Genomic DNA, 53,701 nt, shown 5'->3' with positions numbered 1-53,701 from the left:
GTCAACGCGGTCAAGGACTACATCCTCGCCCACGAGATCCTCACCGAGGACGAGCTGACGACCGGCGGCTACCGCATCACCACGACCATCGTCCGCTCCCAGCAGGACGCGTTCGTGAAGGCCGTGGACGACCAGCTGATGTCGAAGGTCGACAAGGAGGCCCGCAAGGTCGACCGGAACGTACGGGCCGGCGGCGCGGCCATCGATCCGGCGAGCGGCAAGGTCACCGCCATGTACGGCGGGATCGACTACGTCAAGCAGTTCACGAACAACGCGACCCGGCGCGACTACCAGGCCGGCTCCACCTTCAAGGCCTTCGTCCTCGCCTCCGCCTTCGAAAACAACGCACAGACGCAGGACGGCCGTCCCATCACCCCCAACACCGTGTACGACGGCACCAGCGGACGTCCCGTCCAGGGCTGGAACGGCGAGACGTTCGCGCCCGAGAACGAGGACCACGTCAACTACGGCAACGTCACCGTGCGCACCGCCGCCGAGAAGTCCGTCAACTCGGTGTTCGCGCAGATGGCCGTGGACGTCGGCTCGGACAAGGTGATGGACACCGCCATCGCCCTCGGCATCCCGAGCAGCACCCCGGGCCTCGGCCCGTACCCCTCGATCTCGCTCGGCACCCCGACGGCCAGTGTCCTCGACGTCGCCCAGGCGTACGCGACCCTCGCCAACCACGGGCAGCACGGCACGTACGCGCTCGTCGAGAAGATCGAGAAGGGCGGCGAGGAGATCCCGCTGCCCGCCCGCGAGACCCGCCAGGCGATCTCCCGCGCCGCCGCCGACACCGCGACCTCCGTGCTGCAGAGCGTCGTCGACAACGGCACGGGCGCCGCGGCGCTCTCCGCGGGCCGTCCGGCCGCGGGCAAGACGGGCACGGCGGAGGAGGACAAGGCGGCCTGGTTCGCGGGCTACACACCCGAACTCGCCACCGTGGTCGCGGTGATGGGCCAGGACCCCGACACCGCCGTACAGACCCCGCTGTACGGGGCGCTGGGGCAGCCGCGGATCAACGGCGGGGCGTACTCGGCGCGGATCTGGGCGCAGTTCACCCGGACCGCGCTGGAGGGCAGGCCCGTCCAGGACTTCGACCTCGACATCCCGGCCGGCTCCGAGGAGCCGCCACCGCTGCCCGACATCCCGCCGGGCGACGGCGAGACCCAGGGCCAGGACGGCGGCGCGGACGAGGGCCAGGACCAGGGGCAGACCGAAGGGCAGGACGGGGGCTCCGACCAAGGCCAGGACCAGGGCCAGGTGCAGGGACAGGACGGCGGCGCGGACCAGGGCCAGAACCAGGGCCAGGACGGCGGCCAGAACCAGGGCGCCGACCAAGGCCAGATCCAGGGCGCCGATCAGGGACAGACCCAGGGGCAGACGCAGGGCCAGACCAACGGGGGCGCCGACGGGGGCGGGGACGGCGGAGGCGGCGGGCTGCTGGGCGGGGGTGAGACGGGCGGGCCGGCGGCCAGGGAGCCGCGACCGGCAACTCGTAACCCGTAGCCCGTAGCCCGTAACCCGTAACCCGTAACCCGTAATCCGTAATCCGTAATCCGTCTACAGATACAAGCCGGTCGAATCCTCGGAACCCTCGAAGCGGTCCGCCGCGACGGCGTGCAGGTCGCGCTCCCGCATCAGCACGTACGCGACCCCGCGCACCTCGACCTCGGCCCGGTCCTCCGGGTCGTACAGGACCCGGTCACCGGGCTCGACCGTGCGCACGTTCTGCCCGACGGCCACGACCTCGGCCCAGGCGAGCCGCCGGCCGACCGCCGCGGTCGCCGGAATCACGATCCCGCCGGTCGAACGCCGCTCGCCCTCGATCGTGTCCGTCCGGACGAGGACACGGTCGTGCAGCATCCGGATGGGCAGCTTGTCGTGATGGGGGCTGCGCTCGAAACCTTTGGCACTCACGTCCGGCAACCTACCTGTCTCTCCCCCCGCCGCACCCGCCAGGGTCAGGACCTGCGGCGCCGCGATCCCACGGCGAGCAGCCCCACGACACCGACGACGAGCAGCGCCACCGGCACCACACGCTCCATGCGCGGCGCGCCGTCGTCGTCCACGAACTGCGCCTTGACGTCGCTGAGCGCCCGGTTCGCGCTCACGTACGCGCGTCCGAGGGTCTGGTCGACGCTGCCGACGAAAGCGGCCTTCGCATCCCCGACGATCGTCTTCGGATGCATCCGCACCCCGATCTCGTCCAGGGTTTCGGCCAGCTGAGTGCGCCGGCGCTTGATGTCCGCCTCGATCTCAGCGGGGGTCCTGGCATCCGACACCGCGCGGCCTCCGTTTTGTCGTACGTCTCTGGGAGGACACAGTCTGTCAGTTCCCACGACCCGTCACCTCACGGCCGCCCCGTTACGCTCGTTCCGTACCGATCCGAACCGCCTCGAGGAGCCTGACCGATGAGCGAGCGCCTGCAGCCCGGCGACACCGCCCCCGCCTTCACCCTGCCCGACGCGGACGGCAACGAGGTCTCCCTCGCCGCGCACAAGGGCCGCAAGGTCATCGTCTACTTCTACCCGGCGGCCCTGACGCCCGGCTGCACCAAGCAGGCCTGCGACTTCACGGACAACCTCGACGTGCTCGCCTCGGCCGGCTACGACGTCATCGGCGTCTCCCCCGACAAGCCGGAGAAGCTCGCGAAGTTCCGCGACAAGGAGAGCCTGAAGGTCACGCTGGTCGGCGACCCGTCCAAGGAGACCCTGGAGGCGTACGGCGCCTTCGGCGAGAAGAAGCTCTACGGCAAGGTCGTCACGGGCGTCATCCGCTCGACGATCGTGGTCGACGAGGCGGGCAAGGTGGAGCACGCGTTCTACAACGTGAAGGCGACGGGGCATGTCGCCAAGATCATGCGGGATCTCGGGGTCTGAGGGTCCCTCTGCCGTACGAAACGGCCCGTACTGCTTGCCCCTCGGCAAGCAGTACGGGCCGTTTCGTTTTTCGGGCGTGACTGTCCGATAGTCGGATCGTTAGTCCGTACGAGGCTGCGAACTGGCAGCCGAACGTGAACGGGGACTGATCAAAGATGACGACAGTTCGGTACACGCGTGAGCTGCTGGAGAGAGCAGCGCGGGAGGCGGGGACGTGGGATGAGGCGGTGCGTGTTTGTGGGGGTGAGCCGACGAATGGCAGCCGCGCGTATCTGCGCAAGAAGATGGCTGAGGCTGAGATCGACGTGTCGCACCTCCGCGCGGGCGGAGCGAAGTACACGGAAGCCGTGCTGCGGGCCGCCGTAACCAAGTCGTACAGCGTGACAGACGTCGTACGTCATCTGGGCATCGACAACGTCGGCGGAAACCAGACGCACATCAGCCGCCGCATCGCAGCGTTCGGGATCGACACCTCACACTTCGTGCAGTTGGAGAAGCGGCCCAAAGGAGCCCTGGGAGACCCTTTGACGCTGCGCTCCCGCTCGGAATCCCGCGTCCCGGGAAAGCGGCTGCGCAAGGAACTGCTCCGCCTCGGCGTACCCGAACACTGCGCCATGTGCGGGCGCGCGGAGTGGTGCGGACGACCGATCCCCCTCGAAGTCGACCATCAGAACGGCCAGTGGTGGGACAACCGCCCTGCGAACCTGCGCCTCCTTTGCCCCAACTGCCATTCAACAACGGATACGTACCGTGGGCGTAACCGGAGGACAGCATGACCGTCAAGTACCCCCGAAGCCTGCTGACCGAGGTAGCCAAGGACGCCACGAGCCTGGTCGACCTGATGCGCAGGGTCGGTGCGCCTCTCGGCAGCAAGCCTTACCGCTATTTACGTGCCCGGCTCGCGCACTACGACATTGACACGTCGCACTTCCGGGACGAACCCCTCCCTGAGCGACCGAAACGCTCGTACGCCAAAGACATCCTCACGGAAGCCGCCGCCTGTTCTACGAGCATTCGTGACATGTTCATCCACATGGGAATCGCGCCAGAGGACGGGCCTTACGAGCACGTCAAGCGCAAGCTCCAGCAGTTCGACATCGACACCAGCCACTTCGAGTCCCGCGGCGTGCGTTTGTTCCCAGAGGAGGAGCTAGCGCATGCTGTGGCCCACTCATACAGCCTGGCCGAACTGATGCGACACCTCGGGTTCCGCTCGTTCGGCGGGGCGGCGCGCTCACGGGCCAAGCGAAGCATCGACGAGTACGGGCTCTCCACCGAGCACTTCACCGGGCAGGCACACAGCGCTGGAGCCACGCCATACAACCGTAAGAGCGCCGCCGAGATCTTGGTCAGCCTGAGTGCGGGTTCTCGGCGCACGAACACCAAGCTCCTGCGCCGGTCGCTCGACGAAACCGGGGTTCCGCGAGCTTGCTCGTGCTGTGGGCAAGGGGAGCTGTGGCTGGGCAAGCGGCTGGTGCTGGAGATCGACCACGTCAATGGAGATCCGTTGGACAACCGGCGGGAGAACCTGCGGTACCTGTGCCCCACCTGTCACAGCCAGACAGCAACCTTCTCGAATCGCCGTCGCGCCACCAAGTAGAGTGGCGCGACGGGCCCGTACCCCAGCTGGCCGAGAGGGCGCCGGTTTAGGTCCGGTGTGTCGTGGGTTCGAGTCCCACCGGGCCCACCTGTCGAAGGGCGCGATGCTTCCCCGCATCGCGCCCTTCGCCGTACGCAGACGCACCTCAGCCCAGCAGTTCCTTCACCACCGGCACCAACGCCCGGAACGCCTCCCCCCGATGGGAGATCGCGTTCTTCTCCTCAGCCGTCATCTCCGCGCACGTCCGCGTCTCCCCGTCCGGCTGCAGGATCGGGTCATACCCGAACCCGCCGTCGCCGGCAGGGGCATGGCGCAGGACTCCGCGCAGGCGGCCTTCGACGACGCGCTCGGTGCCGTCGGGCAGTGCGAGGGCCGCGGCGCAGGCGAAGTGGGCAGCGCGGTGGGGCTCGGCGATGTCGGCGAGCTGGGCGAGGAGCAGGTCGAGGTTGGCCTTGTCGTCGCCGTGGCGGCCGGCCCAGCGGGCGGAGAAGATGCCGGGGGCGCCGCCGAGGACGTCCACGCAGAGGCCGGAGTCGTCGGCGACGGCGGGCAGGCCGGTGGCCTGGGCGAGGGCGTGCGCCTTGAGCAGGGCGTTCTCGGCGAAGGTGACGCCGGTTTCCTTGACGTCCGGGATCTCGGGGTAGGCGTCGGCGCCGACGAGCTCGTGGGTGATCCCGGCCGCGGCGAGGATCGCGTGCAGCTCGGTGATCTTTCCGGCGTTGCGGGTGGCGAGGATGAGGCGGGTCATGGAGGCGATTATCGCCTGCGTCGGACCCGCCTCATCGCGTGCGCCGGTCCGGGCCCGGGGCCCGGAGAGGACCTACGGCTTGCAGGCCTTGGTCAGTTCGCCGGTGGCGTCGAGCACCGGTGAGACGTCGGGGGTGGCGTCGCCGTCCTTGATGGCCTGGCGGACGTTGTCGACGGCCTGCTGCATGTCGTCGACGGCCTTGCCGACGTCGGTGTTGTCCGTCTTCTCGGTGATCTCGTCGAGGTTCTTGTCGATGTCGTCGAGCGCCTTGTCGGCTTCGAGCGGGTTCTCCGCCGCGTCCTGGACGGCCTGCTGGAGGTCGGAGGCGCTCTGGGCGATGGCGCTCGCCGTCTGGGCGCAGTCGAGCGCCTTCTCGACGGCGCTGCAGCCGATCACGAACGGCGCGAGGAGCGCGGCGGTGGCGGCTGCGAGGGCGATACGGCGGTGGCGCGAGGCCATGGAACGGTTCCTCCCCTGGTGGCGGACGGGCGTGCGGCGGTGTGCCGTACGCCCGTATCCCTTAGAACGCCGGTGGTGGCGTGGACGGTTGCGCGGGTTCAGCCGGCGGTCGTCTCGTCGAGCACCTTGCGCTGCAGTGCGGCGAGTTCGTCGCAGCCGGCGACCGCGAGGTCGAGCAGCGCGTTGAGTTCGTCGCGGGCGAAGGGCTCGGCCTCGGCGGTGCCCTGGACCTCGATGAAGCGGCCGTCGCCGGTGCAGACGACGTTCATGTCGGTCTCGGCGCGTACGTCTTCCTCGTAGCAGAGGTCGAGGAGCGGGACGCCGTCGACGATGCCGACGGAGACGGCGGCGACGGTGCCGGTGAGCGGCTTGCGGCCGGGCTTGATCAGCTTCTTGCCCTGGGCCCAGGTGACGGCGTCGGCGAGGGCGACGTAGGCGCCGGTGATCGCGGCGGTGCGGGTGCCGCCGTCGGCCTGGAGGACGTCGCAGTCGAGGACGATGGTGTTCTCGCCGAGCGCCTTGTAGTCGACGACGGCGCGCAGCGAGCGGCCGATGAGGCGGGAGATCTCGTGGGTGCGGCCGCCGATCTTGCCGCGGACGGATTCGCGGTCGCCGCGGGTGTTGGTGGAGCGGGGCAGCATCGAGTACTCGGCCGTGACCCAGCCTTCGCCGCTGCCCTTGCGCCAGCGCGGGACGCCTTCGGTGACGGAGGCGGTGCAGAAGACCTTGGTGTCGCCGAAGGAGACGAGTACGGAGCCTTCGGCGTGCTTGCTCCATCCGCGTTCGATGGTGACGGGGCGGAGGGACTCGGCGGAACGGCCGTCGATACGAGACATGGGGGCGAGCCTAGCGGCATGCGCGAAGGCCCCGTTCCGGTCGTCCGGAACGGGGCCTGGCGGGGTGGGCCCGGGGGGCCCGGAGGCTCAGCGCCTCACATCATGTCTTCGATGTCGGCAGCGATGGGGTCGGCGTCCGTGCCGATGACGACCTGGATCGCGGTGCCCATCTTCACGACACCGTGGGCGCCGGCGGCCTTGAGGGCGGCCTCGTCGACCTTGCTGGCGTCGACAACTTCGGTGCGCAGACGCGTGATGCAGCCCTCGACCTCTTCGATGTTGTCGATACCGCCGAGGCCGGCAACGATCTTCTCAGCCTTCGTGGCCATGTCTTTCTCCCTGATCTCATCCGCGCTCTCGCAAGCGACGGCCGACCCACCATTGGTCCGCTTTGTCACGGTAACGCACGGTTGGCCCATCTTCGCGGGCGGTCATCCCCTGCGTACCGAATGATGGCGATCATCGGCGTACGCATGGGTTTTCACGCGGATGCCGATGACAGTCCCTCACTGGTCTACACCAATCTATAACGGCCGCCAAGTCCGGCCTATTCCGGGAGGACTCCCATGAGCGCAGACGCTGCGGCCGGTCCGCGGCCCAGTCCCTGGAGCAACTTCTTCCAGGGCCTGCAGAAGATGGGCCGCAGCCTTCAGCTGCCCATCGCGGTACTCCCCGCGGCCGGCATCGTCAACCGTCTCGGCCAGCCCGACGTCTTCGGCGACCAAGGCCTGGGCTGGACGAACGTCGCCAAGGTCTTCGCGGGCGCGGGCGGCGCGCTGCTCGACGCGGACCTCGGACTCCCCCTCCTCTTCGCCATCGGTGTCGCGATCGGCATGGCGAAGAAGGCCGACGGCTCGACGGCCCTCGCGGCCGTCGCCGGCTTCCTCGTCTACCGCGGCGTCCTGCACCAGTTCCCCGTCGACTGCGCGGACGGCGCGAAGGCGGTCACCACCGGCTGCCAGGCGGCGGACGGCACGGTCAGCGCCTTCACGTACCAGAATCCAGGTGTCTTCGGCGGCATCATCATGGGTCTGCTCGCCTCGTGGTTCTGGGTGCGCTACCACCGTACGAAGCTCGTCTCCTGGCTCGGCTTCTTCAACGGCCGCCGGCTCGTCCCGATCATCATGGCGTTCGTCGGCATCCTCTTCGCCGCCCTGTGCCTGTGGATCTGGCCCGCCATCGGTGACGCCCTGGAGAGCTTCTCCAACTGGCTCGAAGGACTCGGCGCGTGGGGATCGGGCATCTTCGGTGTCGCCAACCGCGCCCTGCTCGTCATCGGTCTGCACCAGTTCCTGAACGTGCCGCTGTGGTTCCAGTTCGGCTCGTTCACCAAGCCCGACGGCACCACCGTGCACGGCGACATCAACATGTTCCTCAGCGGCGACCCGACCGCGGGCATCTACCAGACGGGCTTCTTCCCGATCATGATGTTCGCGCTCCCCGCCGCCTGCCTGGCGATGGTCCACTGCGCACGGCCGGCCCGCCGCAAGGCGGTCGCGGGCATGATGCTCTCGCTCGCCCTGACCTCGTTCGTCACCGGCATCACCGAACCGATCGAGTACTCCTTCGTCTTCATCGCACCGGCCCTGTACGCGGTCCACGCGCTGCTCACCGGTGTCTCGATGGCGGTGACATGGGCGCTCGGTGTGAAGGACGGCTTCAGCTTCTCGGCCGGTCTGATCGACTACGCGATCAACTGGAACCTCGCGACGAAACCCTGGCTGATCATCCCGATCGGCCTGGCCTTCGCGGTCGTCTACTACGTGGTCTTCCGCTTCGCGATCACGAAGTTCAACATCCCGACGCCGGGGCGTGAACCCGAGGAAGAGGCGGAGGCCCTGGAGGCGGAGAACACCAAGGCGTGATCCCGCCCCACCGGACGGACGAAAGGCCCCTGAATCGCTCGCGATTCAGGGGCCTTTCGTCATGTCTGTCCACCTGTGCGCCAGCCCACTGGAATCGGAGGTTCCTTATCTGGTCTTCACCGTGTTACAACTGGTCTACACCACTAATTGGTGTAGACCACGCGGCCGATCAGGACCGCGTCCCTTGAGCGACGTCGCCGTCCCCGTATTCATTCTCCCAGGCGGCGTCATGCCCACTGGAGGAAGTTCATGAGTACGGCCACCGCCGCCGCTGCTCCCGCGAAGAAGCGGGGCTCCGGCCTGTTCCAGGGCCTGCAGAAGGTAGGCCGAAGCCTGCAGCTGCCGATCGCCGTGCTGCCCGCCGCGGGCATCATGGTCCGCCTCGGCCAGCCCGACATCTTCGGTGCCGACGGTCTCGGCTGGGACAAGGTCGCCGCGGTGTTCAACAACGCCGGTGGCGCCATCACGGGCAACCTGCCGATCCTCTTCTGCATCGGTGTCGCCATCGGCTTCGCCAAGAAGGCCGACGGTTCGACGGCGCTCGCCGCGCTCGTCGGTTTCCTCGTCTACAGCAAGGTCCTCGAGGCCTTCCCGGTCACCGAGGCGGTCGTCCAGAAGGGCGCCGACGTCGCGGCCACGTACAACAACCCGGGTGTCTTCGGCGGCATCATCATGGGTCTGCTCTCGGCCGTGATGTGGCAGAAGTTCCACCGCACCAAGCTGGTCGACTGGCTCGGCTTCTTCAACGGCCGCCGTCTCGTCCCGATCCTGATGGCCTTCGTCGGCATCATCGTGGGTGTCTTCTTCGGCCTCGTCTGGGAGCCGATCGGTGAGGGCATCTCCAGCTTCGGCGAGTGGATGACCGGCCTCGGTGCCGGTGGCGCGGCGCTCTTCGGTGGCGTCAACCGTGCGCTGATCCCGGTCGGCATGCACCAGTTCATCAACACCGTCGCGTGGTTCCAGCTCGGCGACTTCACCAACGCCGCCGGCGAGGTCATCCACGGTGACATCCCGCGCTTCCTGGCCGGTGACCCGAGCGCCGGTATGTACCAGTCCGGCTTCTTCCCGATCATGATGTTCGGCCTCCCGGCCGCCGCGATAGCCATCGCGCACTGCGCCCGCCCCGAGCGCCGCAAGGTCGTGATGGGCATGATGGTCTCGCTCGCCCTGACCTCGTTCGTCACCGGTGTGACCGAGCCGATCGAGTTCACCTTCATGTTCATCGCGCCGATCCTGTACGTCCTGCACGCGGTCCTGACCGCCGTGTCGATGGCCGTCACCTGGGGTCTGGGAGTCCACACCGGCTTCAACTTCTCGGCCGGTTTCATCGACTACGCCCTGAACTGGACGCACGCGACGAAGCCCTGGATGATCATCCCGATCGGTCTGGTCTTCGGTGCGATCTACTACGTGACCTTCCGCTTCGCGATCATCAAGTTCAACCTCACCACCCCGGGCCGTGAGCCCGAGGAGGAGATCGAGGACATCACGAAGTAAGGCCCGCTCCCCGCAGCGAGCCACAGCACGCCGAAGGCCCCGGAACCGCAACGGTTCCGGGGCCTTCGGCGTACGCGCGGAAGACTTCAGATCTCGTACGTGGTGCGCGGCGCCGCCAGCTCCACCGGCCCGTCGAACACCTCGCGGGCGTCCGCCAGGTTGATGTTCGCGTCGGTCCACGGCGGGATGTGGGTCAGGACGAGCTTGCCCGCTCCCGCCCGCGCCGCGCTCTCGCCGGCCTCGCGGCCGTTGAGGTGGAGGTCGGGGATGGACTCCTTGCCGTGGATGAACGACGCCTCGCACAGGTACAGGTCGGTGCCCGCCGCGAGTTCGTCGAGCTGCGGGCAGGCGCCGGTGTCGCCGGAGTACACCAGCGAGCGGCCCTCGTGCTCGACCCGGATCGCGTACGCCTCGACGGGGTGCGCGACCCGTTCCGTACGCACGGAGAAGGGCCCGATCTCGAACGAGGCACCGGACTTGAGCGCCCGGAAGTCGAAGACCTCGCCCATCGCCGAGGCCGAGGGACTGTCGCCGTAGGCCGTGGTCAGGCGGTCCTGGGCGCCCTCGGGGGCGTAGACGGGGATCGCGTCGCAGCGGCCGCCTTCGTGGCGGTAGTAGCGCGCGACGAAGTACGCGCACATGTCGATGCAGTGGTCGGGGTGGAGATGGCTGAGGAAGACGGCGTCCAGGTCGTAGAGGCCGCAGTGGCGCTGCAGCTCGCCCAGGGCACCGTTGCCCATGTCGAGGAGCAGCCGGAAGCCGTCGGCCTCGACGAGATAGCTCGAGCAGGCCGAGTCCGCGGACGGAAACGACCCCGAGCAGCCGACGACGGTGAGCTTCATGGAGACGGGAACCTCCGTGCTGGCAGGACGCTGGCAGGACGTGACGGGGGTCGTGCGGTCCGTTGAGCGTAAGGCGCGAAAGCCCGCGTCGCCCCTGCGTCATGGGCCGTTGTGGGGCAACTCACCTGCCACATCACCGGTTCGGATGGATCGCGGCTCCGGCGCGCCGCGGCCCGTGCGCGCCGGTAGATTCAGGCGTATGGACACGTCCTGGTGGCTTGCCCTGGCCGCCGTGGTGGTGATTGCGCTGGTCGCGACGGTGGTGGACGGCCGTGCCCGCTCGCGGCGGCGGCCCGGCGGGCCGCGGCGCCCTCCGGCGCGGGCCCGGGCCAAGGGGCGCAAGCCGCAGGCGGCGGAGATCTGGTGGGCCGATGTGCCGTACGAGGACGGGCCCGGGTCCAAGGACCGGCCGTGTCTGGTCCTGGAGGTGCGGGGACGTACCGCGGTCGTCGTGAAGATCACCAGCAAGTACCACGACGAGCGGGCCGGGGTGATCCCGTTGCCGCCGGGGTCGGTGGGCGACGCGCAGGGGCGGCCGAGCTTCCTGGAGACGGACGAGCTGCGGGAGGTCCCGGTGTGGAACTTCCGGCGACGGGTGGGGGTGGTGGACCCGGCCCTGTGGGACCAGGTCCGCCACCTGCACAAATGATCGCGACGGCGCCCAGGAGGACCGCGTCGGATCCCGCTGTCAGTGGGCGCCGATAGCCTGGAACGGCCGGTGCGGCCCCCGGGCGGGAGGGGTCTGTCCGGCCACCCGGAGCCCTGCTATGCCCAGAGCCACCCCTACGCCCAGAGCTGCCCCTGCAGCATCTCGATCGCCGCTTCCGTCGACTCCGCCGTGTAGATGCCGGTCGACAGGTACTTCCAGCCGCCGTCGGCGACCACGAAGGCGATGTCCGCGCTTTCGCCCGCCTTGAGCGCCTTCTTGCCGACGCCGATCGCGGCGTGGAGGGCGGCGCCCGTGGAGACGCCCGCGAAGATGCCCTCCTGCTGGAGGAGTTCGCGGGTGCGGGTGACCGCGTCCGCCGAGCCGACGGAGAAGCGGGTGGTGAGGACCGTCTCGTCGTAGAGCTCGGGGATGAAGCCCTCGTCGAGGTTGCGCAGGCCGTAGACGAGGTCGTCGTAGCGCGGCTCGGCGGCGACGATCTTGACGTCCGGCTTGTTCTCGCGGAGGTAGCGGCCGACGCCCATGAGGGTGCCGGTGGTGCCCAGGCCCGCGACGAAGTGTGTGATGGACGGGAGGTCGGCGAGGATCTCCGGGCCCGTCGTCGTGTAGTGGGCGCCCGCGTTGTCCGGGTTGCCGTACTGGTAGAGCATCACCCAGTCCGGGTGCTCGGCCGAGAGCTCCTTGGCCACGCGGACGGCCGTGTTGGAGCCGCCCGCGGCGGGCGAGGAGATGATCTCCGCGCCCCACATGGCGAGCAGCTCACGGCGCTCGGACGAGGTGTTCTCGGGCATCACGCACACGATGCGGTAGCCCTTGAGCCGGGCCGCCATGGCGAGCGAGATGCCCGTGTTGCCGCTGGTCGGCTCCAGGATCGTGCAGCCCGGGGTGAGCCGCCCGTCCTTCTCGGCCTGCTCGATCATGTGGAGCGCGGGGCGGTCCTTGACCGAGCCGGTCGGGTTGCGGTCCTCGAGCTTGGCCCAGATCCGTACGTCGTCCGAGGGCGAGAGCCGCGGCAGGCGGACGAGCGGGGTGTTGCCGACCGCGGCGAGCGGGGAGTCGTAGCGCATGGCGGGGCCGGGCTCAGACCGAGCCGCCGGCCACGGCCGGGAGGATCGTGACGCTGTCACCGTCGGCGAGCTTGGTGGAGATGCCGTCCAGGAAGCGGACGTCCTCGTCGTTCAGGTAGACGTTCACGAAGCGGCGCAGCTTGCCCTCGTCCACGATGCGGGCCTCGATGCCCGAGTGGCGGGAATCGAGGTCGGTGAACAGCTCGGCGAGGGTGTCGCCGGCGCCCTGGACGGCCTTCTCGCCGTCGGTGTAGGTGCGGAGGATGGTCGGGATGCGGACCTCGATGGCCATGGCTGCGGCTCCTAATGGGGTGAGGACGTGTGGGCGCGCGCGGCTGCGCACGGAATTGCGGCGGTACGCGGAGGAGTCGCCGTCTGCCGTTGCCGCGCCCGTGTGCGGGGCGGCTCCCGGGCCTGTACGGCGGCAGGGGTCAGCGTGGACAGATGGCGCTGTTCAGCCTGCACAGGTCGACGTGAAGGCGCGCCACGAGCAGCATGCCCGGCGTCTTGTCAGTCACGTCGTGTTGAACCATGCGGTCATCGTATCGATTCCCGTCCCGGATCCCGGAGTGTGATCTCACATGGTGGACGAATTCTGTTCGGCAGGCGGACGAACGGGGGCTGAAGAGGGTGCAGATGCGGCCGATACGGACCCGTCCGGGGCAGTGGTGGGCCCGTCCGGGGCAGTCGTGGACCCGCCCGGCCGCGGCACGGACCCGCCCGGCAGGTACGTGACCGTCGGCGCCCCCGTCGTCGGGTGCACGCCGACCTCGGCCCGTACGCCGTAGACCTCGGCGAGGAGCCCGGCCGTGAGCACCTCGGCGGGCGGGCCCGAGGCGACCACCGCGCCGTCGTGCAGGACGTACAGCCGGTCGCAGAAGTACGCGGCCAGGTTGAGGTCGTGCAGGGCCAGCAGATTGGTGGTGCCGAGGCCGCGGACCAGGGTGAGGATGTCGAGCTGGTAGCGGATGTCCAGGTGGTTGGTGGGTTCGTCGAGCACGAGCAGCCGCGGCTGCTGCACCAACGCCCGTGCGACCAGGGCGCGTTGGCGCTCGCCGCCGGACAGGCCGGGGAAGGGCCGCTCGGCCAGGCCGAGGACGCCGACGCGGGTCAGGGCCTCGGTGACCAGGAGTGCGTCGGCGGCCGTGTCCGGCTCCCAGAAGCGTTTGTGCGGGGAGCGGCCCATGGCGACGACCTCGCGCACGGTCAGCTCGAAGCCGCTCTGCCCGTCCTGCGGGACGGTCGCGATCCGCCGGGCGCGCTCCTTCGCGCCGGCCGGTTCGGCGCCGTCGACGAGCACCCGTCCGGCCGTCGGCCGCAGCGTGCCGTAGACGCAGCGCAGGAGGGTCGTCTTGCCGCTGCCGTTCGGACCGACCAGGCCCACGGTCTCCCCCGCGGCCGCGTGCAGACTCACCGCGTCGACGAGGGTGCGGCCCCCTGTCGCGTACGAGAGCGAGTCGATCTTCAGCATCACGCGCCCACCCCTTCGGCGGACCGGCCGCGGTGCAGCAGCCACAGGAAGAACGGCCCGCCGGTCAGGGCGGTGAGGACGCCGACCGGGATGTCCTGGGGCGCCGCCACCGTCCGGGCGGCCAGGTCCGCGACGACCAGGAACAGCGCGCCCCCGAGCGCCACGACGGGCAGCAGGCGGCGGTGGCCCGCGCCCACCACCATCCGCGCGGCGTGCGGCACCATCAGGCCGACGAAGCCGATGGCCCCGCTGTAGGCCACGGCCGCGCCGGTGAGCAGCGAGGCGAGGACGAACACGGCGGCACGGAACCGGCCCGTGTCCAGGCCGAGCACGGTCGCGCCCTCCTCCCCCGCGAGCAGCAGATCGAGCGGCCGGGCCAGCGTGACCAGGACGAGCGTGCCGGCCAGCAGGGTCACGGCGGGCAGCGCGAGCATGTCCCAGCGGGCGCTGCCGAGTCCGCCGAGGGTCCAGTACAGGACCTCCTGCACGTGGTTGGCGTCGGCGGATGTGACGAGGAGCAGGCTGGTCAGGGCGGACAGGATGTACGCGACGGCCACGCCCGCGAGCACGAGCCGGGCCCCGGTCATGGCGCCGCCGCGGCCGCGGGCGAGGACGTAGACGAGGGCCAGGGAGCCCATCGCGCCGGCGAAGGCGGCCGCGGGGATGGTGACCGTCATGGCCACGCCCGCGCCGATGCCCAGCACGATCACGGACACCGCGCCCGCCGACGCCCCCGAGGAGACGCCGAGCAGGAACGGATCGGCCAGCGGATTGCGGACGAGGGCCTGCAGGACCGTGCCGATCACGGCGAGGCCCGCGCCGATGACCGCACCGAGCAGCACCCGGGGCAGCCGGACGTCGAGCACGATGGTGCGCAGCGGGCTCGGTTCGGCGCCGCCGGTGAGGATCCGTACGACTTCGCCGGGTGCGATCCTCACCGGCCCGAGCGCCAGGCCGGCGACGGCTGCCACCGCGAGGGCGGCGGCGAGCACCGTCACCGCGAGGCCGGGGCCGAACCTCACCGGACCGGCATCCCGCTTCAACCCGCCCGCGCTCCGCGTCACTTGACCGCGTCCGGGTGAAGCTGGGCGGCCAGCTTCGCCACGGCGGCGGGGGCGCGGACGCCGAGCACCGCGTCCGAGAGCGGGAGCACGGCGAACTTCTTGTTCCTGATCGCGGGGACGTCCGCGAGCGCGGGGTCGTCGAGCAGGCGCTGCTTCTTCTGGGCGACGGTCTGCGCCCCGTAGTCGTAGATCACGATGACCTCGGGGGCGCGTTCGACGACGTTCTCCCAGGAGGCGTCGCCGAAGGACTTGTCGAGGTCGGCGAAGACGTTGCGGCCGCCGGCCCGGGTGATGATCTCGTTGCCGATGCCCCGGCCGCCCGCGGTGAACGCGGTCTTGTCGCCGCTGTCGTAGACGAACACGGTGAGGGGTTCGACGCCCTTCAACTGCCGTTCGGTGGCGGCGAGTTCCCGCTCGGACTCGCGCACCCAGTCGTCCGCGCGCCCGCGCACCCCGAAGGTGCTGCCGACCTCGCGCACCTCGCGGTAGAGGTCCTTCACCGACACGGCGGACTTCTTGCAGCCCTCGATGTTGAGCCGGGTGTCGATCCCGGACTTGGCGAGCGCGTCGCGCGAGCGGCCCTCGTTCCCGGCGAAGGCGCTCGCGTAGCCGCCGTAGACGAAGTCCGGGTTCACGGACAGGAGCTTCTCGTACGAGGGGTACTCGTCGGCGAGCACCGGGCGGGACTTGTAGTCCTTCGCGTACTCGGGCAGGACGGCGTCGTCGAGATAGGCGGTGCCCGCGATGCGGCCCTTCAGACCGAGCTCGAGCAGCACCTCGGTGACGTGCTGGTTCATCGTGACGGCGCGCTCGGGCGGCGCCGTGAAGGTGGTCTTCACGCCGCAGTTGGTCACGGTGTAGGGGAATCCGGGGGCCGTCGCCTCGGGCTTCGCGTCGCCCGCAGCCGTGGAACAGGCGGCGAGCGGGGCGAGCAGGGCGGTGGCGACGGCGGCGCGCGTGAGGGTACGGGCTGCTATGGGCCAGGACATGGCTGGGCCTCCTCCGGGGATTTCCGCGTCCCCAGTCGGTGGAAAAGGCGGCAGGTCAGTTCCTGACTCTCCGGCCGTGCTGGCCGGTCACAGTGGCGGGACCGTCCCGGATTCGCACCGGGTTCCTGGCTCCTGCAGCCCTAGGTCGAGGCTCAGTATGCCCCGACCACCTTCACCTCTTCTTCGGTGACCTCCCCCTCGACGATCCGGTACGAGCGGAACTGGAACTCTCCCGCGTCGTCCGCGTCCGCCGTGGAGACCAGGACGTAGTGCGCGCCCGGCTCGTTCGCATACGTGATGTCCGTACGGGAGGGGTACGCCTCGGTGGCCGTGTGCGAGTGGTAGACGATCACCGGCTCCTCGTCGCGGTCGTCCATCTCGCGGTAGAGCTTGAGCAGATCGCCCGAGTCGAACTCGTAGAACGTGGGCGAGCGCGCGGCGTTCAGCATCGGGATGAACCGCTCGGGACGGCCCTCGCCGACGGGTCCGGCGACGACGCCGCAGGCCTCGTCGGGGTGGTCGGCGCGGGCGTGCGCGACGATCTGGTCGTACAGGGCCTGGGTGAGGGTCAGCATGTCGCCGAGCATAAGCAGGTGGGCCAGGGAATCGAGATCCCTGGCCCACCTGGTGAGACGCGGGCGTGAGACGGGCGCCTGGCAGGGGTGCCCGTATCCCGGTGTCCCGGTCTACTTCTCCGCGTACGCGAGCTCGCGGCGCTCCGCGATCTGCGGGTTGCGGGACTTCAGGACCGACCAGCCGATGCCGAGGAGCACGGCCCAGACGGCGCCGACGTACAGGCTGATCCGGCCGTCGGGGTCGAGGCCGATCATCACGGTGACCATGAGCAGGAAGGCCACGGCGATCCAGCTGCAGACGGTGCCGCCGGGGGCCGGGAACTTCGAGGCGGGCAGCCGGCCCGCGTCGACCGCGTGGCGGTACTTGATGTGGCTGATCAGGATCATCAGCCAGGTCCAGATACCGGCCGCGGTCGCCACCGACGTGACGTACACGAAGGCCTTCTCCGGGACCACGTAGTTGAGGACCACGCCGATGCCCATGAAGGCCACCGAGATGGAGATGCCGATCGCCGGCAGGCGGCGGGAGGACAGTTCGCCCACGCGCTTGGGCGCCTCGTTGTTGGAGGCGAGGTCACGCAGCATGCGGCCGGTGGAGTACATGCCGGAGTTGCAGGAGGAAAGCGCCGCGGTGAGGACGACGAAGTTGACGATCGCGGCACCGGCCGGGATGCCGATCTTCGCGAAGGCCGCGACGAACGGGCTCAGGTCGGCGGTGAACTCGGTCCACTTGACCACGCACAGGATGACGGTGAGGGCACCCACGTAGAAGAGGGCGATCCGCCACGGCAGGGTGTTGATGGCCTTCGGCAGGGTCTTCTCGGGGTCCTTGGACTCGCCCGCGGTCACACCGACCAGCTCGACGGCGAGGAAGGCGAACATGACGCCCTGCAGGGTCATCAGGGACGAGCCGATGCCGTTCGGGAAGAAGCCGTCGTAGTCCCACAGGTTGGAGACGCTCGCGGTGTCGCCGGCGGCGGAGAAGCCGAAGGTGACGACGCCGAGGCCGATCACGATCATGCCGATCAGCGCGGTGACCTTGATCATCGAGAACCAGAACTCGAGCTCGCCGAAGAGCTTCACGGAGATGAGGTTCAGGCCGAAGAGCAGGACGAGGAAGACCAGCGCGGTCGTCCATTGCGGAATGTCCGGGAACCAGTAATGGATGTAGATCGCGGCGGCGGTCAGTTCCGCCATGCCCGTGACGATCCACATGAGCCAGTACGTCCAGCCGGTCACGTATCCGAAGAACGGGCCGAGGAATTCCCGTGCGTACTCCGCGAAGGAGCCTGACACCGGGCGGTACAGGAGCAGCTCGCCGAGCGCCCGCATGATGAAGAAGATGATCACGCCCGCGAGGGCGTACATGAGGATGAGGCTGGGGCCGGCCTTCTCGATGTTGGCCCCGGCCTTGAGGAAGAGGCCCACACCGATGGCGCCGCCGATGGCGATCATCTGGACCTGGCGGGCACCGAGGCCCCGCTCGTACCCCTCGTCGGACTCCGCGGCCTCACTGCCGTCGTTGTTCGAATCGACCTGCACTGAGGTCATGGTGGTGCGCCTTTCTCCATGCCGAGCCGTGCCGTACGCGCTTCGTACGTGCCCGGATCGGGTCCCGATCCCCCCGGATGTGGATGGAGCCATTGCCTACCGGCGGTCCGCCGGCGGGGCGCCCCCGCTCGGGCCATGGGTGGCGGCCCGGCAGGTGGTTGGGAACTTTTATCACGCGGACAACAGGGTCAAAACGTTCTCAATGTGGCGGACGGCATAGGGAAAAGGGGACATACGTCGTCTCGGCGGCGAATGACGGCGGCCAGTTTTTGAGTGTTCTTTATGCGGAATTGAGGGTCCTCTGAGCGAACAGCCCACAGCGGCGAGAAGACGTCGGGGGAACGGGAACGGGCCCGCCCCCACCGGTGAGGGTGGGGGCGGGCCCGCCGCTGTGGTTGCCGGAAGGCTCAGACCTTGACGGTCTCGCGCTCCTCGGTCTCCTCCGGCTCCGGCTCACCGTTGTCGCGGCGCTCGGCGTACGCGAGGAACTTGGCCAGCTCCCGCTTGACCACCGGGAAGAGCAGGTACAGGCCGATGATGTTGAACACCGCGAGGATGAACAGGACCGCGTCGGCCAGGCTGAACAGCGCCGTCAGCGTGAGCAGCGAACCGCCCGCGGCACACACCGTGTACAGGACGCGGAACAGCGTGAGGCTGGGCTTCGAGCGGCCGAAGAGGTGGGACCAGGCCTTCTCGCCGTAGTAGCCGTAGGTCAGCGCGGTCGAGAGCGCGAACAGGATGACCGCGACGGTCAGGACGTACGGGAACCAGGGCAGGACGGTCGCGAAGGCGTCGGAGGTGATGACCACTCCGCCGGGGGCGTCCGGGTCGGTCCGCGCGGCCGTCAGCGACGGCGGGCTGACGACCACGACCGTCAGAGCGGTCATGGTGCAGATGACCACGGTGTCGATGAACGGCTCGAGCAGCGCGACCAGGCCCTCGCTCGCGGGGTGCTTGGTCTTGACCGCGGAGTGGGCGATCGGGGCGGTGCCGAGGCCGGCCTCGTTGGAGAACGCGGCCCGCTGGAAGCCGGCGATCAGGGCGCCGATGAGACCACCGGCGAAGGCCTCCGGGTTGAAGGCGTACGACAGGATGTCGGTGATGGCGCCCGGCACGGCACCGGCATTGACGGCGAGGACCGTCAGGCAGCCGAGGATGTAGATGATCGCCATCGTCGGCACCAGCTTGGAGGTGACGTTCGCGATCGACTTCATGCCGCCGATGAGGACGACACCGATGAGCAGGGCCACGACGACGCCGAAGACCATGGCGCCGGCCGAGGAGTCGATGAAGCCGTTGTCGCCGCCGGTGGTGTTGGCGAGCTGGCTGTAGGCCTGGTTGACCTGGAGCAGGTTGCCGCCGAAGAGACCGAAGAACAGCACGAAGACCGCGGCGCAGACGCCGAGCACCTTGCCGAGCTTGTGACCGGCGGAGCCGGTGCCGAAGCGGTCGGCGAGACCGGCGGGCAGGTACTGCATGGGGCCGCCGGAGACCGTGCCGTCGGCGTGCACCTTGCGGTACTTCACACCGAGGGTGACCTCGACGAACTTCGTGGCCATGCCGAGCAGACCGCAGACGGCCATCCAGAAGGCCGCGCCCGCGCCACCGATGGTGATGGCGACGGCGACACCGGCGATGTTGCCGAGGCCGACGGTGGCGGAGACGGCGGCGGTCAGCGCGCCGAAGTGGTTGACCTCTCCGACGGCTCCCTTCTCGTCGTACTTGCCGCGCACGACCTTGAGGGCGAGCTTGAACTTGCGTATCTGGAGGAAGCCGAACAGGCCGGTGAAGAGCAGGCCGGCGACGACGAGCCAGGCCACGATCAGCGGCACCTCGGCGTCACCGACGGGGACGGCGTAGAAGACCCACTTGCCGAGGAAGTCGGCGACAGGCGTGACAACGCTGTTGACCGATTCCTCGATGGAGTTCGTCAGGGATTCGAGAGACATGGTGCTACCTCGATGCGCGTACGGGACGCGCGGAGATCGGCGGCATCCGAGCGGGGGATGCGGCAGGCAGGGCAGTGGGGGCACGCAGGGGGCGAACGCCGTCGTACGCCGGCGACTTGCGGTGGTGCGGTGCTGCTGCCTGGCGGTGCGCCAGGGCTTCGGGGGCGGCGAGGGGTGGTGCCGCCAGCGAAGTGCCGAATTTTTACCATGGCATTTACGCTTCTTTGCGTGACGAGCGTCACGGCCCCGGACGCGAAAACGCCCGCCACCAGTCATTACGGCAGCAGGCGTGACGCGATCGTTATTCGGACATCATGATCCGGATATCGGATGTCAGCAGTGTGGTGCGCACTGGCACCTTACGGCTGTGCGCTACGGCAGAAGCGTCTCCACGAGCGTCTCCTGGAGGCCGCCCAGCCACAGGTACGCCATCACCATCGGCTTGCGCTCGTCGGTGTCCGGGAGGCGGTAGAGCAGGTCCGTGTCCTCGTCGCTGATCACGTCGAGGCGGGCCGCGATGGCGAGGCGGAGGTCGTTGAGGGCGCCGAGCCACTGCCGGGACTCGTCGGGGGTCAGCTTGAGGACGGCGCCGCCCTCGCCGGCGAGCGTCAGCTCGTCGAGGCTGCGGATGACCACGAGCGCGTTCTCCCGCTTGCCCGCGCGCAGGTCGTTCTCGGTGAAGCGCCGGAACTCCGAGGAGTACGCCTTGAGTTGGTCGTCGGGGACGGCCTCGGGATCGCCGTACGCGTCGGGGAAGAAGCGCTGCAGGACGGGGTCGGTGGGCGGCTCGCTCGGGCCCTCGGCGAACAGTTCCGCCAGCGGGTCGGCGTTCTCCTCGCCGCCCGGGCCCGGGCCGATCAGCTCCAGGAGCTGTACGGCGAGGGAGCGCAGGATGGAGACCTCGACCTCGTCGAGCGCGACGGCCGCGCCGCCGCCGGGTACGGGCTCGAACATGCCGGCCATCAGTTCCTGCCCCGCCTCTGCGCCATCAGTTCCTGTCCTGACTGAGCGTGGCCCACAGGCCGTAGCCGTGCATCGCCTGCACGTCGCGCTCCATCTCCTCGCGGGTGCCGCTGGAGACCACGGCGCGGCCCTTGTGGTGGACGTCCATCATCAGGCGGTGGGCCTTGTCCTTGGAGTAGCCGAAGTAGGCCTGGAAGACATAGGTCACGTAGCTCATCAGATTGACCGGGTCGTTGTGCACGATCGTGACCCAGGGGACGTCGGGCTCGACCACCGCCGACACGCCTTCGACGGGGTTGGTGATCTCTACGGGAGACACATCAGGGGCCACACTCACTTTCCCCATGCTGCCACTTGAGGCCTGGGGACGCATAAACGGGCCCCTGGATCAGCGCCCGGCCACCAACAGCCGATCCGAAATCGTCAAAGTGACGAGATGGGGGTACAGTCCTCGTCATGAACACAGCGGACCTTGGGCTGCCGGTGGATGTTCCGTCGACGGCTCTCTTCACGGACCAGTACGAGCTGACGATGCTGCAGGCCGCCCTGAAGTCCGGTACGGCCGGGCGGCGGTCGGTCTTCGAGGCGTTCACACGGCGGCTGCCCGAAGGGCGGCGCTACGGCGTCGTCGCGGGCACCGGACGGGTGCTCGACGCCGTCGAGAACTTCCGGTTCGACGAGGGGGTGCTGAGCTTCCTGCGTGAGCAGGGCGTCGTCGACGGGCCGACGCTCGAATGGCTCGCGGACTACCGCTTCACGGGTGACATCTGGGGCTACCCGGAGGGCGAGGTGTACTTCCCGGGCTCGCCGGTCCTCCGCGTGGAGGGCTCGTTCGCCGAGTGCGTGCTCCTGGAGACCGTCATCCTGTCGATCCTCAACCACGACTCCGCGATCGCCGCGGCCGCGTCCCGTATGTCCGCTGCCGCCGGCAGCCGCGGCCTCATCGAGATGGGCGCGCGCCGCACCCACGAGCTGGCCGCCGTGGCCGCCTCGCGCGCCGCGTACGTCGGCGGCTTCAACTCGACCTCCGACCTCGCGGCCGGTTTCCGCTACGGGATCCCCACGGTCGGCACCTCCGCGCACGCCTTCACGCTGCTGCACGACAACGAACGGGATGCCTTCACCGCCCAGGTGGACTCGCTCGGCCGCGGCACGACGCTGCTCGTGGACACGTACGACGTGACGGAGGCCGTGCGCCTCGCGGTCGAGGTCGCCGGGCCCGAGCTCGGGGCCGTCCGGATCGACTCGGGCGACCTGCTGCTCGTCGCGCACCGCGTGCGCCAGCAGCTCGACGAGCTGGGGGCGACCCGTACGAAGATCGTCGTGACCAGTGATCTCGACGAGTACGCCATCGCCTCGCTCGCCGCCGCGCCCGTCGACGCCTACGGCGTGGGCACCCAGCTCGTCACCGGTTCCGGGCACCCGACCTGCTCGATGGTCTACAAGCTGGTCGCGCGCGCCGAGTCCGGCGACGCGGACGCCCCGCTCGTACCGGTCGCGAAGAAGTCGCTCGGCGCCAAGTCCTCGATCGGCGGCCGCAAGTGGGCCGCGCGCCGCCCCGACAAGGACGGCGTCGCCGAGGCCGAGGTGATCGGCACCGGGCCCGTGCCCGAGGAGCTCGCGGACCGGCAGCTGCAGGTGCAGCTGGTCAAGGGCGGCCAGGTGGTCGGCCGCGAGTCGCTCGACACCGTACGGGACCGGCACGCCGCCGCCCGCGCCTCGCTGCCGCTGTCGGCGACCCAGCTGTCGCGCGGCGAGGCCGTCATCCCGACCGAGTACGTCTAGCGGACGGGGAGGACGGGTGAGCGAGCGATGACCGGTACGGGCGGCGCTCCCCGTCCGCCCTCTCCCGCAACGGACGTGAAGTCTCTACGCTCGGACGGTACGGCCGAGCCCCTGACCACCGACCCGCACCACAGGACCGAAGGACTAGCCTCATGCGCCGCGCCTTGATCGTCGTGGATGTGCAGAACGACTTCTGCGAGGGCGGCAGCCTCGCCGTCACCGGCGGCGCCGACGTGGCCGCCGCGATCACCGAGCTCATCGGCCAGACCGGCGGGCCCTGCTACCAGCACGTGGTGGCCACCCGTGACCACCACATCGACCCGGGCGGCCACTTCTCGGAGCACCCCGACTTCCGCGGCTCCTGGCCCGCGCACTGCGTGGCCGGCACCGAGGGCGTCGGCTTCCACCCGAACTTCGCCCCGGTGGTCGCCTCCGGCGCGATCGACGCGGTCTTCGACAAGGGCGCCTACGCGGCCGCGTACAGCGGCTTCGAGGGCGCCGACGAGAACGGGCTCTCGCTCGCCGACTGGCTGCGCGCCCGCGAGGTCACCGAGGTGGACGTCGTCGGGATCGCCACGGACCACTGCGTACGGGCCACGGCCCTGGACGCGGCCCGTGAGGGCTTCCGCACCCAGGTCCTGCTCGACCTGACGGCCGGAGTCGCCGAGGACAGCACGGAGCGTGCGCTGGAGGAGCTGCGGGCCGCGGGCGTGGAGCTCACGGGCAAGCCGGTCGTCTGAGCGCCCGCGGGCGCCTCACGCCACGCGGGACCTGGACCGCCTCACACCACGTACGGGCTCGTCTGCGGTGTCATCGTCCGCAGCAGCGCCCTGATCGGGTGCCACAGCTCCTCGGCGGTGCCCGCGCACTCGCGCTCCCCGCGCCAGATCAGGCCGTCCGGATGGTGCAGCACCGCCGTGATCTCGTCCGGCGTGGGCGGCGCCGCGTTCCCCCGCAGATAGACCGCGCGCAGCCCCAGGTTGCGCAGCCGGGTCAGGGCCCGGGCGCGGTTCGCCGCGTGCACCACGACGCGCACCCTCGCAGCCCCATCAGGACAGGGGTTCTGCAGGTCGAGAGCCACGACCACACTGCCGCCGGGCAACCTGCTGAAACCTCCACCAGCCATACGTTTCACTCCCCCGTGAGACGTGATGTCAATAAGAAATCCACAGCAGGCACATAAGCACGTTCGGCCGCCGCCCGCTAGAGGGCGACGGCCGAACGTACTGTGACCTGCGGTTTAACGGATTACTTCTTCGAGGGGCCGACCTGGAGGGTGATCGTCTTGCCGCTCAGCGGCTGCTTGATGATCGCGATCCGGGTGTTGGTGTCAGTGATCTTGACACCTGCCGTCGGGTTGGCCTCGTCGTAGTACGAGCTGCGGCCGTCGTCGAAGACCGGGACGCCGGCCTTCCACTTGATCTTCGCGGCGACACCGTCACGGTGCAGCGTGAAGCCCTGGGCCGGGAACCAGCTGAAGGTCGAGTCGTACGCCTGGATGCGGTTGCGCATCAGGTCGTTGCCGGGAACCTTGTCGAGGTCCTGGGTCCAGCGCTCGGCCTTCGGGTGGGCGTCGACCGGAAGGATGAGGCCCTCGCCGGGGTGCGCGGACGTGTTGTTGTCCGGCTGCGAGGTGTCCCACTTCCAGATCATCAGACCCTTCTGGTAGGGGAAGTGCTCGACCCAGTTCTCACGGGTCTTGGACCAGCCGAAGTTGTACGGACCCGTCTTCAGGGTCTTGTCGTACGACACGTACTGGCGGTTCTCGGCGATGTAGTACTGGTCGTAGTCGTTGGTGATCGACTCACCGACGCGCGAGAAGCCCTTCGCCGTCCAGCCGTTGTCGTCGCCCTCGGCGCCGTCCGTGAACAGGGCGGTGCCGTCGGCCACGACGGAGATGTCATCCGCGGCGAAGCCGGTCATGTTGACGCCGCCGTCCGTCTGGTAACGGAAGCGCAGGTCGACCTTCTTGCCCGCGTAGGCGTCGAGCGAGTACACGAGCTTCTTGTACGCGCCCGAGGGGCCGGTCAGCGACGGGGCGCCGGAGGCGTCCTTGGGCAGCGCGGCGCCGTCGGCGGTGCCGTCGAGCGCGGTGTAGCTGGTGCCGCCGTCCGTGGAGACCTCGGCGTACAGGAAGTCGTACTCCGCCTCGATGTCCCACCAGCCCGAAAGCTCCAGGCTCGCCTTGGACTTGCCGGTCAGGTCGACCGACCGGGTCAGGGTGTTCTTGAGGTCGTCACCACGACCGGACCACCACTGCTTCTCGCCCGCCGCCGGCTTCACGATCGGCGTCGTGACCTTCTTCGTCGGCAGCTCGACGACCAGCGCCTGCGGGTTCTTGGTGTTGTACTCCGCGACGCCCAGCTTGTGCGTGGACTTCGTCCCGGCCTTGGCCGTGTCGTAGTCCAGCCAGCCCAGCTTGAGCTTGTCCCAGGCGGTCATGTCGCCGGGCAGGTCACCGATGGAGTCCTCGCCCTTGCCCAGCCAGGAGCCGGAGGACATCAGGGTCCAGTAGGCGGTGGAGTTCTCGCCGCCGCCGGAGGTGTCGTAGAGGTCCGGCAGACCGAGGTCGTGGCCGTACTCGTGCGCGAAGACGCCGAGGCCGCCGTTCTCCGGCTGGACGGTGTAGTCGCCGACCCACATGCCGGTGTCACCGATCTGGGTGCCGCCGGCCTTGTTCTCGGTCGGGCCGGTCTTGCCGGCGTCCGTGCCGTAGGCGTACCAGCGGTGCGCCCAGATGGCGTCGGTGCCCTCGACGCCGCCGCCGGCCGACTCGTCCTCGCCCGCGTGGACGATCTGGAAGTGGTCGATGTAGCCGTCGCGCTCGTTGAAGTTGCCGTCGCCGTCGAAGTCGTAGCGGTCCCACTGGTCGTACTCGGCCAGCAGGGCCTTGATCTCGGCGTCGGTCTTGCCCGCGGCCTTCTGGTCCGCCGCCCAGGCGTTGGTGCCGTCGCGGACGACGTCCCAGACGTTGGAGCAGTTGGTGGCGCCGCAGTAGTTCGAGCCGTACCGGGCCTCGTTGTACTCGACCTTGACCCAGTCCTGGACCTGGCCGTCGACCGAGTAGCGGCCCGAGGACTGCTTCTCGTAGTACTTCTTGACCGACTCCTTCTCCTTGTCGGTCGCGAAGTACAGGTCCTGGTAGTGCTGCCGGTCGAAGTCGGCGATCCAGTCCGTGGAGTTGTCGTTCTTGCGGTCCGGCTCCGCGATCTCGTTGTGCTGCGGGCCCGGCGTGCCGCCGAACTTCTTGACGGGAGGCTTGGGGCCCTCGCCGTCCGGGTCGTACATGGTGGTGTCGTCGACCTTGTCACCGAACTCCACGAGGATCGTGAAGATCTTGTCGGTCTTCTCGCGGCCGAGCTCGACGTACTTGCCGTCGTCGAGCTTGACGACCTTCGAGGCACCGCGCTGCTGCGCCTTGGCGTCGCCCGAGACGACCTCCTGGAGCGCAGCCTCGCGCTCCGCGGCCTGCTGCTCGCTGAACGGGCCCTTGAGGTCGTGCTCGACATGACCCTTCGCCGGGGCCGGGTCCTGGCGCTCGACGCCCGAAGGGGCGCCGGGCGACTGGTCCTCGGCCTGTGCGCTGCCGTACGACATCGCACCTGTGGCGGCCAGCGCCACACCGACGGCGAGCACGCGTATGGAACGGCGTCTGCCTGACTGACTGTTCACTTGGATGTAGTCCTCCCCCGCGACAGCGTCTGCGGATGGGGGGTCCGGAATCGGAGCGATCCGCGCGCAGTGTCGCGTCACAAGTGACGACATTCGACCGGAGTTACGGAAGAAAAGACAGACCTTGACTTCAGGCGCCCAAGTACGTTAGTTGCAGCGCGAGTTGCACTATCCGGACACTTCCGGGACCCCCCACGGCGCGCCTGTCTCAGCGGATGAGATACGAAATGAACCCGTGCGCCCCCCATGCACCGGCACCGTGGGTTAGGTCACGCTTACTGGCCGTTCCGGCCGGGAATCCAGCGCAATAGAGTCAGTTGACGGTGATTTTGCCCGAGCAGCCCGACCGTTCGACACATCCCGACCGACCGAGACCCCCGCACCCTCTTAGAGGACGGTTCGCCATGCCGCGCCCGACTGCTGCACAGCTCTCCTACGGATCCCTGACGGTCGTGACCGCCACGGTCGCCATGTTGCTGCTCTCCCAGACGAGTACGGGGCTCGGAGTCGCCGTCATCGCCGTGGCCGCCCTGGGGCTCGGACTCCTCGTCGCCGTGACGGTACCGATGCCGCGCCAGGCCGCCGCCCCGTCCGCGGCGCCGCCCGCCCAAGTCCCCGGCGAGCGCGTGCCGTTGCCGCGGGTGCGCCCTGCCGTGGAGGACCGTGAGGAGTCACGGGTTGCCTGAGCGGGCCGCCTGACCCGACCTACAACTGTCCATGACCCGGAGACATACGACGGCGGGGCCGTGCTGCGCGCACGGCCCCGCCGGTCTGTCTCCACCACCCCTGCGGTCGGTCAGACGGTGCTGACCACCACCGTCTTCGCCGCCTTGTCGTGCAGTGCCTGCTTGTACGGCTTGTCGGCGGACATCATCACGATGAGGATCAGCCACCAGACGCACGGGCAGCACAGCAGCGCCGGCAGCCAGAGGACCGCGGCGCGGGTCAGCGCCGCGTTGGACTGCGGCGTCGAGCCGTCCTGCAGCATCCCCACGCGCAGGTTCATCAGCTTCTTGCCGAGGGTCTGGCCGTTGTTCTTGACCATGAACCACTCGTAGCCGACGAACGCGACGCACGCGATGATCGTCCAGATGAACGAACCGCCGCTGTAGCTCTGGGAGATGACGTCACCGACGTCGTCGGTGTCCGTCTCCACCTTGCGGAACGGCAGCTGGATGAGGCCCAGCGGGATGCCGATGATGAGGGCGTCGATGATGCGGGCCAGGACGCGCTTGCCCATGTCGGCGAGCGGCGGCATGCCCTGCATCGGATCGGGCCCGCTCCCGTACCCGCCGAACCCGCCGCCCCCGCCATAGGGGTCGTTGCCGCCGGGTGGCGGCGGCGGAGTGTTGTACGGGGAGCCGCCACCGGATCCGTACGGGTCGCTCGGGGGCGGGGTGCCGTAGGGGTCGCTGGGTGGCGGGGTGCCGTAGGGGTCGCTGGGTGGCGGGGTGCCGTAGGGGTCGCCCGAGGGCGGCTGCTTCTTGAACGGGTCGTCCTCCGGCTGACCTGAGCCCGGGGGCGGAGGGTTGGTGGTCATGGCCCGAGTCGAACGCGTCGGGTGGGAGGGCGCATCCCTGTGTGGGCCGTTCGGGTGGGCGAGCGGGGTGGGGAGGAGGCGCTCAGCCCGCCACGAACGTCCGCGCCGCCTTGTCGTGCCAGCACTGGCGCCATGGGCGGTCGAAGACGCACCACACGATGCCGATGACACCGATGACCAGGACGCCCGGGACCGTATAGACGAGCCACCGCCGCAGCGAGGCCCCGAACGACGGGGCGTCGTGGGACTCGATGTCGCGGACCTGGACCCCGAGCAGCTTCTTGCCGAGCGTCCGGCCCCACTTCGCCGTCGGCAGCGCCTCGTAGAGGAGCCCCGTCACGAGCAGCACCCCGAGGACGATCCCGAGGTACGCCGCCGTCGTGCCGTCGAGCAGCCAGACCGTGGTCTTCAGGCCGGACAGCTTCGCCTCGTCGATCTTCGCGTCGATGTGGTCGAGCGCCTTCGGGACGAGCGGGACCGCCGCCGCGGCGGTGAGGCCGCCGACGATCAGGGTGTCGACGAGCCGGGCCGCGAGCCGCTTGCCCAGGCCCGCGGGCCGGACGGCCGCCTGGGCCCGCGCCTGCGCGAGGAACGGGTCCTCGACCACGGGCTTGAACGGCGCCACCGGCTGCCCCTCCCCCGCGGGCGCCTGCGCCAGCTGGTGCACCTGCTGCGCCCAGGAGGCGTTCCCGCCCCCGGCACCCGGGGTCAGCGGCGAGCCCGCGTTCTGCGGGGAGGCGGCGGACTGCGGGGGCGTGGGTGCGGTGGGGGTGGCGGGGGTGGCCGGAGCGGAGGGGGTCGCCGGAGCAGCAGGGGTCGCCGGGGTTGCGGGAGCAGCGGGGGCCGCCGGGGTCGCCGGAGCGGCGGGGGCGGCCGACGCGTTGGCCGCCTGCGGGTAGCCGTACCCCGACCGTGGAGCCGAGGGCTGCGCGGGCGCGGGGGCCTCGACGCGGCGGATCGACATCGTGCCGTCCGTGCGGTGCGAGGGCCCCTGCGGCGCCTCGGTGCCGGATTCGCTCGTACGGGGACGGAGCGCCCGCATCGTCATCGTCCCCTCGGAGGGAACGTCCCCCGAAGGAGCGGAGGGAGAGGGAGCAGAAGAGGCGGGTGCGTCGCTCGTCTCCGCAGGAGAGGACGGCACGCGCGGGTCCTGGCCCGACCCCGCCGGCGCACCCCACGACACCTTGCGGTCCTGCTCGCCGCCGAACCCGGACTGCCGCCCGGCGTCGGCCTGCCAGGCGGACGCCGGTTCGGGCCGCGCGCCGTGCAGATCCTCCGGCTCGGCGGACGCGGGCGCGGGCGCCGCGTCCGAGGGCTCGGCAACCTTCGGGGTGCCCAGGGCGGGCTGCGCGGGCACCACGTCCTGCGGTTCCTCGTCGAAGAAGACCGGCCCCGTCTCGTCCACCCGCGGCTGCTGCTGCGGCACGGTGGGCTGCGCGGGGACCGCGGGCGCGGCGCCGCCGGGCGGTGCGGGCATGGCCTCGCCCTCGGACGGAGCGGGGCGGCTGGTGCCGGGGACCCAGGCGACACCGTTCCAGTACCGGACATATCCCGGAATGGACGGATCGGGGTAATAGCCCGCGCGCGGGCTGGTCTCGCCGGGTGCCGGGGTGGGCGCGCTCATGGTCCGTCGTCCCGTATCTGCTCGGGGGTCTTGGGGTGGTGGGTCCACATCTATCAGACCGCCGCCCTCACCTGGGCCCGTCCGCCCTCATCGCCCCCTTTCGTGCGGGCTCGGAGGCTCGGTTCGTGCGGGCCGGGAAGCTCCGTCCGTGCGCGCTCGGAACTCCCCGAAAAAACTTCTGCGAAGTCGCGTAAGCAATCCGCCCCACCCCCCTCTCACTCTGCGTGGGCCGCCGAGGAGCCCGCAGGGACCGAAAGGAAACGGACGCAGATGCAGACCGTGGTGGAACGCGAACTCGAACTGAGGCTGGTGCTCTCCCCGGAGCGGAGCATCCCGGTGCCGGCCCGGCTGACCTACCGCACGGACGACCCGTACGCCGTGCACATCACCTTCCACGTCAACACCGACCAGCCCGTCAACTGGACCTTCGCCCGCGAGCTCCTGGTCGAGGGCGTCTTCCGGCCGTGCGGGCACGGGGACGTACGGATCTGGCCGACGAAGGTCGAGGGCCGCAGCGTCGTGCTCATGGCGCTCAGCTCGCCCGACGGCGACGCGCTCCTGGAGGCGCCGGCCGCCGCCGTCTCCTCCTGGCTGGAGCGGACGCTGCGGGTGGTCCCCCCGGGTGCGGAGTCCGGGCAGCTCGGCATCGACGAGGGCCTCGCCGAGCTGCTCGCCCCCGCACCGCGCGGCCACGACGACCTGTGGCTGAGCGACCCGTGGCCCTCGGACGAGTCCAAGGACGGTGAGTGATCTCCGGAGCGGGCCGGATCCCAGGAGCGCGCCGGATCCCCGTCGCGCGTCAGAAGAGCTTGCCCGGGTTGAGGAGGCCCAGCGGGTCGAAGGTCTGCTTGATACCCCGCTGCAGCTCCACGCCCACGGGGCCGATCTCGCGTGCCAGCCACTCCTTCTTGAGGATGCCCACACCGTGCTCGCCGGTGATCGTGCCGCCGAGCTCCAGACCGAGGGCCATGATCTCGTCGAAGGATTCGCGGGCGCGCCGCGACTCGTCGGGGTCCTGTGCGTCGAAGCAGACCGTGGGGTGCGTGTTGCCGTCCCCCGCGTGGGCGCAGACCCCGATCGTCAGGTCGTACTTCTCCGCGATACGGGCGGTGCCTTCGAGCAGGGCGCCGAGCTGTGAGCGCGGCACGCAGACGTCGTCGATCATGGAGCTGCCCTTGATCGCCTCGAGGGCGGTGAGGGACAGACGCCTGCCCGCGAGCAGGAGTTCGGACTCGGCGTGGTCCTCGGCGGGCACCACCTCGGTCGCGCCCGCCGCCGCGCAGAGCGCGCCGACGGCGGCGAGATCGGCGGCCGGGTCGGGGGTGTCGAAGGCGGCGAGGAGCAGCGCCTCGGTGGTCTCGGGCAGGCCCATCCGCGCCATGTCGTTGACGGCGCGCACGGTCGTACGGTCCATGAGTTCGAGCAGGGACGGCACATGGCCGCCTTCCATGATCTTGCACACGGCGTCGCAGGCGGCCGCCGTGGACGCGAACTCGGCGGCGAGGACCAGCTGCCGGGGCGGCTGCGGCTTGAGCGCGAGCACGGCCCGTACGACGATGCCGAGGCTGCCCTCGGAGCCGACGAAGAGACGGGTCATGTCGTAGCCCGCGACGCCCTTGGCCGTACGGCGTCCGGTCTTCAGGAGGCGGCCGTCGGCGAGGACGACGTCGAGGCCGAGGACGTACTCGGCGGTGACCCCGTACTTCACACAGCACAGGCCCCCGGAGGCCGTGCCGATGTTGCCGCCGATGGTGCACATCTCCCAACTCGACGGGTCGGGCGGGTAGTAGAGGCCGTGTTCGTTGACCGCGCGCGACAGGGTGGCGTTGATGACGCCCGGTTCGACGACGGCGATACGGTCCACGGGGTTGATCTCGAGGATGCGGTCCATCTTGACCAGCGAGAGCACGATGCACCCCTCGCTCGCGTTCGCCGCGCCCGAGAGCCCGGTGCGCGCGCCCTGCGGGACCACCGGCACCCGCAGCTCGGTCGCGGTGCGCATCACGTGCTGCACCTCTTCGACGGTGCGCGGCAGGACGACGACCGCGGGCGTGCCCGCCTCGCAGAAGCTCGCCATGTCGTGGGCGTAGGAGGCGGTGATGCCGGGGTCGGTGAGGAGGGACTCGGCGGGGAGTCCCGCGCGAAGGCGCTCCAGGAGCGCTGTGGCGGTGGAGCCCGGTGCGGCGGGGTCCGGTGCGGTGGGGTCCGGCGGGAGGTCCGGTGCGGCGGTCATGATCTCCAGCCTGGCACCCGGGGCCATCGGTGTGAACCCGTCGGCGGGCGCGCTTGCCGTACATCGGTGTGCTCTTCATATGGGCGCACAGTTGCGCCATGGAGAACGAACAGGACCCTCTGCGGAACCTCGCCGCCCTCGACGCCCACGAGCCCCCCGCGCCCGCGCGCCCGGCCGCGGCGGACAGTGCCCGGACCCTGCGCCGGACGATGGTGACCGCGGTCGTCGGTTCGGTGGTCCTGTCGTGCGGTGTGTTCGCGCTCCCGCTGCTCGCGGACCAGGGGACGCCGCCCGCTCCCGGTCCGGTGGGCCGGGCGCAGGAGGCGGTGGCGGTCGGCGCGCCGGCCTCGCTCACCGATCTCGGCGCCCTGATCGCCGACCGCGAGGCGCATCTCGCCAAGCACCCCGGGGACGAGGAGTCGTGGGCGGTGCTCGGCAGCGCGTACGTGGAGCACGGGCGGCGGACCGCGGACCGCGCGCTGTACGCGCAGGCCGAGCAGGCGCTGAAGCGTTCGCTGGCCGCGGTGCCCGGCGACGAGGGCAACGTCGGGGCGCTGGCCGGGATGTCGGCGCTGTCCAGTGCGCGGCACGACTACCGGGCCGCGAAGAAGTGGGGCGAGCTTGCGGTGAAGCAGCAGCCCAAGCGGTGGACCCTGTATCCGGTCCTGATCGACACGTACGACCGGCTCGGTGACTACAAGGCGGCCGACAAGTCCCTGGAGAAGCTGCAGGAGCTGCACTGGAACGCGGCGGTCCTGGCGCGCTCCGCCCGGACCTACGTGGACCGCGGCTGGCGCGAGAACGCGGCCGCCGCGATCGTGGACGCGGCGGCGCTCGCGAAGACGCCCGCCGAGCAGGCCGCGTACCAGCACAGTGTGGGCGAGCTGGCGTGGGAGCGGGGTGAGGCGGCGGAGTCGCTGCGGTGGTTCGAGGCGGCGCTGCGCACCGATCCCGAGCACGCCCCGTCGCTCGCCGGGAAGGCCCGCTCGCTGGCGGCGCTCGACCGGACCCCCGACGCGCTGACGGCGTACCAGGCGGCGCTTCGCAAGCTGCCGCTGCCGCAGTACGCGACGGAGCTGGGCGAGCTGTACGAGTCGGTGGGTCTGCAGGCGGCCGCGAACGCCCAGTACGACGCCGTACGGCGGCAGTTGAGAGACCGCGGGCCCGGGGTGGACCAATTGGCACTTGGGCTCTTCGAGGCGGACCACGGGGACGCGGACGCGGCGGTGGCGCGGCTGACCGCCGAGTGGAAGCGGCATCCGGGGCGGCAGGTCACGGACGCGCTGGGCTGGGCGCACTTCCGGGCCGGGAACAGCAAGAAGGCGCTGTGGTACGCGAAGCGGGCGATGGACAAGGACGCGCCGCGCAGCGCCCTGTTCGCGTACCACCGCGGGCAGATCGAGCGCTCGCTGGAGGAGTACGGGGCGGCGCGGCGGTTCCTGACGGAGGCGCTGAAGATCAACCCGCGGTTCTCGCAGCTGCACGCACCGGCAGCCGAGGAGGCCCTCGCGGCGCTGGGCGAGCCGCCCCCCGGCGGCCCGGTCAACGTCACCGGCGAGAAGCCGCAGCCGCCCGCGCTGGACCGTCCGGCGGCTCCGGCCGGGCAGGCGAAGCCCCAGCAGCCGGCGAAGCCGCAGGGCACGCCTCAGCAGCAGCCCAAGCCGCAGACTCCGACGGCGGCGCCCAAGTCCTCACCGCCGGGCGGGAGTTCGTCCCGCCCCAAGCCTGCGTCGCCGGCCTCGAAGCAGCCCGCCGCCCCGAAGCCGAAACCGGCCGGGACGGCGCGCTGAGCGACGTACGAAGAACCTCAGAGGTTGCCGCGCTTCTCCTGCTCGCGCTCGATCGCCTCGAAGAGGGCCTTGAAGTTGCCCTTGCCGAAGCCCATGGAGCCGTGGCGCTCGATCATCTCGAAGAAGACGGTCGGACGGTCCTGGACCGGCTTGGTGAAGATCTGCAGCAGATAGCCGTCCTCGTCACGGTCGACGAGGATCTTCAGCTCACGCAGGGTCTCGACGGGCACGCGGGTCTCGCCGGCCCACTCGCCGAGGGTGTCGTAGTACGAGTCGGGGGTGTCGAGGAACTCGACGCCGCCCGCGCGCATGGACCGCACGGTCGCGACGATGTCGTTCGTGGCGAGCGCGATGTGCTGGACGCCGGCCCCGCCGTAGAACTCCAGGTACTCGTCGATCTGCGACTTCTTCTTCGCGATGGCCGGCTCGTTGATCGGGAACTTGACCTTGAGCGTGCCGTCGGCGACGACCTTGGACATGAGCGCGGAGTACTCGGTGGCGATGTCGTCGCCCACGAACTCCTTCATGTTCGTGAAGCCCATGACCTTGTTGTAGAAGGCCACCCACTCGTTCATCCTGCCGAGCTCGACATTGCCGACGCAGTGGTCGATGGCCTGGAAGGTGCGCTTGGCCGGCGGCTCGACGATCGGCTTCGCGGCCACGTAGCCCGGCAGGTACGGGCCCGTGTAGTCCTTCCGCTCGACCAGCGTGTGGCGGGTCTTGCCGTAGGTGGCGATGGCGGCGCGGACGACGACGCCGTGCTCGTCCTTCGTCTCGTAGGGCTCCTCGACGCCGCGGGCGCCGTGCTCGACCGCGTACGCGTAGGCGGCGCGCGCGTCCGGGACCTCGATGGCGAGGTCGATGACTCCGTCGCCGTGCGCGGCGACGTGCTCGTCGAGGAAGCGGCCCCAGTCGGTCGAGGCCTTGATGACGGAGGTGAAGACGAAACGGGCGGAGCCGTTGGTGAGCACGTAACTGGCGGTCTCGCGGCTGCCGTTCTCCGGTCCGGAGTAGGCGACCAGCTTCATGCCGAAGGCCGTCGAGTAGTAGTGCGCGGCCTGCTTGGCGTTGCCCACGGCGAAGACGACCGCGTCCATTCCCTTCACCGGGAAGGGGTCGGCCTGCCGGGCGGTTTCGGGGGTGGAGTGCATAGTCTCAGTCATGCGCGTAGCGTCTCTCCGGGCCGCAAGCTGCGCAATAGTTGATTGTTCTGCTGGGCAATCTGCATAGTCGTACGCCAGGATGGCCGGACGATCTGTACAGGATGACCAGCGGGAGTGTGAGCCACGCCATGTCCGTATCTCCAGGGTCATCGCCCGGGTCCTCCGGGACTCCCGGAATCGACGAGCTCGACGGGCGGCTCATCGTGCTGCTCGCGCGTGAGCCCCGGATCGGCGTCCTGGAGGCGTCGCGGCGGCTCGGGGTCGCGCGCGGGACCGTGCAGGCGCGGCTCGACCGCCTTCAGTCGAATGGAGTCATCCGCGGCTTCGGCCCGCAGGTCGACCCGGCGGCGCTCGGCTACCCGGTGACGGCGTTCGCGACGCTGGAGATCAAACAGGGCCAGGGCACGGAGGTACGGGCGCACTTGGGCGGGGTGCCGGAGGTCCTGGAGCTGCACACGACGACCGGGCACGGGGACATGCTGTGCCGTCTGGTGGCCCGCTCCAACGCCGATCTCCAACGTGTGATCGACCGGGTTGTGGGTTTTGATGGCATCGTCCGGGCCTCCACGGCGATCGTCATGGAAAATCCCGTTCCGCTGCGGATCATCCCGCTCGTGGAGCAGGCGGCGGCCCGGGAGGACAGCGGCCCCTGATCCTGATCCCGGAGGTGAGCGAGCGTGAACTTCTGGGACTACCTCAGCAGCCGCCATGAGCAGCTCCTGACGGACGCGTTCCAGCACGCAAGCGCCGTCTTCCAGTGCATGGTCATCGCGACCGTGATCGGCGTCCTCATCGGTGTCCTCACCTACCGCAGCGAGTGGGCGGGCAACATGGCCACGCTCACCACCGCGACCCTTCTGACGATCCCCTCGCTGGCCCTGATCGGTCTGCTGATCCCGGTCGTGGGTCTGGGCGTGCCGCCGACGGTGATCGCGCTGACCCTGTACGGGCTCCTGCCGATCGTGCGGAACTCGATCGTGGGGCTGCGCGGCGTCGATCCGTCACTGGTGGACGCGGCCAAGGGCATCGGGATGTCGCGCACGGCGCGGCTGATGAAGGTCGAACTGCCGCTCGCGTGGCCGCCGATCCTCACCGGGATCCGGGTCTCCACGCAGATGCTCATGGGCATCGCCGCCATCGCCGCGTACGCCTCCGGGCCCGGGCTCGGCAACGAGATCTTCCGCGGGATCGGCTCCCTCGGCAGCAAGAACGCGCTCAACCAGGTGCTCGCCGGCACGCTCGGGATCGTCGTCCTCGCGCTGCTCTTCGACGCCGCCTACGTACTGATCGGACGGCTGACGATCTCCAGGGGTATCCGTGTCTGAGACGACCACGAGCACGACCACCGGCGCGAGCACGACGGACGCGGACCCGGACGGGGCGTCCGCCCGCGAGGCGACGGGCGCGACCATCGAGCTGGAGAACCTCACCAAGCGCTACCCGGGCAGCTCGGACCCCGCGGTGGACAGCGTGAACATGGAGATCAAGGCCGGTGAACTGGTCATCTTCGTGGGGCCCTCGGGCTGCGGCAAGTCCACGACCCTGAAGATGATCAACCGGCTGATCGAGCCGACGGGCGGGCGGATCCGGATCGGCGGCGAGGACGTCACGGACATGGATCCGGTGAAGCTGCGCCGGACGATCGGCTACGCGATCCAGTCGTCGGGTCTCTTCCCGCACATGACGGTCGCGCAGAACATCGCGCTCGTACCGAAGATGATCGGCTGGCCGAAGAACCGGATCAAGGACCGGGTCGAGGAGATGCTGGACCTCGTAGGACTCGATCCCGGCGAGTTCCGCGGCCGCTATCCGCGTCAGCTCTCCGGCGGCCAGCAGCAACGCGTGGGCGTGGCCCGGGCGCTGGCCGCCGACCCGCCGGTGCTCCTGATGGACGAGCCGTTCGGCGCGGTCGACCCGATCACCCGCGACCACCTCCAGGACGAACTGATCCGGCTGCAGCACGAGCTGCACAAGACGATCGTCTTCGTCACGCATGACTTCGACGAGGCGATCAAGCTCGGCGACCGGATCGCGGTGCTCCGCGAGCGCTCGCACATCGCGCAGTTCGACACCCCGGAAGCGATTCTGACCAATCCCGCCGACGACTTCGTGTCGGGCTTCGTGGGCGCGGGCGCCGCGTTGAAGCGGCTGAACCTCACGCGCGTACGGGACGTGGAGATCCGCGACTACCCGACCGTGACCGTGGACGACCCGCTGCAGGAGATCTTCAACAAGCTGCGCGACGGCACCACGAGCGAGCTGCTGCTCCTCGACAAGCGGGGCCGCCCCTACAAATGGCTGCGGCGCGGTGACCTGATGCGCGCCAAGGGCTCACTGGCGCGCGCGGGCACGCTCGTGCACGACACCGTCACCCGCGACGCGACCCTGCGCGACGCGCTCGAAGCGGTGCTCACGGAGAGCGCGGGGCGGGTCGCGGTGACCGGGCGGCGCGGCGAGTACACGGGCGTCGTCGACATGGAGACGCTGATGAACTCCGTGCACGAACTCCTCGAGCGCGACCGGCTCGACGCCATGGAGCACCAGCACGAACTGCGGGACCAGCGCGCCGAGCAGACCCATCGCGCACAGGAGGGCGAGGGCGCCGGGTTCGGGGAGGACGCGTCGTGACGCCCCCGCACGAGCCGCCGGTGCCCCCGCATCCCACCGAGCCGCGCCGCCCCGCCGGCGAGCACGAGGTCAAGGGGCACACCTTCCGTGACACGGGCGAGGCCGAGGCCGAGGTCGGACCGCCGGCGCCGGCCGCGCGCGCCCCGCGTCGCGTCACCTGGCAGAAGCTGACGTTCCTGCCGGGGACGCTGGCCGTGGTGCTCCTGGTGACCTGGCTGTGGTTCCGCAACGCGGACCTCGACTCGATCTCGCAGAACGCGCTCGCGGACGGCAACGTGTGGGTGCGGCTGCGCCAGCACATCGAACTGACCGTGATCTCCACGTTCTTCGTGCTGATCATCGCGATCCCGCTGGGCATCCTGCTGACCCGCAAGCGGCTGCGCCCGGCGGCGCCGTTCGCGGTCGCCCTCGCCAACATCGGCCAGGCGACCCCGGCGATCGGCCTGCTCGCGCTGCTCGTCATCTGGATGGGCATCGGCATGAAGGCCGCCCTGGTCGGCATGGTGATCTACGCGGTGCTGCCCGTGCTCTCCAACACCATCGCGGGCCTGAAGGCCAACGACCCGACGCTCCTGGAGGCCGCGCGCGGGATCGGCATGTCCCCGCTCGGCGTCCTGTCCAAGGTCGAACTCCCCCTGGCCGTACCGCTGATCCTGGCGGGCGTCCGTACCGCGCTGGTCCTGAACGTGGGCACCGCGACGCTCGCGACGTTCGGCGGCGGGGGCGGGCTCGGCGATCTGATCTCCACCGGGATCACCACGCAGCGCATGCCGGTCCTGGTCCTCGGCTCGATCCTCACGGTCGCACTCGCGCTCCTGGTGGACTGGCTGGCCTCGCTCGCCGAACTCCTGCTGCGGCCGCGCGGTCTGGAGGTGCGCTCATGAGGCGTCGGATCGGTGCGTACGGGGGTGCGGGGCTGCTCCTCGCCTCGCTCGCGGGCTGCGGGCTGCACTCCGGAAGCCCGCTCGTGGCGGATGTCGGACCGGGCTCGATCGGCAAAGGCCGGCCGCTCGACGGGGTCGATCTCACCGTCACGTCCAAGGAGTTCACCGAGCAGCTGGTGCTCGGCGAGATCATGGGCATCGCGCTGAAGGCGGCCGGTGCGGACGTCCTCGACCGGACCGGGATCCAGGGGTCGATCGGCGCGCGCGAGGCGGTCAAGTCCGGTGACGCGGACGGGATGTACGAGTACACGGGCACCGGCTGGATCACGTATCTCGGTCACACGGAACCGGTGACGGGCGCCGAGGCGCAGTGGAAGGCGCTGCGCGACGCGGACGTGGCGAACGGCATCGACTGGCTGCCGCCCGCCGAGCTCAACAATACGTACGCGCTCGCGCTCAACCAGGCCAACGAGAAGAAGTACGGCACCAAGACGCTCTCGGACGTCGCGGCGCTCTCGAAGTCGGACCCGTCCGCGGTGACGCTCTGCGTCAACCAGGAGTTCTCCTCACGCGACGACGGACTGCCGGGCATGGAGAAGGCGTACGGCATGAAGATCCCGCCGTCGCAGGTGCAGACGATGGACTCCGGGATCGTCTACACCCAGGTGTCCGAGGGCAAGGCCTGCACGTTCGGCCTGGTCTTCACGACGGACGGCCGGATCAAGGCGATGGACCTGGTCGTGCTGGCGGACGACAAGCACTTCTTCCCGTCGTACAACGCGGCGCCGATGATGAACGCCGAGACGATGAAGGAGCACCCGGAGATCGCGGACATCCTGAACCCGATCACGAAGAAGCTGACGAATCCGGTGGCGCAGGAGCTGAACGCCAAGGTGGATGTGGACGGGCAGGATCCGCATGACGTGGCGATGGACTGGCTGGTTTCGGAGGGGTTCGTGACGAAGGAGTAGGAGTGGGGCCGGGGGCGGGGTCCCCGAGAACCCCGAGAACCCCGAGATCCGCGAACTCGACCCGCGCTCCCTGCGCGGCCTTGCCCATCCGCTGCGGATGCAGCTGCTCGACGCGCTGCGGCGCTTCGGCCCGGCCACCGCGTCCCAGCTCGCCGGCCGGCTGGGCGAGTCGAGCGGGGCGACCAGCTATCACCTGCGGCAGCTCGCCACGCACGGGTTCGTCGAGGACGCCCCGGAACGCGGGAAGGGACGCGAGCGGTGGTGGCGGGCGGTGCACCAAGGGACCCGTACGAACGAGGAGTTGCTGTACGACCCCGACCCTGCGGTACGGGGCGCGGTCAACACCCTCGTCCACCTCCAGGCCGACGCGCACACCCGCGAACTCTCCACGTTCATCGGCGGCTTCCACGACGTGCCGGAGGACTGGCGCGGAGCCTCCAACATCAGCGACTGGAACCTGCACCTCACGCCCGAACTCGCCCGGGAACTCAACGAGAAGCTGGAAGCGATCATCGAAAGCTACAAGGCCGCCGTTCCCGGTCGGCTCGATCCGGGCGAGCGCCCCTACCGCGTCCACCTGCACGCGTTTCCGCGTACTGACGAGGAGAACTCGAAGTGACACCCGAAGCGCACCTTTACCTGCACCGGCAGCGCACCACCGAACTCCCCGGCGCGGAGCCGGAGTCCGGGACAGCCGGGACAGCGACCGGCCTGCGGGCCCGCCTCGGCTGGACCCTCGTCCACGTGGGTCTGCGCCTCGCCGTACCGGCGCGCCCGGCCGCCGCGCTCAGCAGCTAGAGATCCTCAACAGCTGGGAACGTCCCCGCCCTTGTCCAGCGCCCGCAGCGCCTCGACCGTCTGGTCGAGGGTCGTGACCGGGATCAGCCGGAGGTCCTTCGGCAGTTCCGCCTTCGCGTCGGAGCACTCGGCCTTCGGGACCAGGAAGACCGTGGCGCCGTCGCGCTTGGCGGCCTGGGTCTTGAGGGAGACCCCGCCGACCGGGCCGACCTTGCCGTCCGCGTCGATCGTGCCCGTGCCCGCGATGGTGCGGCCGCCCGTCAGGTCGCCGCCCGCGCCGTTGCCGTCGAGCTTGTCGATGATGCCGAGGGAGAAGAGCAGGCCGGCGCTCGGCCCGCCGACGCCGGCGAGTTCCAGGTCGACCTTGATGTCGTCGGAGTCCTTGCCGAGGTAGGCGAGGGCCGCGTCGACCGCGGCGTTCTGCGACTCCTTCATCTGGGCCGCGTTGTGCCGCTCGATCTCCTTGACGTTGTCGCCCGACGGGTAGACCGCCTCGCGCGGCATGACCGCACGGTCGGTACGGAACCAGCCGTCGACGACGTCGCCGAGGTCCACGGACGCGTCGGGGCCGGTCGCGAGGATCGTGGTCATCCGCAGCTCGCCGTCGGTGTCCTTGACGGGCGCGCCCTCGATGGTGATCACCGGCTTCCCGTCGTGCTCCCCGAGCACATCCGCGGTCCCCCCGGGCTGCGCCACGGTGAACGGCAGCGGCGCGAGAGCGGCGACGGCGAGCAGCGCCACCACGGGGAGGGCGCTGAGGACGATGGCCGTGCGACGGCTGAGGCTCTTGAGCACGGGGTCAATCTAACGCGGTCGTCGGCAGCACCGTGGGCGTGGGCGCGATACCGCCCCAGGGCGGTCAGCTGACGTACAGGTCGCGCCGCCCCGTACCGAACCTCCGCAGCGCATCGGGGGCAGGGGCCACCCCGATCCCCGGCCCCGTCGGTACAGGAAGGTGGCCGTCCTCCAGGACAAACGGCTCGGTGAGGTCCTCGGCGAAGTACCGGCTGGAGGCCGACGTGTCCCCCGGCAGCGTGAACCCGGGCAGCGCCGCCAGCGCGAGGTTGGGTGCGCGCCCGATCCCTGTCTCCAGCATCCCGCCGACCCACGCCGGCACCCCGTGCGCCGCCGCCACATCGTGCAGGCGCCGCGCCTCCAGGTAGCCGCCGACCCGCGCGGGCTTCACGTTGACGACCCGGCACGCGTCCATCGCGATGGCCGACGCGGTGTCGCGCGCGTGGTGCAGCGACTCGTCCAGGCACACGGGCGTACCGATGCGCCGCTGCAGCAGGGCGTGCGCGTGCAGGTTGTTCTCCTCCAGGGGCTCCTCGATGAGCAGCAGCCCGTACGCGTCCAGCTTCCGCAGCTGCTCGGCGTCGGCCAGGGTGTACGCCGTGTTGGCGTCGACCTGGAGCGGCAGCGCGTCGCCGAAGCGCTCGCGCACGGCCCGTACGGGCTCGACGTCCCAGCCGGGCTCGATCTTGAGCTTGATCCGGACGTACCCCTCGGCGAGATAGCGCTCCACGTCGTCGAGCAGCGCCGGGACGGAGTCCTTGATGCCCACGGACACACCCGCGGGCACCCGGTCGCGGACCGCGCCGAGGAAGGTGGCCAGGGACATCCCGTACGACCGCAGCTCCGCGTCGAGGAAGGCCGTCTCCACGGCCGCCTTGGCCAGCTCGTGTCCCTTGACCTGCGCCATCACCGGCGCGAGCGCGGCGGCCGTGGGGCGGGGCAGGGCGGCGATGCGCGGGAGCAGGAAGTCGCGGATGACGATCTCGGCGCCGGCGACGAACTCCGAGCAGTAGTCGGGCGTGGGGTCGGCCGCGAACTCCGACCAGCCCTCCGCCTCGTCCGTGACGACGTGCAGCAGGAAGGTGTCCTTCGTGGTCATCGTGCCGAAGGAGGTGCGGAAGGGGGTGACCAGCGGGAGGGCCACGTGCAGGAGTTCCACGCGTTCGAGCTTCACGCCAGGGCTCCTCGCGGGCTCAGGGTGTACCAGCCGTCGCGCGTCATCGCCGTGGCCTCGTACCCCTGCGAGAAGGCCTCCGTGAAGACCTCCCGCACCGCGTGCCGCCAGCGCAGCGCGAGCTCCGGCTCGGCGGCGCGCAGCTTCACGATGTCGTCCGGGACGCGGCACCGGAGGGTGTCCTGCGAGCGGTACGCGAGGGGGTCGCCGTCGGGTGCGGTGGCGAGCACCTCGCCGGCGGGCGGGGGCTCGGCGCCGGGTCCTTCGGGTTCCGGGGCGGTCAGGTCCCAGGTGATGGTGAGGCGGTCGCTCTCGTCGCCGTCGTTGAGGCCGTCGGCCATCGGACCGTAGAAGTCGACGAGGTACTCCGTGCCGCGCCCGCCGAGCTTGACCAGATTGAAGCGGGCGTTACGCGCGACGAGCGGGTCGAAGGTCCAGCGCATGGTGCGCGCCCCGCGCTGCACGGCCCAGTCGCGCTGCGCCCGCTTCACGGCCAGGCCGACACCGCGGTCACTGGTGCGGGCGGCCGCGACGAAGGAGTAGCTGTCGTACGAGTCCGGCTCACCGAAGACCGCGACCGCCGCGCCCAGCAGGGTGCCGCTCGTGTCGTACGCCGCATGCACGGCGCCGCCCGCGTGCTCCAGGCTGTGCAGGACCTCCGCGGGGTAGGGCGGTGCGGTGTGCGGGGTCTGCCAGATGTCGCTGAAGAAGTCGGCTACGGCGGCGATCCCCGCCACGTCGTGGACGGTGCGGACGGTGACGGTCATGTCCCAATTGTGCCGTCGATCCGGGCCGCGTTCAGCGGGCGGCCGCCGCGGGGGCGAACGGGCCGTCCAGGGCCGCCCATTGCAGGAGCATGATCGTCTTGCCGTCGCTGATGCGTCCGTCCCGGGTCATGGCGAGGGCCTCGGTGAAGGGCAGTTCGAGCACCTCGATGTCCTCGCCGTCCTCCGCCAGGCCGCCGCCGTCCCCCGTACGGTCGGCCGGGGTGTACGGCGCCGCGAAGAAGTGCAGGCGTTCGGTGACGGAGCCGGGGCTCATGTAGGCGTCGAGGATGTGGACGAGCGGGCCCAGGTGCACGCCCAGCTCCTCGGCGCTCTCCCGCCGGATCGCGGTGACCGGGTCGTCCTCGTCGAGCAGCCCGGCCGCCGCCTCGATGAGCAGGCCGTCGGGGTGGTCGTTGACGTAGGCCGGGTAGCGGAACTGGCGGCTGAGCAGGACACGGCCCCGCTCGGCGTCGTAGGGCAGGACGACCGCGCCGTTGCCCCGGTCGTAGGTCTCGCGGGCCTGGGTCTCCCAGCGTCCGTCGCGGCGGCGGTAGTCGAACGTGGTGCGGCGCAGGACGTGCCAGCCCTGAGAGGTCAGCTCGACCTCGCGGATCACGACGCCGGGATTGCGGTCGAGGTCCCGCCCGGCCCGGTCGAGGCCGGTGCGGCCGCGGTGGTCGGGGGCGTCGACACCGGGGCGAAGGGTGCTGAGGTGAGGGGTGCCGAGGCGAGGGGTGCCGGCATGAAGGGTGGGGTGAGGGCTGCCGGGAAGTGCGGCGTCGTGCTCCATGGCGCGCTACGATACACGCAGAAACGTGCAAGAACAGGAGAGAATGCGAATGCTGGCCGCTGAACGGCGCGATCACCTGCTCGCCCTGCTGACCGACGAGGGGAAGATCGTCGCCAAGGACGTCGCCGCCGACCTGGGCATCTCCGAGGACAGCGTGCGGCGCGACCTGCGCGAGCTCGCCGCCGAAGGACGCTGCCAGCGGGTCTACGGCGGCGCACTGCCCGTATCGCCCGCGGTCGTGGACTACGGAGCTCGCCAGAGCGTGGCCCCGGACGGCAAGCGGAAGGTGGCCTCGGTGGCGGCGGCACTCGTGCCGCAGGGCGGCACGCTGATCCTCGACGGCGGTACGACCGCCCTCGCCGTCGCCCGCGCCCTGCCCAGGGAACTCACCTGCACGGTGATCACACACAGCCCGACGATCGCGGCGGCCCTGCTCGGCCACCCCAAGGCGGAGCTGTTCCTGCTGGGCGGGCGCGTCTTCAAGCACTCGGCGGTCACGTGCGGCGCCGCCGCCGTCGAGGCCGCGCAGAACGTAACCGCCGACCTCTGCCTCCTCGGCGTCACCGGTGTGCACCCGGAGGCGGGCCTGACCACCGGGGACGCCGAGGAGGCGGCGATGAAGCGCGCACTCGCCGCACGGGCCGCGGACACCTACGTCCTCGCCTCGTCCGAGAAGATCGGCGCGGCCTCGCGCTACCGCGTCCTGCCCTTCACCGAGGTCACCGGCCTCATCACGGACGCCGATCGCGAGGATCCGGTCATCGGGCAGCTCGGGGCACTCGGCGTCGAGGTGCTCACGGCAGAGTGAGCCCTGCCGGACAGACCGGGACCGGACAGATCCGGGATGTGAGCGGACCGCGCCGCCCGGCGCCCGCGTGGACGACCGCCCGCCGCGGCCTCTACCGCAACCACTCGCCGAGCGTCCGCTCGCACTCCCGCAGCTGCGCCACCGGCACGAACTCCCCTGCCGTGTGCGCCAGCGTCGGGTCGCCCGGGCCGAAGTTCAGGGCGGGGACGCCGAGTTCGGTGAAGCGGGCCACGTCGGTCCAGCCGAGTTTGGGGCGTGGGGCCGCGCCGAGGAAGGAGATCAGGGAGGCGACCGCCGGGCGGTCGAGGCCGGGCAGGGCGCCCGGCGCCGCGTCCGTCACCACGAAGTCGTCGTACGAGGCGGGATCGAAGAGGCCGCGTACGTAGTCCTCGGCCTCCTTCGGCGAACGGTGCGGCGCGAAGCGGGCGTTGACAGTGATCACGCACTCGTCGGGGACGACGTTGCCCGCCACCCCGGCCCGTACGGCCACCGCGCTGAGCCCCTCGCGGTACTCCAGACCGTCGATCAGCACCCGCTCGGGCGTGTGGTCGGCGAGGCGCTGCAGGATCGCGGCCGCGCGGTGCGCCGCGTTCACGCCCGTCCAGGCGCGGGCGGTGTGGGCGCGGGTGCCGCGGACCACGAGGTCGGCCTGGAGCACGCCCTGGCAGCCGGCCTCCACGCCCGCGTCGGACGGCTCCATCAGGATCGCGAAGTCCGCGGCGAGGAGTGCGGGGCGGTGCGTGGCGAGCCGGAGCAGTCCGTTGCGTTCTCCCTCGACCTCCTCGCACTCGTAGAAGACGTACGTGATGTCCCGTGCGGGAGCGGTGAGTTGGGCCGCGAGGCGCAGCGCGACCGCGACGCCGCCCTTCATGTCACAGGCGCCGAGTCCGTACACCCGGTCCTGTTCCAGGCGCGAGGGCAGATTTCCCGCGGCCGGGACCGTGTCGAGGTGACCGGCGACGAGCACGCGCTCGGGGCGGCCGAACTCCGTGCGGGCGACGACGGTGTGCCCGAGCCGCTCGACGGTGAGGTGCGGCAGCGCGGCGAGGGCCGACTCGACGGCGTCGGCGAGCGGCCCCTCGGCGCCGCTCTCCGAAGGAAGGTCGACCAGGGCGCGGGTCAGGGCGACCACGTCGGCGGTCAGGTCAAGGGAGGTCACGGGGGCTCCTGGAGTACGGCGCTGCACGTCCTCCCAGCAGACCACACGGCGGACCGCGCCCCTGAAGTCCGTCACCGCAGCGCGTCGGCGACCTCGCGGGCCGCGTCCAGGACCCGGGGCCCGACGCGTTCCGGTATGGAGTCGGACAGCATGACGACGCCCACGCTGCCCTCTATGCCGGTCACCCCGAGCAGCGGTGCCGCGGCGCCGCTCGCCCCGGCCTCCAACTCGCCGTGGGTGAGCGTGAATCCGGGCTCCGCGGCGACGCTCTGGCGGGCGGCGAGGATCGCCTTGCCCGCGGCGCCGCGGTCGAGCGGGTGCCGGAAGCCGGTGCGGTACGCGACGTGGTAGTCGGTCCAGGTCGGCTCGACGACCGCGACCGCGAGGGCCTCAGAGCCGTCGGCGAGCGTCAAGTGGGCGGTGGCGCCGATGTCCTCGGCCAGCGAGCGCAGCGCGGGCAGCGCGGCCTCGCGCACCAGCGGGTGCACCTGGCGGCCGAGGCTGAGCACCCCGAGTCCGACCCGGGCGCGGCCGCCCAAGTCGCGGCGCACCAGGGCGTGTTGTTCGAGCGTGGCCAGCAGACGGTAGACGACCGTGCGGTTGACCCCGAGCTTCGTGGAGAGTTCGGTGACGGTCAGTCCGTGGTCCGTGTCGGCGAGCAGCTTGAGGACCCGTAGGCCCCGGTCGAGCGTCTGGGAGGTCTCCGCGGTCACGACGCCCTCTCCTTAAGGTGAGTTGCGACGGCCTGGGCGCGGCGAGAGCGGGATGACCCCGTCGCCGTTCCCGTCGGCGACGCGCGCCAGAGGCCGCCGGTCATCGGCGCCACCGGAGGCCTGACTCCCCCGGCGGGCTGGCACCCGCACCGGCTGCGCTCCGCGGCGGCGCTGCCACGGGGCGTGTGCGTTGCCGGGACATTAGCGAGCGGGTCCGCTCAGCGGAAGACTCCGTCCAGAATCCGGGCACCTGGGGCTGCGGGTCGGGGTGGTGCGTACCGGTTGGCCCGGATTCCGGGGGCGCGGTCGAGCGGACTCGCGCCGTGCGTCCGGCGAGTCTGTCGGGTCCGGCGGGTCCGGCGGGTCCGGCGGCGTTCCCCTAGCCGCGCCCGGCCACCACCATCGCCGCGCCGATCGCGAGGATCAGGAGCGCGCCCGCGACAGTCCAAAGTCCCGGCAGCAGCGGCGAGGCGAGGAGGATCGCCACGGCGGCCGCGCCGCACAGCGCGAACGCTGCGGTCCTGCGGTGCTTCGGGCGGTACGTCATGGCTGCGGGACCTCGGTCGGCCGGGTGGCCGACGGCGGAACGGCCGGCCCGCACACCAACGTAATGATCGCGTAAGCGCCTGTGGACCGGCAGAAGTCCCGGCCCGCCGGGCGAAGGTCCCGGCCGCCGGCGGCCAAGGTCCCGAATGCGCCGATACGCAGCGGTCCGGTCCGGCAGACGCGGCGATACGCGGCGGTCCGGCCCGCACACGCGGCGCGCCCCTCACCGCATTCGCGTGGCCCACTCCTGCACCTTGGCGATCCGCTGCCGCAGCTGACCGGCCGTGGCCTCCGCGCTCGGCGGGCCGCCGCACGTGCGGCGCAGCTCGGTGTGGATCACGCCGTGCGGCTTGCCGGACTGGTGGACGTACGCGCCGACCATCGTGTTGAGCTGCTTGCGCAGTTCGAGCATCTCCTTGTGGGAGACGACCGGACGCCGCTCGGCCGGCATCTCCAGGAGATCGGCCTCCTCGGCGGGCTTCTTGCGGCTGTGCGCGATCTGCCGCTGCTGGCGCTTGTGGAGCAGCAGCTCGACCTGGTCGGGTTCGAGCAGCCCGGGGATGCCGAGGTAGTCCTGCTCCTCTTCGCTGCCGGGATGGGCCTGCATGCCGAACTCGGCGCCGTTGTACATCACCCGGTCGAAGACGGCGTCGGATTCGAGGGCCTCGAACGGCAGCATGTCCTGCTCGCCGGTGTCCTCGTCCTGCTCCTTGTTGGCCTCGTCCATCTCGGCCTCGGACTCCGCGTACGGGTCCTCCTCGCCGTCCTTCTTCGGCTTGTCGAGCACGTGGTCGCGCTCGACCTCCATCTCGTTGGCGAAGCCGAGCAGGTCGGGGATGGTGGGCAGGAACACGGACGCGGTCTCGCCGCGGCGCCGCGACCGTACGAAACGGCCGACGGCCTGTGCGAAGAACAGCGGGGTCGAGATGGTCGTCGCGTACACCCCGACGGCGAGACGCGGTACGTCGACGCCTTCGGACACCATGCGGACCGCGACCATCCAGCGGTCGGTGCCCTCGCTGAAGTCGTCGATCCGCTTCGAGGCGCCGGTGTCGTCGGAGAGCACGACGGTCGCCTTGGTGCCGGTGATCTCGCGGATCAGCTTCGCGTACGCCCGCGCCGAGTCCTGGTCGGAGGCGATGACGAGCCCGCCCGCGTCATGGATGGACTTGCGGACCTCGGTGAGGCGCTGGTCGGCGGCGCGCAGCACGTTCGGCATCCAGTCGCCGCGCGGGTCGAGCGCGGTGCGCCAGGCCTGGCTGATCGCGTCCTTCGTCATGGGCTCGCCGAGCCGCGCGGCGATCTCGTCGCCGGCCTTCGTGCGCCAGCGCATGTTGCCGCTGTACGAGAGGAAGATGACGGGCCGCACGACGCTGTCGGCGAGCGCGTTGCCGTAGCCGTACGTGTAGTCGGCGCTGGAGCGCCGGATGCCGTCCCTGCCCTCCTCGTACTGCACGAAGGGGATCGGGTTGGTGTCGGAGCGGAACGGCGTACCGGTCAGCGCGAGGCGGCGCGTGGCGGGCTCGAAGGCTTCGAGGCAGGCCTCGCCCCAGGACTTGGAGTCACCGGCGTGGTGGATCTCGTCGAGGATCACGAGGGTCTTGCGCTGCTCGACGCGGTTGCGGTGCAGCATGGGCCGCACGCCGACGCCCGCGTAGGTCACGGCGACCCCGTGGTACTCCTTGCTGAGCGGGCCCGCGCTGTACTCCGGGTCCAGCTTGATCCCTATCCGCGCCGCCGCGTCCGCCCACTGCTTCTTCAGGTGCTCGGTCGGAGCGACGACGGTCACCTGCTGCACCACGTGGTGATGCAGGAGCCAGGACGCGAGCGTCAGCGCGAAGGTCGTCTTGCCGGCGCCGGGGGTGGCGACGGCCAGGAAGTCCCTCGGCTGCTCCTGCACATACCGCTCGAGGGCCCCCTGCTGCCAGGCCCGCAGCTTGTTGGCGGTACCCCAGGGGGCACGGCCGGGGAAGGCGGGTGAGAGGTGGTGCGAGCTGCTGGTGGCGGTGGTAGTCACGGTCTCCGGGTTCGGCGGTCGGCTGCGTCTGACGGTCGACGGTCGGGAGCCGGCGGACGGGTCTGGGCTCCGTATGACAACCGGGCCACCTTACCGGTGCGGGTGTTTCGGGCCGGGGTGACCGAGCCGGGTCGGACCGGGGTGCGACATGGGTCACACGGTGCGGGCGGGCGTGCGGAGCCGTCCCGCCACCCATATCCCCACGGCCGCGACGAGCACCGACAGCACGAACACCGAGGCGAAGGCGGTGGCGGGCCCGCCGGTGGCCGCGTCCGCTCCGTGCCCCGACAGCGCGCCCCCGCCGAGCGCGGCGAAGGCCGCGCCGCCGCCCGCGAGCAGCAGGGCGTTGGACAGGCCGTCGGATATCTGGAGCGCCGCCGAGTTCGCCCCCGCCTCCGAGGGCGCCGAGAGGCTCAGCAGGAGCACGCTGGTGGAGGAGATCACCAGGCCCATGCCGAAGCAGCCCCAGGCCCAGGCGACCGCGACGATCCACACGGGAACGGACTCGATCAGGACGGTCGGGGCCGCGGCTATCGCGGTGGTCACCAGGACCATGCCGGTGCGGACCAGCGGCTCGCGGCGGTGTTCGAGGCGTGGGCGGGACTGCAGGTAGGAGCCGAAGGCCCAGGTGGCGCCGCCGACCGCGAGCGCGAGACCGGCCATGGTCAGGGAGAGGCCGCGGCGTGAGACGAGCATCAGCGGGATGAAGGACTCGGCCGCGATGAACGAACCGGCCGCGATGCCCCTCAGCAGCACCACGGACGGCAGCCCGCGGCCCGCGCGGAACGTGCCGCGCGGAAGGAGACCGAGGACCGACGGCACCAGGACCGCGGCGCCCGCCACGGCGGGCAGCACGGACAGGAGGCGCAGATCCTGCCCCGCGTACTGCAGGAGTCCCGCGCCGAGCGAGATGCCGAGCGCGAGCCGGATCCGGCGGGCCTCGAAACGCACGGGGGCGTCCTGGGGCGGTCCGCCCGCGGTGGTACGGATCGCCGGCAGCGCGAGCAGCAGCGGGAGCACGACCAGGGCGGGGATGCCGAGGAACACCCAGCGCCAGCCCAGGTGTTCGGTCACGGTGCCCGCGACCAGCGGGCCCACGATCGCCGGAACCACCCAGCCCGCCGCGAACGCGGCCATGATCGCGGGCCGCAGCTTCTCGGGATACGCCCGGCTGACGACGACGTACAACGCGACGATCACCAGACCGCCGCCGAGCCCCTGCACCGCGCGCCCGGCGATGAACAGCCACATCGCCCCCGCCGTGCCGGACAGGAGCAGCCCGGCCGCGAAGGCGCCGATCCCCGCCGCCAGCGCTCCGAGCGGTCCGCGCCGGTCGGCCCACTGGCCGGCCAGGACCATGCCGAAGAGCGAGGTGGTGAAGTAACCCGAGAACGCGAAGCCGTAGAGCGCGACGCCGTCCAGCTCCCGGGCCGCCACCGGCATCGCGGTGCCGACCGCGGTCGCCTCGAAGGCGATGAGGACGACGACCGAGACGATGCCGATGCTGAGCGCGCGCAGACGCCGGCCGAGCACCCCTTCATCCGGGGTGCTCAGGGTCGGGGGCGCCGCGGTGCGCGAGTCGACTGCTGCCATGCGCAAACCGTACGGGCCGCGACTGACAACCGCCCCTGACCAGCGGCGGGACCCTCCTGGTCCCTTGGTCCTAGGCCTGCGCCCCGCGCACACGCCCGCTCATGCCACCCCGCATCATGAACGCGGCATGGCAGTCATGTTGCAGCCCCGCCCGATCCCTTGGCCGGCGCCCTCACGCCGTCCTACCGTCGAGGACATCAACAGGAGCGTGTGCCCGAGTGGTTGAGGGGCTGGACTGCAAATCCAGTGACGCGGGTTCGATTCCCGCCACGCTCTCCATACGGCAGGGGCTCACCCGCCGTCCGCCGCCTCCCGCAGCGCCGCCACGTCGATCTTCTGCATCTTGAGCATGGCCTGCATCGCCCGGCCCGCCCGCTCGGGGTCCGGGTCGGAGAGGAGGCCGGGCAGTTCCTTCGGGATGATCTGCCAGGACAGGCCGTAGCGGTCCTTGAGCCAGCCGCACTGGCTCTCCTCGCCGCCGTCGGCCGTCAGCGCGCCCCAGAGGCGGTCGACCTCCTCCTGGTCCTCGCAGTCCACGTACAGCGAGATGGCCTCGGTGAAGGTGAACTGCGGGCCGCCGTTGAGCGCCGTGAACTGCTGGCCGGCCAGCTGGAAGGCGACGACCATCGCCGTGCCGGGCGTACCCGGACCGGCCTCTCCGTACCGCTGCACCTCGGTGATCTTCGAGTCGGCGAAGAGCGAGGTGTAGAACTCCGCGGCCTCTTCGGCCTGGGTGTCGAACCAGAGGAAGGTGGTGATCTTCTGCGGTGTCGCCATGACGCCTCCTGGGGACGCAGGGCCGGTCGGCCCTCTCAGAGGGGTGGACCGTCGGCGCCCCGCAAACTCATCGCCCGGCGCCCGGTCCGCCCCTCGGTGAGTTCGAGCCGCCACATGATCTCCCCGTCGTGCACGACATCCGTGGAGGCGAGTCCGGCCGCGGCCGCAACGGACGCGGACGCGTGATGGTCGGGGTGCACATGGGCGATCACGGCGGCCAGCGGTTCCTGGGCGAGCGCCACGACCAGCGCGCAGGCCGCCTCACGGGCCAGCCCCCGCCCCTGCCACGGCGTGCCCACGGTCCAGGCGATCTCCGCGATACGGGCCGACGCCTCGTATCCGTCGAGGTGCTCCGGCGCGGGACCGATCGTCGCCTGCACGGCGCCGACCAGCTGCCGCCGGGCAGCCAGCTCGACCACCCAGTTGCACCAGGTGACCTGCGGATCCGGGGAGCCGGTGGCCCATCGCTCGTAACGTGCCCGCAGCTGCTCCTCGGTCTGAGGGGCGCCGCCGATGAACGTGTGCAGCGCGGGATCCCCGAGCACCTGCGCCATCTCGGGCGCGTGCTCGGGCTTCAGGGGCAGCAGGCGGAGCCTGGGCGTCCGCAGCTCGCGGACGATCAAGCCGCCCCCTCGTGCAGCCAGCTGGTGAGCAGCACGCGCCGGCCCTTGGACTCGATCCACTCGCCCTCGTCCTCGACGAGGCGGTAGCCGCAGGCCCGCGCGACGGCGCAGCTCCCCGCGTTGTCCTCGTCGATCTGCAGCCGGATCCCGCGGACGCCCAGCTCCTCGTGGACGTACGTGGTGAGCAGCCGGGTGGCCCGTACGGCGAGGCCCTGGCCGCGGTACTCGGGGCCGATCGCGTACCCGGCCGTGCCGGCCTCCAGGTTCACCATGACCTCGCCGAGCGGCAGTTCGCCGTCGGTGGTCACCGCGAGCCGCAGATGCGTCCCCGCGGCGCGGCGCTCGCGCGCCTTCGCGAGGTGCGCCTCGGCCTCGACGGGCCCGAAGGGCACGGGGATCGGGGTGAACCGGGCGACGTCCTCGTTGTCGAAGATCTTGCACATGGCAGCCAGATCCTCGTCGCGCCACTCCCGCAGCACGAGCCCTTCGCCCTCGATCACGACCGTTTCCATGCGGTCACTGTAGACCGGGCCCGCGGGGCGATTCCGGCCGCCCTGTCACAGGCGCGGGGCCTGCGGCATCCCATGAGTGCAAGCAGCCAGGAGCAGTATTCAGGCCATCACCAGGGAGCCCGTCATGACCGCACGTCTCGACCTGTTCGGCAACGAGCACGGCGCGAAGTTCCTCAAGCACCTCGTCTCGGCGGGGAAGATCATCAGCGATTCGCCGCTGTCGACCGCGTTCCAGGAGCTCATCGCGTTGCGCGTCAGCCAGATCAACGGCTGCGCGATGTGCGTCGACATCCACACCAAGCACCTCGCGCACGAGGGCGAGGACGCGGTCCGTATCCAGCTGGTCGCGGCCTGGCGCGAGGCGACCGTCTACACGGAGCCCGAGCGGGCCGCCCTGGAGCTGGCCGAGCAGGCGACCCGGGTCGCGGACGCGGCGGGCGGGGTGCCGGACGAGGTGTGGGACGCCGCGAGCAAGCACTTCACCGAGGACGAGCTGGTCGCGCTCGTCTCGCTGATCGCGCTCATGAACGCGATGAACCGGCTGAACGTCGCGGTCCGGAACCCGGCCGGGTCGTATGTGATCGGCCAGTTCTAGAACCCCGCCGGCTCAGCCCGTGGGCGCCGCCACCGCCGCCTGCGGGCGGATCGGCAGCCGGTTCACCGGCCGTCCGGTCGCCGCGCGCACCGCTCCCGCCACCGCGGCGGGCGCGGTGACGACGGGGACGGCCGAGGCGGCCTTCGCGCCGAACGGGGCGACCACATCGCGCTCCTCCACCAGCTTGACGATCCGGATGTCCGGGGCGTCGAGCGCGGTGGGGAGCGCGTATCCCGTGAGGTCGGGGTGGCGGATCACACCGCGGGGGGTGCGCAGGTTCTCGGTGAGCGCAGCGCCGACGCCCTGGGTGACTCCGGCCTCGATACGGGCCGCGAGCTGCGCCGGGTTGAGGACCCGGCCGACGTCCTGCGCGACGGCGAGTTCGACGACCCGGACCGAGCCGAGCTCGACGTCCACGTCGACGACCGCGCGGATCGCGCAGAAGGCCAGGCCCACGAAGGCGTCGCCCTGTCCGGTCTCGTCCAGCGGCTCGGTGGGGTGCGGGCGGCACTGGGCGGTGGCCCAGAGCTCCTTGCCGTCCATGGCCTCGGTGACGGTCGTGGAGAGCACACCGTCGTACGAGGTGATCTTGCCGTCGGCGATCTGGAGCAGCTCGGTCGACATCCCGAACTTGTGGGCCAGGGGCTGCAGGAGCTGGGTGCGCACCATCTTCGCGGCGCGTTCGACGGCTCCGCCGGACACCCACGTATGACGGCTGC

General features: G+C 70.6%; 58 protein-coding genes, 2 tRNA genes and 1 riboswitch (2 of these 61 cut by a window edge). Of the genes, 23 read left to right on the top strand and 37 right to left on the bottom strand.

All coding sequences use genetic code 11. From position 1 onward, the window contains the following. A protein-coding gene (locus ACIBI4_RS20935; protein ID WP_399205449.1) for a transglycosylase domain-containing protein crosses the window boundary here: on the top strand, positions 1-1,509 show its 3' portion. The gene continues 921 nt to the left of window position 1, outside the view; only the last 1,509 of its 2,430 coding nucleotides appear in the window; its start codon lies beyond the left edge, outside the window; it ends in the stop codon at positions 1,507-1,509. A 54-nt stretch (positions 1,510-1,563) separates the two neighbouring features. Here the strand turns inward: ACIBI4_RS20935 and ACIBI4_RS20930 are convergent, their stop codons facing one another. Continuing rightward, entirely contained in the window at positions 1,564-1,866 is a 303-nt protein-coding gene (locus ACIBI4_RS20930; protein WP_399205710.1) for a GroES family chaperonin, read from the bottom strand. 98 nt (positions 1,867-1,964) lie between these two features. Continuing rightward, positions 1,965-2,285 carry a DUF3618 domain-containing protein gene (locus tag ACIBI4_RS20925; RefSeq protein ID WP_399205448.1) on the bottom strand — a complete coding sequence of 107 codons (321 nt, stop codon included), beginning with the start codon at positions 2,283-2,285 and terminating at the stop codon, positions 1,965-1,967. Between the two features lie 129 nt (positions 2,286-2,414). Here ACIBI4_RS20925 and bcp point away from each other — a divergent pair, with 129 nt between their 5' ends. The 4 genes from bcp to ACIBI4_RS20905 all read left to right on the top strand — a co-directional run bounded on the left by bcp (position 2,415) and on the right by ACIBI4_RS20905 (position 4,569). Next, positions 2,415-2,882: a thioredoxin-dependent thiol peroxidase gene (bcp, locus tag ACIBI4_RS20920; protein WP_399205447.1), complete on the top strand. Its 468-nt coding sequence runs from the start codon at positions 2,415-2,417 to the stop codon at positions 2,880-2,882. Positions 2,883-3,037: 155 nt separating this feature from the next. After that, positions 3,038-3,658, top strand: coding sequence for an HNH endonuclease (locus ACIBI4_RS20915; RefSeq protein ID WP_399205446.1), 621 nt, complete (start codon positions 3,038-3,040; stop codon positions 3,656-3,658). Further along, positions 3,655-4,482, top strand: a complete 828-nt coding sequence (locus tag ACIBI4_RS20910) for an HNH endonuclease signature motif containing protein (RefSeq protein ID WP_399205445.1) — start codon at positions 3,655-3,657, stop codon at positions 4,480-4,482. Before ACIBI4_RS20915 ends, ACIBI4_RS20910 begins: the two co-directional genes overlap by 4 nt. 11 nt (positions 4,483-4,493) lie before the next feature. Continuing rightward, positions 4,494-4,569: transfer RNA gene (locus tag ACIBI4_RS20905), tRNA-Leu, on the top strand. Between the two features lie 58 nt (positions 4,570-4,627). Here the strand turns inward: ACIBI4_RS20905 and rdgB are convergent. The 4 genes from rdgB to ACIBI4_RS20885 all read right to left on the bottom strand — a co-directional run bounded on the left by rdgB (position 4,628) and on the right by ACIBI4_RS20885 (position 6,944). After that, positions 4,628-5,230: an RdgB/HAM1 family non-canonical purine NTP pyrophosphatase gene (gene rdgB / locus ACIBI4_RS20900; protein ID WP_399205444.1), complete on the bottom strand. Its 603-nt coding sequence runs from the start codon at positions 5,228-5,230 to the stop codon at positions 4,628-4,630. Positions 5,231-5,302: 72 nt separating this feature from the next. Beyond that, on the bottom strand, positions 5,303-5,689 hold the full coding sequence (locus tag ACIBI4_RS20895; protein WP_399205443.1) for a hypothetical protein: 387 nt from the start codon (positions 5,687-5,689) through the stop codon (positions 5,303-5,305). A 98-nt stretch (positions 5,690-5,787) separates the two neighbouring features. Beyond that, entirely contained in the window at positions 5,788-6,525 is a 738-nt protein-coding gene (gene rph, locus ACIBI4_RS20890) for a ribonuclease PH (protein ID WP_399205442.1), read from the bottom strand. A gap of 95 nt (positions 6,526-6,620) precedes the next feature. Then, a complete protein-coding gene (locus ACIBI4_RS20885; RefSeq protein WP_399205441.1) occupies positions 6,621-6,944 on the bottom strand; it encodes a glucose PTS transporter subunit EIIB in 324 nt (107 codons plus the stop codon). A 147-nt stretch (positions 6,945-7,091) separates the two neighbouring features. Here ACIBI4_RS20885 and ACIBI4_RS20880 point away from each other — a divergent pair, with 147 nt between their 5' ends. Next, positions 7,092-8,390: a PTS transporter subunit EIIC gene (locus tag ACIBI4_RS20880; protein WP_399205440.1), complete on the top strand. Its 1,299-nt coding sequence runs from the start codon at positions 7,092-7,094 to the stop codon at positions 8,388-8,390. A gap of 249 nt (positions 8,391-8,639) precedes the next feature. Beyond that, on the top strand, positions 8,640-9,887 hold the full coding sequence (locus ACIBI4_RS20875) for a PTS transporter subunit EIIC (protein WP_399205439.1): 1,248 nt from the start codon (positions 8,640-8,642) through the stop codon (positions 9,885-9,887). An 86-nt stretch (positions 9,888-9,973) separates the two neighbouring features. Here ACIBI4_RS20875 and ACIBI4_RS20870 read toward each other — a convergent pair whose 3' ends face one another. Next, positions 9,974-10,729, bottom strand: a complete 756-nt coding sequence (locus ACIBI4_RS20870; protein WP_399205438.1) for an MBL fold metallo-hydrolase — start codon at positions 10,727-10,729, stop codon at positions 9,974-9,976. A 199-nt stretch (positions 10,730-10,928) separates the two neighbouring features. Between ACIBI4_RS20870 and ACIBI4_RS20865 the strand changes: the two genes are divergently transcribed. Further along, positions 10,929-11,378, top strand: coding sequence for a type II toxin-antitoxin system PemK/MazF family toxin (locus ACIBI4_RS20865; RefSeq protein ID WP_399205436.1), 450 nt, complete (start codon positions 10,929-10,931; stop codon positions 11,376-11,378). A 134-nt stretch (positions 11,379-11,512) separates the two neighbouring features. Here the strand turns inward: ACIBI4_RS20865 and ACIBI4_RS20860 are convergent, their stop codons facing one another. The 11 genes from ACIBI4_RS20860 to clpS all read right to left on the bottom strand — a co-directional run bounded on the left by ACIBI4_RS20860 (position 11,513) and on the right by clpS (position 21,371). Continuing rightward, positions 11,513-12,463, bottom strand: a complete 951-nt coding sequence (locus tag ACIBI4_RS20860; protein ID WP_399205435.1) for a PLP-dependent cysteine synthase family protein — start codon at positions 12,461-12,463, stop codon at positions 11,513-11,515. 13 nt (positions 12,464-12,476) lie between these two features. After that, positions 12,477-12,755 carry a MoaD/ThiS family protein gene (locus ACIBI4_RS20855; RefSeq protein WP_399205434.1) on the bottom strand — a complete coding sequence of 93 codons (279 nt, stop codon included), beginning with the start codon at positions 12,753-12,755 and terminating at the stop codon, positions 12,477-12,479. A 139-nt stretch (positions 12,756-12,894) separates the two neighbouring features. After that, positions 12,895-12,996: a putative leader peptide gene (locus ACIBI4_RS20850; protein WP_399205433.1), complete on the bottom strand. Its 102-nt coding sequence runs from the start codon at positions 12,994-12,996 to the stop codon at positions 12,895-12,897. A 44-nt stretch (positions 12,997-13,040) separates the two neighbouring features. Then, entirely contained in the window at positions 13,041-13,934 is an 894-nt protein-coding gene (locus tag ACIBI4_RS20845) for an ABC transporter ATP-binding protein (RefSeq protein WP_399205432.1), read from the bottom strand. Next, the gene (locus tag ACIBI4_RS20840; protein WP_399205431.1) at positions 13,934-14,956 is read right to left on the bottom strand and encodes a FecCD family ABC transporter permease; all 1,023 of its coding nucleotides are present in this window, start codon (positions 14,954-14,956) and stop codon (positions 13,934-13,936) included. Before ACIBI4_RS20840 ends, ACIBI4_RS20845 begins: the two co-directional genes overlap by 1 nt. A 38-nt stretch (positions 14,957-14,994) precedes the next feature. Continuing rightward, positions 14,995-15,987 (bottom strand): ABC transporter substrate-binding protein, encoded by a 993-nt coding sequence (locus tag ACIBI4_RS20835; RefSeq protein WP_399205430.1) that lies wholly within the window; start codon positions 15,985-15,987, stop codon positions 14,995-14,997. Between the two features lie 35 nt (positions 15,988-16,022). Continuing rightward, positions 16,023-16,176, bottom strand: a riboswitch (cobalamin riboswitch). Then, on the bottom strand, positions 16,140-16,562 hold the full coding sequence (locus tag ACIBI4_RS20830; RefSeq protein ID WP_399205429.1) for a Mov34/MPN/PAD-1 family protein: 423 nt from the start codon (positions 16,560-16,562) through the stop codon (positions 16,140-16,142). Its footprint overlaps the riboswitch before it by 37 nt. Before the next feature lie 111 nt (positions 16,563-16,673). Further along, entirely contained in the window at positions 16,674-18,113 is a 1,440-nt protein-coding gene (locus tag ACIBI4_RS20825) for an amino acid permease (RefSeq protein ID WP_399205428.1), read from the bottom strand. Between the two features lie 407 nt (positions 18,114-18,520). Continuing rightward, positions 18,521-20,062 (bottom strand): alanine/glycine:cation symporter family protein, encoded by a 1,542-nt coding sequence (locus ACIBI4_RS20820; protein ID WP_399205427.1) that lies wholly within the window; start codon positions 20,060-20,062, stop codon positions 18,521-18,523. A gap of 372 nt (positions 20,063-20,434) precedes the next feature. Then, complete coding sequence (locus ACIBI4_RS20815) at positions 20,435-21,025, bottom strand: DUF2017 domain-containing protein (protein WP_399205426.1); 591 nt, start codon at positions 21,023-21,025, stop codon at positions 20,435-20,437. 25 nt (positions 21,026-21,050) lie between these two features. Further along, positions 21,051-21,371 (bottom strand): ATP-dependent Clp protease adapter ClpS, encoded by a 321-nt coding sequence (clpS, locus tag ACIBI4_RS20810; RefSeq protein WP_399205425.1) that lies wholly within the window; start codon positions 21,369-21,371, stop codon positions 21,051-21,053. Positions 21,372-21,481: 110 nt separating this feature from the next. Here clpS and ACIBI4_RS20805 point away from each other — a divergent pair, with 110 nt between their 5' ends. Beyond that, the gene (locus ACIBI4_RS20805; protein ID WP_399205424.1) at positions 21,482-22,810 is read left to right on the top strand and encodes a nicotinate phosphoribosyltransferase; all 1,329 of its coding nucleotides are present in this window, start codon (positions 21,482-21,484) and stop codon (positions 22,808-22,810) included. Between the two features lie 152 nt (positions 22,811-22,962). Continuing rightward, the gene (locus tag ACIBI4_RS20800) at positions 22,963-23,550 is read left to right on the top strand and encodes a nicotinamidase (RefSeq protein WP_399205423.1); all 588 of its coding nucleotides are present in this window, start codon (positions 22,963-22,965) and stop codon (positions 23,548-23,550) included. Positions 23,551-23,591: 41 nt separating this feature from the next. On the opposite strand, the gene ACIBI4_RS20795 is transcribed toward ACIBI4_RS20800, so the two are convergent. Next, positions 23,592-23,936 carry a hypothetical protein gene (locus tag ACIBI4_RS20795; protein WP_399205422.1) on the bottom strand — a complete coding sequence of 115 codons (345 nt, stop codon included), beginning with the start codon at positions 23,934-23,936 and terminating at the stop codon, positions 23,592-23,594. 122 nt (positions 23,937-24,058) lie between these two features. Then, positions 24,059-26,407: an immune inhibitor A domain-containing protein gene (locus ACIBI4_RS20790; RefSeq protein ID WP_399205709.1), complete on the bottom strand. Its 2,349-nt coding sequence runs from the start codon at positions 26,405-26,407 to the stop codon at positions 24,059-24,061. A gap of 479 nt (positions 26,408-26,886) precedes the next feature. On the opposite strand from ACIBI4_RS20790, the gene ACIBI4_RS20785 reads away from it, so the two are divergent. Further along, positions 26,887-27,168: a hypothetical protein gene (locus ACIBI4_RS20785; RefSeq protein WP_399205421.1), complete on the top strand. Its 282-nt coding sequence runs from the start codon at positions 26,887-26,889 to the stop codon at positions 27,166-27,168. Positions 27,169-27,278: 110 nt separating this feature from the next. Here the strand turns inward: ACIBI4_RS20785 and ACIBI4_RS20780 are convergent, their stop codons facing one another. Further along, positions 27,279-28,022 carry an RDD family protein gene (locus ACIBI4_RS20780; RefSeq protein WP_399205420.1) on the bottom strand — a complete coding sequence of 248 codons (744 nt, stop codon included), beginning with the start codon at positions 28,020-28,022 and terminating at the stop codon, positions 27,279-27,281. A gap of 82 nt (positions 28,023-28,104) precedes the next feature. Continuing rightward, on the bottom strand, positions 28,105-29,646 hold the full coding sequence (locus tag ACIBI4_RS20775) for an RDD family protein (RefSeq protein WP_399205419.1): 1,542 nt from the start codon (positions 29,644-29,646) through the stop codon (positions 28,105-28,107). Positions 29,647-29,916: 270 nt separating this feature from the next. On the opposite strand from ACIBI4_RS20775, the gene ACIBI4_RS20770 reads away from it, so the two are divergent. Then, positions 29,917-30,396, top strand: coding sequence for an SsgA family sporulation/cell division regulator (locus tag ACIBI4_RS20770; protein WP_399205418.1), 480 nt, complete (start codon positions 29,917-29,919; stop codon positions 30,394-30,396). A 49-nt stretch (positions 30,397-30,445) separates the two neighbouring features. On the opposite strand, the gene ACIBI4_RS20765 is transcribed toward ACIBI4_RS20770, so the two are convergent. Beyond that, entirely contained in the window at positions 30,446-31,879 is a 1,434-nt protein-coding gene (locus tag ACIBI4_RS20765; RefSeq protein WP_399205417.1) for an FAD-binding oxidoreductase, read from the bottom strand. Between the two features lie 98 nt (positions 31,880-31,977). Between ACIBI4_RS20765 and ACIBI4_RS20760 the strand changes: the two genes are divergently transcribed. Continuing rightward, the gene (locus tag ACIBI4_RS20760; protein WP_399205416.1) at positions 31,978-33,669 is read left to right on the top strand and encodes a hypothetical protein; all 1,692 of its coding nucleotides are present in this window, start codon (positions 31,978-31,980) and stop codon (positions 33,667-33,669) included. 17 nt (positions 33,670-33,686) lie between these two features. Here ACIBI4_RS20760 and hppD read toward each other — a convergent pair whose 3' ends face one another. Continuing rightward, positions 33,687-34,832, bottom strand: coding sequence for a 4-hydroxyphenylpyruvate dioxygenase (hppD, locus tag ACIBI4_RS20755; protein ID WP_399205415.1), 1,146 nt, complete (start codon positions 34,830-34,832; stop codon positions 33,687-33,689). 128 nt (positions 34,833-34,960) lie between these two features. Between hppD and ACIBI4_RS20750 the strand changes: the two genes are divergently transcribed. The 7 genes from ACIBI4_RS20750 to ACIBI4_RS20720 are packed head-to-tail and all read left to right on the top strand — an operon-like array spanning position 34,961 to position 40,113. Continuing rightward, positions 34,961-35,485, top strand: coding sequence for an Lrp/AsnC family transcriptional regulator (locus ACIBI4_RS20750; RefSeq protein ID WP_399205414.1), 525 nt, complete (start codon positions 34,961-34,963; stop codon positions 35,483-35,485). A gap of 24 nt (positions 35,486-35,509) precedes the next feature. Continuing rightward, a complete protein-coding gene (locus ACIBI4_RS20745) occupies positions 35,510-36,157 on the top strand; it encodes an ABC transporter permease (protein ID WP_399205413.1) in 648 nt (215 codons plus the stop codon). Beyond that, positions 36,150-37,460, top strand: coding sequence for a betaine/proline/choline family ABC transporter ATP-binding protein (locus tag ACIBI4_RS20740; protein WP_399205412.1), 1,311 nt, complete (start codon positions 36,150-36,152; stop codon positions 37,458-37,460). The genes ACIBI4_RS20745 and ACIBI4_RS20740 overlap by 8 nt, the downstream gene beginning before the upstream one ends. Next, complete coding sequence (locus tag ACIBI4_RS20735) at positions 37,457-38,344, top strand: ABC transporter permease (protein WP_399205411.1); 888 nt, start codon at positions 37,457-37,459, stop codon at positions 38,342-38,344. Before ACIBI4_RS20740 ends, ACIBI4_RS20735 begins: the two co-directional genes overlap by 4 nt. Continuing rightward, complete coding sequence (locus tag ACIBI4_RS20730; protein WP_399205410.1) at positions 38,341-39,315, top strand: glycine betaine ABC transporter substrate-binding protein; 975 nt, start codon at positions 38,341-38,343, stop codon at positions 39,313-39,315. Before ACIBI4_RS20735 ends, ACIBI4_RS20730 begins: the two co-directional genes overlap by 4 nt. Before the next feature lie 46 nt (positions 39,316-39,361). Next, complete coding sequence (locus ACIBI4_RS20725; protein ID WP_399205708.1) at positions 39,362-39,934, top strand: ArsR/SmtB family transcription factor; 573 nt, start codon at positions 39,362-39,364, stop codon at positions 39,932-39,934. After that, on the top strand, positions 39,931-40,113 hold the full coding sequence (locus ACIBI4_RS20720) for a hypothetical protein (protein WP_399205409.1): 183 nt from the start codon (positions 39,931-39,933) through the stop codon (positions 40,111-40,113). Before ACIBI4_RS20725 ends, ACIBI4_RS20720 begins: the two co-directional genes overlap by 4 nt. Positions 40,114-40,119: 6 nt before the next feature. On the opposite strand, the gene ACIBI4_RS20715 is transcribed toward ACIBI4_RS20720, so the two are convergent. From ACIBI4_RS20715 to ACIBI4_RS20700, 4 genes are all read right to left on the bottom strand, one after another. After that, the gene (locus ACIBI4_RS20715; RefSeq protein ID WP_399205408.1) at positions 40,120-40,908 is read right to left on the bottom strand and encodes a S16 family serine protease; all 789 of its coding nucleotides are present in this window, start codon (positions 40,906-40,908) and stop codon (positions 40,120-40,122) included. Between the two features lie 64 nt (positions 40,909-40,972). Next, positions 40,973-42,082, bottom strand: coding sequence for an o-succinylbenzoate synthase (gene menC, locus ACIBI4_RS20710; protein WP_399205407.1), 1,110 nt, complete (start codon positions 42,080-42,082; stop codon positions 40,973-40,975). Further along, positions 42,079-42,849, bottom strand: coding sequence for a chorismate synthase (locus tag ACIBI4_RS20705; protein ID WP_399205406.1), 771 nt, complete (start codon positions 42,847-42,849; stop codon positions 42,079-42,081). The genes menC and ACIBI4_RS20705 overlap by 4 nt, the downstream gene beginning before the upstream one ends. Before the next feature lie 31 nt (positions 42,850-42,880). Beyond that, on the bottom strand, positions 42,881-43,639 hold the full coding sequence (locus ACIBI4_RS20700) for an NUDIX domain-containing protein (protein ID WP_399205405.1): 759 nt from the start codon (positions 43,637-43,639) through the stop codon (positions 42,881-42,883). Between the two features lie 49 nt (positions 43,640-43,688). Here ACIBI4_RS20700 and ACIBI4_RS20695 point away from each other — a divergent pair, with 49 nt between their 5' ends. Next, positions 43,689-44,447: a DeoR/GlpR family DNA-binding transcription regulator gene (locus tag ACIBI4_RS20695; RefSeq protein WP_399205404.1), complete on the top strand. Its 759-nt coding sequence runs from the start codon at positions 43,689-43,691 to the stop codon at positions 44,445-44,447. A gap of 91 nt (positions 44,448-44,538) precedes the next feature. Here the strand turns inward: ACIBI4_RS20695 and dapE are convergent, their stop codons facing one another. The 5 genes from dapE to ACIBI4_RS20670 all read right to left on the bottom strand — a co-directional run bounded on the left by dapE (position 44,539) and on the right by ACIBI4_RS20670 (position 50,475). Next, complete coding sequence (gene dapE, locus ACIBI4_RS20690; RefSeq protein ID WP_399205403.1) at positions 44,539-45,606, bottom strand: succinyl-diaminopimelate desuccinylase; 1,068 nt, start codon at positions 45,604-45,606, stop codon at positions 44,539-44,541. Between the two features lie 71 nt (positions 45,607-45,677). Next, positions 45,678-46,319, bottom strand: coding sequence for an IclR family transcriptional regulator (locus ACIBI4_RS20685; protein ID WP_399205402.1), 642 nt, complete (start codon positions 46,317-46,319; stop codon positions 45,678-45,680). Between the two features lie 379 nt (positions 46,320-46,698). Then, a complete protein-coding gene (locus ACIBI4_RS20680; protein WP_399205401.1) occupies positions 46,699-46,866 on the bottom strand; it encodes a hypothetical protein in 168 nt (55 codons plus the stop codon). 222 nt (positions 46,867-47,088) lie between these two features. Next, on the bottom strand, positions 47,089-48,882 hold the full coding sequence (locus tag ACIBI4_RS20675; protein WP_399205400.1) for a DEAD/DEAH box helicase: 1,794 nt from the start codon (positions 48,880-48,882) through the stop codon (positions 47,089-47,091). A gap of 153 nt (positions 48,883-49,035) precedes the next feature. Continuing rightward, positions 49,036-50,475: an MFS transporter gene (locus ACIBI4_RS20670; protein ID WP_399205399.1), complete on the bottom strand. Its 1,440-nt coding sequence runs from the start codon at positions 50,473-50,475 to the stop codon at positions 49,036-49,038. 204 nt (positions 50,476-50,679) lie between these two features. On the opposite strand from ACIBI4_RS20670, the gene ACIBI4_RS20665 reads away from it, so the two are divergent. Further along, positions 50,680-50,754: transfer RNA gene (locus ACIBI4_RS20665), tRNA-Cys, on the top strand. 12 nt (positions 50,755-50,766) lie between these two features. Here ACIBI4_RS20665 and ACIBI4_RS20660 read toward each other — a convergent pair. From ACIBI4_RS20660 to ACIBI4_RS20650, 3 genes are read right to left on the bottom strand one after another with little or no spacing between them, the layout of a single operon-like run. Next, positions 50,767-51,252, bottom strand: a complete 486-nt coding sequence (locus tag ACIBI4_RS20660) for a VOC family protein (RefSeq protein WP_399205398.1) — start codon at positions 51,250-51,252, stop codon at positions 50,767-50,769. 35 nt (positions 51,253-51,287) lie between these two features. After that, a complete protein-coding gene (locus ACIBI4_RS20655; protein ID WP_399205397.1) occupies positions 51,288-51,875 on the bottom strand; it encodes a GNAT family N-acetyltransferase in 588 nt (195 codons plus the stop codon). Then, entirely contained in the window at positions 51,872-52,387 is a 516-nt protein-coding gene (locus ACIBI4_RS20650) for a GNAT family N-acetyltransferase (protein WP_399205396.1), read from the bottom strand. The genes ACIBI4_RS20655 and ACIBI4_RS20650 overlap by 4 nt, the downstream gene beginning before the upstream one ends. A gap of 124 nt (positions 52,388-52,511) precedes the next feature. Here ACIBI4_RS20650 and ACIBI4_RS20645 point away from each other — a divergent pair, with 124 nt between their 5' ends. After that, a complete protein-coding gene (locus ACIBI4_RS20645) occupies positions 52,512-52,982 on the top strand; it encodes a carboxymuconolactone decarboxylase family protein (RefSeq protein ID WP_399205395.1) in 471 nt (156 codons plus the stop codon). A gap of 12 nt (positions 52,983-52,994) precedes the next feature. Here ACIBI4_RS20645 and ACIBI4_RS20640 read toward each other — a convergent pair whose 3' ends face one another. Beyond that, positions 52,995-53,701 carry the end of a xanthine dehydrogenase family protein molybdopterin-binding subunit gene (locus ACIBI4_RS20640; protein WP_399205394.1) on the bottom strand. Its footprint extends 1,576 nt past the window's final position, so only the last 707 of its 2,283 coding nucleotides appear in the window; the start codon falls outside the window, past its right edge; it ends in the stop codon at positions 52,995-52,997.

Source organism: Streptomyces sp. NPDC050418, from assembly GCF_044458745.1.
In the GTDB taxonomy this organism is placed as follows: Bacteria; Actinomycetota; Actinomycetes; order Streptomycetales; family Streptomycetaceae; genus Streptomyces.
This window is presented reverse-complemented; position numbering and strand designations above follow the sequence as displayed.

Excerpts from the sequence above, each read along its gene's own strand:
- ACIBI4_RS20930 (WP_399205710.1), bottom strand. The coding sequence starts at position 1,866 with ATGCTGCACGACCGTGTCCTCGTCCGGACGGACACGATCGAGGGCGAG.
- bcp (WP_399205447.1), top strand. The coding sequence starts at position 2,415 with ATGAGCGAGCGCCTGCAGCCCGGCGACACCGCCCCCGCCTTCACCCTG.
- ACIBI4_RS20915 (WP_399205446.1), top strand. The coding sequence starts at position 3,038 with ATGACGACAGTTCGGTACACGCGTGAGCTGCTGGAGAGAGCAGCGCGG.
- ACIBI4_RS20910 (WP_399205445.1), top strand. The coding sequence starts at position 3,655 with ATGACCGTCAAGTACCCCCGAAGCCTGCTGACCGAGGTAGCCAAGGAC.
- rdgB (WP_399205444.1), bottom strand. The coding sequence starts at position 5,230 with ATGACCCGCCTCATCCTCGCCACCCGCAACGCCGGAAAGATCACCGAG.
- ACIBI4_RS20895 (WP_399205443.1), bottom strand. The coding sequence starts at position 5,689 with ATGGCCTCGCGCCACCGCCGTATCGCCCTCGCAGCCGCCACCGCCGCG.
- rph (WP_399205442.1), bottom strand. The coding sequence starts at position 6,525 with ATGTCTCGTATCGACGGCCGTTCCGCCGAGTCCCTCCGCCCCGTCACC.
- ACIBI4_RS20885 (WP_399205441.1), bottom strand. The coding sequence starts at position 6,944 with ATGGGCCAACCGTGCGTTACCGTGACAAAGCGGACCAATGGTGGGTCG.
- ACIBI4_RS20880 (WP_399205440.1), top strand. The coding sequence starts at position 7,092 with ATGAGCGCAGACGCTGCGGCCGGTCCGCGGCCCAGTCCCTGGAGCAAC.
- ACIBI4_RS20875 (WP_399205439.1), top strand. The coding sequence starts at position 8,640 with ATGAGTACGGCCACCGCCGCCGCTGCTCCCGCGAAGAAGCGGGGCTCC.
- ACIBI4_RS20870 (WP_399205438.1), bottom strand. The coding sequence starts at position 10,729 with ATGAAGCTCACCGTCGTCGGCTGCTCGGGGTCGTTTCCGTCCGCGGAC.
- ACIBI4_RS20865 (WP_399205436.1), top strand. The coding sequence starts at position 10,929 with ATGGACACGTCCTGGTGGCTTGCCCTGGCCGCCGTGGTGGTGATTGCG.
- ACIBI4_RS20860 (WP_399205435.1), bottom strand. The coding sequence starts at position 12,463 with ATGCGCTACGACTCCCCGCTCGCCGCGGTCGGCAACACCCCGCTCGTC.
- ACIBI4_RS20855 (WP_399205434.1), bottom strand. The coding sequence starts at position 12,755 with ATGGCCATCGAGGTCCGCATCCCGACCATCCTCCGCACCTACACCGAC.
- ACIBI4_RS20850 (WP_399205433.1), bottom strand. The coding sequence starts at position 12,996 with ATGGTTCAACACGACGTGACTGACAAGACGCCGGGCATGCTGCTCGTG.
- ACIBI4_RS20845 (WP_399205432.1), bottom strand. The coding sequence starts at position 13,934 with ATGCTGAAGATCGACTCGCTCTCGTACGCGACAGGGGGCCGCACCCTC.
- ACIBI4_RS20835 (WP_399205430.1), bottom strand. The coding sequence starts at position 15,987 with ATGTCCTGGCCCATAGCAGCCCGTACCCTCACGCGCGCCGCCGTCGCC.
- ACIBI4_RS20830 (WP_399205429.1), bottom strand. The coding sequence starts at position 16,562 with ATGCTGACCCTCACCCAGGCCCTGTACGACCAGATCGTCGCGCACGCC.
- ACIBI4_RS20825 (WP_399205428.1), bottom strand. The coding sequence starts at position 18,113 with ATGACCTCAGTGCAGGTCGATTCGAACAACGACGGCAGTGAGGCCGCG.
- ACIBI4_RS20820 (WP_399205427.1), bottom strand. The coding sequence starts at position 20,062 with ATGTCTCTCGAATCCCTGACGAACTCCATCGAGGAATCGGTCAACAGC.
- ACIBI4_RS20815 (WP_399205426.1), bottom strand. The coding sequence starts at position 21,025 with ATGGCCGGCATGTTCGAGCCCGTACCCGGCGGCGGCGCGGCCGTCGCG.
- clpS (WP_399205425.1), bottom strand. The coding sequence starts at position 21,371 with ATGGGGAAAGTGAGTGTGGCCCCTGATGTGTCTCCCGTAGAGATCACC.
- ACIBI4_RS20805 (WP_399205424.1), top strand. The coding sequence starts at position 21,482 with ATGAACACAGCGGACCTTGGGCTGCCGGTGGATGTTCCGTCGACGGCT.
- ACIBI4_RS20800 (WP_399205423.1), top strand. The coding sequence starts at position 22,963 with ATGCGCCGCGCCTTGATCGTCGTGGATGTGCAGAACGACTTCTGCGAG.
- ACIBI4_RS20795 (WP_399205422.1), bottom strand. The coding sequence starts at position 23,936 with ATGGCTGGTGGAGGTTTCAGCAGGTTGCCCGGCGGCAGTGTGGTCGTG.
- ACIBI4_RS20790 (WP_399205709.1), bottom strand. The coding sequence starts at position 26,407 with ATGTCGTACGGCAGCGCACAGGCCGAGGACCAGTCGCCCGGCGCCCCT.
- ACIBI4_RS20785 (WP_399205421.1), top strand. The coding sequence starts at position 26,887 with ATGCCGCGCCCGACTGCTGCACAGCTCTCCTACGGATCCCTGACGGTC.
- ACIBI4_RS20780 (WP_399205420.1), bottom strand. The coding sequence starts at position 28,022 with ATGACCACCAACCCTCCGCCCCCGGGCTCAGGTCAGCCGGAGGACGAC.
- ACIBI4_RS20775 (WP_399205419.1), bottom strand. The coding sequence starts at position 29,646 with ATGAGCGCGCCCACCCCGGCACCCGGCGAGACCAGCCCGCGCGCGGGC.
- ACIBI4_RS20770 (WP_399205418.1), top strand. The coding sequence starts at position 29,917 with ATGCAGACCGTGGTGGAACGCGAACTCGAACTGAGGCTGGTGCTCTCC.
- ACIBI4_RS20765 (WP_399205417.1), bottom strand. The coding sequence starts at position 31,879 with ATGACCGCCGCACCGGACCTCCCGCCGGACCCCACCGCACCGGACCCC.
- ACIBI4_RS20760 (WP_399205416.1), top strand. The coding sequence starts at position 31,978 with ATGGAGAACGAACAGGACCCTCTGCGGAACCTCGCCGCCCTCGACGCC.
- hppD (WP_399205415.1), bottom strand. The coding sequence starts at position 34,832 with ATGACTGAGACTATGCACTCCACCCCCGAAACCGCCCGGCAGGCCGAC.
- ACIBI4_RS20750 (WP_399205414.1), top strand. The coding sequence starts at position 34,961 with ATGTCCGTATCTCCAGGGTCATCGCCCGGGTCCTCCGGGACTCCCGGA.
- ACIBI4_RS20730 (WP_399205410.1), top strand. The coding sequence starts at position 38,341 with ATGAGGCGTCGGATCGGTGCGTACGGGGGTGCGGGGCTGCTCCTCGCC.
- ACIBI4_RS20705 (WP_399205406.1), bottom strand. The coding sequence starts at position 42,849 with ATGACCGTCACCGTCCGCACCGTCCACGACGTGGCGGGGATCGCCGCC.
- ACIBI4_RS20700 (WP_399205405.1), bottom strand. The coding sequence starts at position 43,639 with ATGGAGCACGACGCCGCACTTCCCGGCAGCCCTCACCCCACCCTTCAT.
- ACIBI4_RS20695 (WP_399205404.1), top strand. The coding sequence starts at position 43,689 with ATGCTGGCCGCTGAACGGCGCGATCACCTGCTCGCCCTGCTGACCGAC.
- ACIBI4_RS20680 (WP_399205401.1), bottom strand. The coding sequence starts at position 46,866 with ATGACGTACCGCCCGAAGCACCGCAGGACCGCAGCGTTCGCGCTGTGC.
- ACIBI4_RS20670 (WP_399205399.1), bottom strand. The coding sequence starts at position 50,475 with ATGGCAGCAGTCGACTCGCGCACCGCGGCGCCCCCGACCCTGAGCACC.
- ACIBI4_RS20660 (WP_399205398.1), bottom strand. The coding sequence starts at position 51,252 with ATGGCGACACCGCAGAAGATCACCACCTTCCTCTGGTTCGACACCCAG.
- ACIBI4_RS20650 (WP_399205396.1), bottom strand. The coding sequence starts at position 52,387 with ATGGAAACGGTCGTGATCGAGGGCGAAGGGCTCGTGCTGCGGGAGTGG.
- ACIBI4_RS20645 (WP_399205395.1), top strand. The coding sequence starts at position 52,512 with ATGACCGCACGTCTCGACCTGTTCGGCAACGAGCACGGCGCGAAGTTC.